At 72.7% G+C, this 55,740-nt stretch carries 50 protein-coding genes and 1 pseudogene (1 of these 51 only partly in view); 25 read left to right on the plus strand and 26 right to left on the minus strand.

Features of this window, described 5'->3' with window-relative positions; genetic code table 11:
- The 3 genes and pseudogenes from ACZ60B_RS32620 to ACZ60B_RS32630 all read right to left on the minus strand — a co-directional run.
- Positions 1 to 95 (minus strand): annotated as a pseudogene (locus ACZ60B_RS32620) (electron transfer flavoprotein subunit beta); the annotation flags it as partial.
- A 219-nt stretch (positions 96 to 314) separates the two neighbouring features.
- Positions 315 to 839 (minus strand): flavin reductase family protein, encoded by a 525-nt coding sequence (locus ACZ60B_RS32625; RefSeq protein WP_469393414.1) that lies wholly within the window; start codon positions 837 to 839, stop codon positions 315 to 317.
- A gap of 234 nt (positions 840 to 1,073) precedes the next feature.
- The gene (locus ACZ60B_RS32630) at positions 1,074 to 1,487 is read right to left on the minus strand and encodes a TlpA family protein disulfide reductase (RefSeq protein ID WP_469393548.1); all 414 of its coding nucleotides are present in this window, start codon (positions 1,485 to 1,487) and stop codon (positions 1,074 to 1,076) included.
- Positions 1,488 to 1,861: 374 nt separating this feature from the next.
- Here ACZ60B_RS32630 and ACZ60B_RS32635 point away from each other — a divergent pair, with 374 nt between their 5' ends.
- Positions 1,862 to 2,590, plus strand: coding sequence for a lysophospholipid acyltransferase family protein (locus ACZ60B_RS32635; protein ID WP_469393416.1), 729 nt, complete (start codon positions 1,862 to 1,864; stop codon positions 2,588 to 2,590).
- Positions 2,591 to 2,687: 97 nt separating this feature from the next.
- On the opposite strand, the gene ACZ60B_RS32640 is transcribed toward ACZ60B_RS32635, so the two are convergent.
- The 5 genes from ACZ60B_RS32640 to ACZ60B_RS32660 form a co-directional block, all read right to left on the minus strand.
- On the minus strand, positions 2,688 to 3,380 hold the full coding sequence (locus tag ACZ60B_RS32640) for a B3/B4 domain-containing protein (protein WP_469393418.1): 693 nt from the start codon (positions 3,378 to 3,380) through the stop codon (positions 2,688 to 2,690).
- Positions 3,381 to 3,388: 8 nt separating this feature from the next.
- A complete protein-coding gene (locus tag ACZ60B_RS32645) occupies positions 3,389 to 3,982 on the minus strand; it encodes a transglutaminase domain-containing protein (RefSeq protein ID WP_469393420.1) in 594 nt (197 codons plus the stop codon).
- A gap of 80 nt (positions 3,983 to 4,062) precedes the next feature.
- Complete coding sequence (locus tag ACZ60B_RS32650; RefSeq protein WP_469393422.1) at positions 4,063 to 5,133, minus strand: threonine aldolase family protein; 1,071 nt, start codon at positions 5,131 to 5,133, stop codon at positions 4,063 to 4,065.
- Entirely contained in the window at positions 5,130 to 5,888 is a 759-nt protein-coding gene (locus ACZ60B_RS32655; protein WP_469393424.1) for an SDR family NAD(P)-dependent oxidoreductase, read from the minus strand. The genes ACZ60B_RS32650 and ACZ60B_RS32655 overlap by 4 nt, the downstream gene beginning before the upstream one ends.
- A 41-nt stretch (positions 5,889 to 5,929) precedes the next feature.
- Complete coding sequence (locus tag ACZ60B_RS32660; RefSeq protein WP_469393426.1) at positions 5,930 to 7,327, minus strand: DUF6421 family protein; 1,398 nt, start codon at positions 7,325 to 7,327, stop codon at positions 5,930 to 5,932.
- 422 nt (positions 7,328 to 7,749) lie between these two features.
- On the opposite strand from ACZ60B_RS32660, the gene ACZ60B_RS32665 reads away from it, so the two are divergent.
- The gene (locus tag ACZ60B_RS32665; RefSeq protein WP_469393428.1) at positions 7,750 to 8,433 is read left to right on the plus strand and encodes a glycerophosphodiester phosphodiesterase; all 684 of its coding nucleotides are present in this window, start codon (positions 7,750 to 7,752) and stop codon (positions 8,431 to 8,433) included.
- Between the two features lie 63 nt (positions 8,434 to 8,496).
- Here the strand turns inward: ACZ60B_RS32665 and ACZ60B_RS32670 are convergent, their stop codons facing one another.
- Positions 8,497 to 9,051 (minus strand): GNAT family N-acetyltransferase, encoded by a 555-nt coding sequence (locus ACZ60B_RS32670; RefSeq protein ID WP_469393430.1) that lies wholly within the window; start codon positions 9,049 to 9,051, stop codon positions 8,497 to 8,499.
- Positions 9,052 to 9,121: 70 nt separating this feature from the next.
- Between ACZ60B_RS32670 and ACZ60B_RS32675 the strand changes: the two genes are divergently transcribed.
- Both ACZ60B_RS32675 and ACZ60B_RS32680 read left to right on the plus strand, forming a co-directional pair.
- A complete protein-coding gene (locus ACZ60B_RS32675) occupies positions 9,122 to 9,514 on the plus strand; it encodes a VOC family protein (protein WP_469393432.1) in 393 nt (130 codons plus the stop codon).
- Between the two features lie 122 nt (positions 9,515 to 9,636).
- Complete coding sequence (locus ACZ60B_RS32680; RefSeq protein WP_469393434.1) at positions 9,637 to 10,401, plus strand: VOC family protein; 765 nt, start codon at positions 9,637 to 9,639, stop codon at positions 10,399 to 10,401.
- A gap of 148 nt (positions 10,402 to 10,549) precedes the next feature.
- Here ACZ60B_RS32680 and ACZ60B_RS32685 read toward each other — a convergent pair whose 3' ends face one another.
- Both ACZ60B_RS32685 and ACZ60B_RS32690 read right to left on the minus strand, forming a co-directional pair.
- On the minus strand, positions 10,550 to 11,116 hold the full coding sequence (locus ACZ60B_RS32685; protein ID WP_469393436.1) for a MarR family winged helix-turn-helix transcriptional regulator: 567 nt from the start codon (positions 11,114 to 11,116) through the stop codon (positions 10,550 to 10,552).
- The gene (locus ACZ60B_RS32690; RefSeq protein ID WP_469393438.1) at positions 11,113 to 12,852 is read right to left on the minus strand and encodes an FUSC family protein; all 1,740 of its coding nucleotides are present in this window, start codon (positions 12,850 to 12,852) and stop codon (positions 11,113 to 11,115) included. The genes ACZ60B_RS32685 and ACZ60B_RS32690 overlap by 4 nt, the downstream gene beginning before the upstream one ends.
- A 179-nt stretch (positions 12,853 to 13,031) precedes the next feature.
- On the opposite strand from ACZ60B_RS32690, the gene ACZ60B_RS32695 reads away from it, so the two are divergent.
- The 4 genes from ACZ60B_RS32695 (at position 13,032) to ACZ60B_RS32710 (ending at position 16,488) form a co-directional block, all read left to right on the plus strand.
- Positions 13,032 to 13,571: a DUF5134 domain-containing protein gene (locus ACZ60B_RS32695; RefSeq protein ID WP_469393440.1), complete on the plus strand. Its 540-nt coding sequence runs from the start codon at positions 13,032 to 13,034 to the stop codon at positions 13,569 to 13,571.
- Positions 13,572 to 13,829: 258 nt separating this feature from the next.
- Positions 13,830 to 14,777 carry a M56 family metallopeptidase gene (locus ACZ60B_RS32700; protein WP_469393442.1) on the plus strand — a complete coding sequence of 316 codons (948 nt, stop codon included), beginning with the start codon at positions 13,830 to 13,832 and terminating at the stop codon, positions 14,775 to 14,777.
- Positions 14,778 to 14,895: 118 nt separating this feature from the next.
- Positions 14,896 to 15,585 carry an HAD family hydrolase gene (locus ACZ60B_RS32705; protein WP_469393444.1) on the plus strand — a complete coding sequence of 230 codons (690 nt, stop codon included), beginning with the start codon at positions 14,896 to 14,898 and terminating at the stop codon, positions 15,583 to 15,585.
- A gap of 228 nt (positions 15,586 to 15,813) precedes the next feature.
- On the plus strand, positions 15,814 to 16,488 hold the full coding sequence (locus ACZ60B_RS32710) for a TetR/AcrR family transcriptional regulator (protein ID WP_469393446.1): 675 nt from the start codon (positions 15,814 to 15,816) through the stop codon (positions 16,486 to 16,488).
- On the opposite strand, the gene ACZ60B_RS32715 is transcribed toward ACZ60B_RS32710, so the two are convergent.
- Positions 16,476 to 17,978, minus strand: a complete 1,503-nt coding sequence (locus tag ACZ60B_RS32715; RefSeq protein ID WP_469393448.1) for an LVIVD repeat-containing protein — start codon at positions 17,976 to 17,978, stop codon at positions 16,476 to 16,478. The genes ACZ60B_RS32710 and ACZ60B_RS32715 overlap by 13 nt on opposite strands.
- A 211-nt stretch (positions 17,979 to 18,189) precedes the next feature.
- Here ACZ60B_RS32715 and ACZ60B_RS32720 point away from each other — a divergent pair, with 211 nt between their 5' ends.
- The gene (locus tag ACZ60B_RS32720) at positions 18,190 to 18,882 is read left to right on the plus strand and encodes a DUF305 domain-containing protein (RefSeq protein ID WP_469393450.1); all 693 of its coding nucleotides are present in this window, start codon (positions 18,190 to 18,192) and stop codon (positions 18,880 to 18,882) included.
- A gap of 57 nt (positions 18,883 to 18,939) precedes the next feature.
- Here ACZ60B_RS32720 and ACZ60B_RS32725 read toward each other — a convergent pair whose 3' ends face one another.
- A complete protein-coding gene (locus ACZ60B_RS32725; RefSeq protein ID WP_469393452.1) occupies positions 18,940 to 19,521 on the minus strand; it encodes a DUF6214 family protein in 582 nt (193 codons plus the stop codon).
- A 209-nt stretch (positions 19,522 to 19,730) separates the two neighbouring features.
- On the opposite strand from ACZ60B_RS32725, the gene ACZ60B_RS32730 reads away from it, so the two are divergent.
- The 3 genes from ACZ60B_RS32730 to ACZ60B_RS32740 all read left to right on the plus strand — a co-directional run bounded on the left by ACZ60B_RS32730 (position 19,731) and on the right by ACZ60B_RS32740 (position 23,200).
- Positions 19,731 to 21,086 carry an FAD-dependent oxidoreductase gene (locus tag ACZ60B_RS32730; RefSeq protein WP_469393455.1) on the plus strand — a complete coding sequence of 452 codons (1,356 nt, stop codon included), beginning with the start codon at positions 19,731 to 19,733 and terminating at the stop codon, positions 21,084 to 21,086.
- Positions 21,087 to 21,385: 299 nt separating this feature from the next.
- Positions 21,386 to 22,363, plus strand: a complete 978-nt coding sequence (locus tag ACZ60B_RS32735; RefSeq protein ID WP_469393457.1) for a pectate lyase family protein — start codon at positions 21,386 to 21,388, stop codon at positions 22,361 to 22,363.
- A 30-nt stretch (positions 22,364 to 22,393) separates the two neighbouring features.
- Positions 22,394 to 23,200, plus strand: coding sequence for a pectate lyase (locus ACZ60B_RS32740; protein ID WP_469393459.1), 807 nt, complete (start codon positions 22,394 to 22,396; stop codon positions 23,198 to 23,200).
- Between the two features lie 31 nt (positions 23,201 to 23,231).
- On the opposite strand, the gene ACZ60B_RS32745 is transcribed toward ACZ60B_RS32740, so the two are convergent.
- Positions 23,232 to 24,158: a PaaX family transcriptional regulator C-terminal domain-containing protein gene (locus ACZ60B_RS32745; protein ID WP_469393550.1), complete on the minus strand. Its 927-nt coding sequence runs from the start codon at positions 24,156 to 24,158 to the stop codon at positions 23,232 to 23,234.
- Positions 24,159 to 24,235: 77 nt separating this feature from the next.
- On the opposite strand from ACZ60B_RS32745, the gene ACZ60B_RS32750 reads away from it, so the two are divergent.
- On the plus strand, positions 24,236 to 25,960 hold the full coding sequence (locus ACZ60B_RS32750) for a DNA alkylation response protein (protein ID WP_469393461.1): 1,725 nt from the start codon (positions 24,236 to 24,238) through the stop codon (positions 25,958 to 25,960).
- A gap of 12 nt (positions 25,961 to 25,972) precedes the next feature.
- Here ACZ60B_RS32750 and ACZ60B_RS32755 read toward each other — a convergent pair whose 3' ends face one another.
- On the minus strand, positions 25,973 to 26,557 hold the full coding sequence (locus tag ACZ60B_RS32755; RefSeq protein ID WP_469393463.1) for an Rv1733c family protein: 585 nt from the start codon (positions 26,555 to 26,557) through the stop codon (positions 25,973 to 25,975).
- A gap of 293 nt (positions 26,558 to 26,850) precedes the next feature.
- On the opposite strand from ACZ60B_RS32755, the gene ACZ60B_RS32760 reads away from it, so the two are divergent.
- The 4 genes from ACZ60B_RS32760 (at position 26,851) to ACZ60B_RS32775 (ending at position 30,889) form a co-directional block, all read left to right on the plus strand.
- Positions 26,851 to 27,936 carry a WD40/YVTN/BNR-like repeat-containing protein gene (locus ACZ60B_RS32760; protein ID WP_469393465.1) on the plus strand — a complete coding sequence of 362 codons (1,086 nt, stop codon included), beginning with the start codon at positions 26,851 to 26,853 and terminating at the stop codon, positions 27,934 to 27,936.
- Between the two features lie 225 nt (positions 27,937 to 28,161).
- The gene (locus ACZ60B_RS32765; RefSeq protein ID WP_450664681.1) at positions 28,162 to 28,839 is read left to right on the plus strand and encodes a uracil-DNA glycosylase; all 678 of its coding nucleotides are present in this window, start codon (positions 28,162 to 28,164) and stop codon (positions 28,837 to 28,839) included.
- The gene (locus ACZ60B_RS32770) at positions 28,836 to 29,870 is read left to right on the plus strand and encodes an N-acetylglucosamine kinase (RefSeq protein WP_469393468.1); all 1,035 of its coding nucleotides are present in this window, start codon (positions 28,836 to 28,838) and stop codon (positions 29,868 to 29,870) included. Before ACZ60B_RS32765 ends, ACZ60B_RS32770 begins: the two co-directional genes overlap by 4 nt.
- Positions 29,871 to 29,965: 95 nt before the next feature.
- On the plus strand, positions 29,966 to 30,889 hold the full coding sequence (locus tag ACZ60B_RS32775; protein ID WP_469393470.1) for a sirohydrochlorin chelatase: 924 nt from the start codon (positions 29,966 to 29,968) through the stop codon (positions 30,887 to 30,889).
- 339 nt (positions 30,890 to 31,228) lie between these two features.
- Here ACZ60B_RS32775 and ACZ60B_RS32780 read toward each other — a convergent pair whose 3' ends face one another.
- Entirely contained in the window at positions 31,229 to 32,263 is a 1,035-nt protein-coding gene (locus ACZ60B_RS32780; protein WP_469393472.1) for a lactonase family protein, read from the minus strand.
- A 610-nt stretch (positions 32,264 to 32,873) separates the two neighbouring features.
- Positions 32,874 to 34,373: an FUSC family protein gene (locus ACZ60B_RS32785; protein ID WP_469393474.1), complete on the minus strand. Its 1,500-nt coding sequence runs from the start codon at positions 34,371 to 34,373 to the stop codon at positions 32,874 to 32,876.
- A 261-nt stretch (positions 34,374 to 34,634) separates the two neighbouring features.
- Between ACZ60B_RS32785 and ACZ60B_RS32790 the strand changes: the two genes are divergently transcribed.
- Complete coding sequence (locus ACZ60B_RS32790) at positions 34,635 to 35,111, plus strand: Lrp/AsnC family transcriptional regulator (RefSeq protein ID WP_469393476.1); 477 nt, start codon at positions 34,635 to 34,637, stop codon at positions 35,109 to 35,111.
- Positions 35,112 to 35,218: 107 nt separating this feature from the next.
- Here the strand turns inward: ACZ60B_RS32790 and ACZ60B_RS32795 are convergent, their stop codons facing one another.
- Complete coding sequence (locus tag ACZ60B_RS32795) at positions 35,219 to 36,067, minus strand: LysR family transcriptional regulator substrate-binding protein (RefSeq protein ID WP_469393478.1); 849 nt, start codon at positions 36,065 to 36,067, stop codon at positions 35,219 to 35,221.
- A gap of 58 nt (positions 36,068 to 36,125) precedes the next feature.
- Here ACZ60B_RS32795 and ACZ60B_RS32800 point away from each other — a divergent pair, with 58 nt between their 5' ends.
- The 3 genes from ACZ60B_RS32800 (at position 36,126) to ACZ60B_RS32810 (ending at position 39,284) form a co-directional block, all read left to right on the plus strand.
- Positions 36,126 to 36,524, plus strand: coding sequence for a DUF5997 family protein (locus tag ACZ60B_RS32800; protein WP_469393480.1), 399 nt, complete (start codon positions 36,126 to 36,128; stop codon positions 36,522 to 36,524).
- A 186-nt stretch (positions 36,525 to 36,710) separates the two neighbouring features.
- Positions 36,711 to 37,391: a class I SAM-dependent DNA methyltransferase gene (locus ACZ60B_RS32805; RefSeq protein WP_469393482.1), complete on the plus strand. Its 681-nt coding sequence runs from the start codon at positions 36,711 to 36,713 to the stop codon at positions 37,389 to 37,391.
- A gap of 141 nt (positions 37,392 to 37,532) precedes the next feature.
- Entirely contained in the window at positions 37,533 to 39,284 is a 1,752-nt protein-coding gene (locus ACZ60B_RS32810; RefSeq protein WP_469393484.1) for a SpoIIE family protein phosphatase, read from the plus strand.
- Between the two features lie 142 nt (positions 39,285 to 39,426).
- Here ACZ60B_RS32810 and ACZ60B_RS32815 read toward each other — a convergent pair whose 3' ends face one another.
- The 5 genes from ACZ60B_RS32815 to ACZ60B_RS32835 form a co-directional block, all read right to left on the minus strand.
- Complete coding sequence (locus ACZ60B_RS32815; RefSeq protein WP_469393486.1) at positions 39,427 to 40,965, minus strand: CYTH and CHAD domain-containing protein; 1,539 nt, start codon at positions 40,963 to 40,965, stop codon at positions 39,427 to 39,429.
- Between the two features lie 63 nt (positions 40,966 to 41,028).
- Positions 41,029 to 41,955 (minus strand): NrfD/PsrC family molybdoenzyme membrane anchor subunit, encoded by a 927-nt coding sequence (nrfD, locus tag ACZ60B_RS32820; RefSeq protein ID WP_469393489.1) that lies wholly within the window; start codon positions 41,953 to 41,955, stop codon positions 41,029 to 41,031.
- Complete coding sequence (locus ACZ60B_RS32825; protein WP_469393491.1) at positions 41,952 to 42,866, minus strand: 4Fe-4S dicluster domain-containing protein; 915 nt, start codon at positions 42,864 to 42,866, stop codon at positions 41,952 to 41,954. Before ACZ60B_RS32825 ends, nrfD begins: the two co-directional genes overlap by 4 nt.
- Positions 42,863 to 46,108: a formate dehydrogenase gene (gene fdh, locus ACZ60B_RS32830; protein WP_469393493.1), complete on the minus strand. Its 3,246-nt coding sequence runs from the start codon at positions 46,106 to 46,108 to the stop codon at positions 42,863 to 42,865. The genes ACZ60B_RS32825 and fdh overlap by 4 nt, the downstream gene beginning before the upstream one ends.
- A 223-nt stretch (positions 46,109 to 46,331) precedes the next feature.
- Entirely contained in the window at positions 46,332 to 46,754 is a 423-nt protein-coding gene (locus tag ACZ60B_RS32835) for a YjbQ family protein (RefSeq protein ID WP_469393495.1), read from the minus strand.
- 54 nt (positions 46,755 to 46,808) lie between these two features.
- Between ACZ60B_RS32835 and ACZ60B_RS32840 the strand changes: the two genes are divergently transcribed.
- Positions 46,809 to 47,885 (plus strand): NAD(P)-binding domain-containing protein, encoded by a 1,077-nt coding sequence (locus ACZ60B_RS32840; protein ID WP_469393497.1) that lies wholly within the window; start codon positions 46,809 to 46,811, stop codon positions 47,883 to 47,885.
- A gap of 12 nt (positions 47,886 to 47,897) precedes the next feature.
- On the opposite strand, the gene mltG is transcribed toward ACZ60B_RS32840, so the two are convergent.
- Positions 47,898 to 48,761, minus strand: coding sequence for an endolytic transglycosylase MltG (mltG, locus tag ACZ60B_RS32845; protein ID WP_469393499.1), 864 nt, complete (start codon positions 48,759 to 48,761; stop codon positions 47,898 to 47,900).
- Positions 48,762 to 48,804: 43 nt separating this feature from the next.
- Entirely contained in the window at positions 48,805 to 50,607 is a 1,803-nt protein-coding gene (locus ACZ60B_RS32850) for an ABC transporter ATP-binding protein (RefSeq protein WP_469393501.1), read from the minus strand.
- Between the two features lie 93 nt (positions 50,608 to 50,700).
- On the opposite strand from ACZ60B_RS32850, the gene ACZ60B_RS32855 reads away from it, so the two are divergent.
- The gene (locus tag ACZ60B_RS32855) at positions 50,701 to 51,156 is read left to right on the plus strand and encodes a MarR family winged helix-turn-helix transcriptional regulator (protein WP_469393503.1); all 456 of its coding nucleotides are present in this window, start codon (positions 50,701 to 50,703) and stop codon (positions 51,154 to 51,156) included.
- A 21-nt stretch (positions 51,157 to 51,177) separates the two neighbouring features.
- On the opposite strand, the gene ACZ60B_RS32860 is transcribed toward ACZ60B_RS32855, so the two are convergent.
- Complete coding sequence (locus ACZ60B_RS32860; RefSeq protein ID WP_469393506.1) at positions 51,178 to 52,008, minus strand: hypothetical protein; 831 nt, start codon at positions 52,006 to 52,008, stop codon at positions 51,178 to 51,180.
- A gap of 311 nt (positions 52,009 to 52,319) precedes the next feature.
- Here ACZ60B_RS32860 and ACZ60B_RS32865 point away from each other — a divergent pair, with 311 nt between their 5' ends.
- Both ACZ60B_RS32865 and ACZ60B_RS32870 read left to right on the plus strand, forming a co-directional pair.
- Positions 52,320 to 54,218 carry an ABC transporter ATP-binding protein gene (locus ACZ60B_RS32865; RefSeq protein WP_469393508.1) on the plus strand — a complete coding sequence of 633 codons (1,899 nt, stop codon included), beginning with the start codon at positions 52,320 to 52,322 and terminating at the stop codon, positions 54,216 to 54,218.
- On the plus strand, positions 54,215 to 55,740 hold the 5' portion of the coding sequence (locus ACZ60B_RS32870; protein ID WP_469393510.1) for an ABC transporter ATP-binding protein. The gene runs 256 nt beyond the window's last position; only the first 1,526 of its 1,782 coding nucleotides appear in the window; its start codon is at positions 54,215 to 54,217; its stop codon lies beyond the right edge, outside the window. The genes ACZ60B_RS32865 and ACZ60B_RS32870 overlap by 4 nt, the downstream gene beginning before the upstream one ends.

A 55,740-nucleotide genomic window follows, 5' to 3' on the forward strand; every position in this document is an offset into this window, starting at 1 on the left:
ACGTCGTCCCGGTCCACGGTCAGGTCATCGGCGAAGTGCCGGTCGCCAGTGGCGTCGGGCACGTACTTCACAGTGACAACGATCCTCAAGCTCACGCCGGCTCTCCTACTGCATCGTCTCAATTTCGGCTGCCTACTTGCAGGCAGCATAGGCGCCCCAAGCGGCCGATCCCGGTCGGGGCGGCCCGCGCTCCGACCGAGATATTACTCGTCAGTACACCCAGTTCGTTCCCGCTAAGCAAGCGCTTTGAACTGTGACCTTCGCAACGCAGCGTAATCGGAAGTCGACGACTTCGCAGAGGCAGGGTGCTGTGATCAGTCACGCAGTGCGTTGAACCGGCCCTGGTGGTAGACGAGCGGACGCCCGGGGCCCGTGGGATCGCCGACGGCGACCTCGGCCAGTACGACGCGGTGGTCGCCCGCGGGCACCCGGGTGACGACGCGGCACACCAGCCAGGCGGAGACGTCGTCCAGCAGGGGCACGCCCTCGGGGCCCTCGCGCCAGGCGGTCGGCGCGCCGAACCGGTCGGCGCCGCTGCGCGCGAAGGTGCCGGCCAGCTCCTGCTGGTGCTCGCCGAGTATGTGGACGCCCACGTGGGAGGCCGTGGAGACGGTCGGCCAACTGGAGGATCCGGTGCTGATCCCGAAGGAGAGCAGCGGAGGCTCGGCGGACACCGAGGTGAGGGAGGTGGCGGTGAAGCCGACCGGCCCCGCCGCACCACGGGCGGTGATCACGGCGACTCCCGCCGCGTGCCGCCGGAAGACGGAACGCAGCAGGTCGGCCGAGGCGAGGCGGGAGGCGTCGAGGTGGGAAGCGGCGAGGTCGGGCGTGGCCGTCATGGAGTTGTCCTTCTGCGGCAGGGGCGTGGGGGTGGGGCCGTGACTGCTCAACAGTCCGGACAGCACGCGCTCGCGGTGCGGGCGAGGTCGATGTGCACCCGCCCGAAGAGAAGGAGTTCCCTAGGCATACGGTCAGGCTGACGATAGGTGGCACGCACAGTCAAGTGCGTACCGGCATGTGGGAGATGTCTCACCGTGCCCCACCGTGCGCCCCCCGCACCGGGTGCACGGCCGTCAGACGGCCTCCCCCAGCGCCGCGATGACGTCCGCCTTGCGCGGCTGGCCGGCGGCGCGCCGCACGATCCGCCCCTCCGCGTCCAGGACGAGCACGGTCGGGGTCTTGAGGACGCCGAGTTCGCGTACGAGGTCGAGCCGGGCCTCCGCGTCGATCTCCACGTGGGCCACGCCCGGGACCAGCGCGGCCACCTCGCCGAGGACGCGCCGGGTGGCCCGGCAGGGGGCGCAGAAGGCGCTGGAGAACTGTACGAGCGTGGCCCGTTCGCCGAGTTCCCCGCCCAACCGGTCGGCCCCGAGCCGCTGTCCGTCGCCCTGCCCGCGCACCCGTGCTCCCCTGCTCCGCCGCCGACGCGGCACTCCATGGACACCCGCCCTCGCGAGCACCGCCCCGCGCACCACACCTCCGCGCACCACCCGCACCAGCGTTCGCGGGAGCGCGAAGATTCCCGGGTCCACGACACGCGGAGTTCGGGCGGGCATCGGACTCGCGACGACCGGGGCCGCGTTCGCGCCACCTTCCCGAATGGCGCGTTCGGGTGCAGCCTGCGCCACGAGTTGTACCTGCTCACCCGGCGCGTCACGGTCCGCACGGAGTAAAGGCGGGTTAAAAGCGCAGGTGGATCATGGGGCCGACGTGACGAGGATCTCGCCGCACCCGGGCACCAGGGCTGGCTCCCCGACCGTTATTCGGGCACGATCTGCGGGATGCCGTAAACCTACGGCTGCGTAAGTTTCCGGCTGGGAGATCCCTTCCCAGACAGAGTGAGGAAGGGCCCACCCCGTCCATGGCTGAACTGGTCTACCGCCCCGTCGTCGGTCTCGCGCGCACGCTGTTCAAGGTGTGGGACCTCAAGATCGACTGCAAGGGGTCGGAGAACATCCCACGCTCGGGCGGCGCCGTACTGGTGAGCAATCACATCAGCTATCTGGACTTCATCTTCGACGGTCTGGCCGCACTGCCGCAGAAACGTCTTGTTCGTTTCATGGCGAAGGAGTCCGTCTTCCGGCACAAGGTGTCCGGTCCGCTGATGCGCGGCATGAAGCACATCCCGGTGGACCGCGAGCAGGGCGACGCGGCGTACGCGCACGCCCTGGAGTCGCTGAAGTCCGGTGAGATCGTGGGGGTCTTCCCCGAGGCCACCATCTCACAGTCGTTCACGCTGAAGAGCTTCAAGTCGGGTGCCGCCCGGCTGGCCCAGGAGGCGGGCGTCCCGCTGATCCCGATGGCCGTGTGGGGTACGCAGCGACTGTGGACCAAGGGGCACCAGCGCAACTTCAAGCGCAGCCACACCCCGATCACCATTCGCGTCGGCGAGCCGGTGGAGGCCCCCCGCGACCAGTACGCGGGCGCCATCACGCGCCGACTGCGCGAGCGCGTCCAGGAGTTGCTGGAGGCCGCGCAGCGCGCCTATCCCGTACGTCCCAAGGGCGCGGACGACACCTGGTGGATGCCGGCCCACCTCGGCGGCACGGCGCCGACCCCCGAAGAGGTACGGGCCGCCGAGGCGCGCTGACGCCGCCGCGCGTCCGGGCGGGCGGGGCGCAACACGCCGGTGCGCTCGGCCCGCCCGGCAAGGCCACCGACACCGAGCGGCCGCCCCCGCCCGCCCGTCAGCCCTCGTGCCGGATCGTGATCCGTGCGCCGGGGCTGAACTTCTCCAGCAGCTCGGCGAGTTCGGTCGCGGCCGCCTCCACCTCGGACAGCGGCATCGGGGCCATGCCCTCCAGCAGGAAGATGCCCGAGGTGGTGGTCTCGGTGAGCCGGGTGCGCGGGCCCTGGCGCCAGTTCCAGCGACGGCACGTCACCCCCGCCTCGTCACGCCAGACCACCTCGCCCGCGTCGGGGTGTTCCACGCTCTCCTCGCCGCCCGAGACGGTGACGAAGTCCTCGTCACCGGTGGCGCGCACCAGGCTCATGCCGCCCTGGACGCGGTCGATGTCCTCTCCCCCGACGGGGATGAGGTGGGCGACGCTGACGGCGTTGTAGAGGTCGACGAACAGGTTGACGCGCGGCAGACCCGCGTCCGTCAGCGCCCGCCTGGCCAGCGCCTCGGCCGAGTTGCGGGTGCGCGAGGGCTTCGAGCCGAACGCGCTGTACACCTCCCGCCAGGCCGCCATGTACGGGTCCTCGTGCGGGGCACGGCCGTCCAGCCGGGCCGCGAGCCGGCGGGCCGCGTCGTCGAGGACCGCCGTACTCGCTTCCGTGCCGGGCCCGTTGACCAGGCCGTGCGCCTCGACGGCGACCCAGGTGAAGCCGGGCGCGAGGGCGCGCACGTCGTCGGACACGATCAGGGAGAGGGTCATCGTCTGCCTCAGAGTGCGGTGGGGAGCGTCTTCCAGAGGTGCGGCCGGTCGGTGGCTGCCTTGAGCGCGCTCAGCACGGCCGGGTGAGGTTCAGCGTACAGGACCGGATAGTCCAACTCACTGGACTCCGGATCGGCGACGAAGGCCAGCCGCTCGCCGTCGAGGGAGAACCGGGCGTCCACACCCGGCTTGTTGCCGCGCGGGTCCTGCCGGTGCCAGGAACCGTGGAACCGCACGGCGACCAGTCCGTGCACGACATGGCCTTGGCCGTCGTCGTCCGCCAGCCGCTGGTAGGCGAACCCGGTGGGGATGTCCTCGGCGCGCAGCAGCGCGGCCAGCGCATGGGCCTTGGCGTAGCAGATCCCGGTGCGCCGCTCCAGGACGTCGGAGGCGCGCCAGGTGACGCGCGGATCGCCGACGTCCTGGGAGTGCGGCACGGTGTCGCGGACGAACTCGTACGCCGCCTGCGCATAGGCATACGAGTCGGCCACCCCCTCGGCGAGTCGGGCGGCCGTCTCCCGCACGCGCGGATGATGGTGGTCGATGACCTCGTCAGCCGCCAGGTAGGCGGACAGATCTGGGGTGTTCTGGATCAGCTCCATGAGTGCAGAGCATAGAAATGCGATCACCCGAGAGTCAATGACTTTTCAGGTGACCGCATATCTATGCATCAGCACCGGCGCTAGTGCGCCATCTCCTCCTTGAGCGCCGCGACGAACGCGTCCACGTCGTCCTCGGTCGTGTCGAACGCGCACATCCAGCGCACGTCGCCGGCCGTCTCGTCCCAGAAGTAGAAGCGGAAGCGCTTCTGGAGGCGCTCGCTCACGTCGTGCGGCAGCCGGGCGAAGACGCCGTTGGCCTGCACCGGGTAGAGGATCTCCACCCCGTGCACGGCGCGGACGCCCTCGGCCAGCCGCCTGGCCATCTCGTTGGCGTGGCGGGCGTTGCGCAGCCACAGGTCCTTGGCGAGCAGGGCCTCCAGCTGCACCGACACGAAGCGCATCTTGGAGGCGAGCTGCATGGACAGCTTGCGCAGGTGCTTCATGCTGCGGACGGCGTCCTGGTTGATGACGACGACCGCCTCGCCGAACAGGGCGCCGTTCTTCGTGCCGCCCAGGGAGAGGATGTCGACGCCGACCGCGTTGGTGAACGCCCGCATCGGCATGTCGAGCGACGCGGCCGCGTTGGCTATCCGGGAACCGTCCAGGTGCACCTTCATGCCGTGCGCGTGGGCGTGGTCGCAGATCGCGCGGATCTCGTCCGGCGTGTAGAGGGTGCCCAGCTCGGTGCTCTGGGTGATCGAGACGACCTGCGGCATCGCCCGGTGCTCGTCGTCCCAGCCGTACGCCTGCCGGTCGATCAGCTCGGGCGTGAGCTTGCCGTCCGGCGTCGGCACGGTGAGCAGCTTGAGGCCGCCCATCCGCTCCGGGGCGCCGCCCTCGTCGACGTTGATGTGGGCGCTCTCGGCGCAGATCACCGCGCCCCACCGGTCGGTGACCGCCTGGAGCGCGACGACGTTCGCGCCGGTGCCGTTGAAGACGGGGAACGCCTCCGCCGTGGGCCCGAAGTGGCTGCGGACGATCTTCTGGAGGTTCTCCGTGTAGTCGTCCTCGCCGTACGCGACCTGGTGACCGCCGTTGGCCAGGGCCAGGGCGGCCATCACCTCCGGGTGGGCCCCGGCGTAGTTGTCGCTGGCGAATCCTCGGATCTGCGGGTCGTGGTGGCGGCGCGCGTCGGTCTTCGGAGGGTTCACGGCTTCTCGGTGAGCCACAGACGGTTTCCGTTCACTTCTGCGGCGGGCCGGTTCCAGACGTCGACGATGGCCTCGGCCAGGTCCTTGACGTCCGTGAAGCCCGCGAACTTCGCGTTGGGTCGCTCGGCGCGCATCGCGTCGTGCACCAGCGCCTTCACGACCAGGATGGCAGCCGCCGACGTGGCACCCTCGGCGCCCTCGGAGAGCCCCGCCTTGCGGAAGTAGTCGGCCATGGCCAGCGTCCACGCCTCGGCGGCGGCCTTGCCGGCGGAGTACGCGGCATTGCCCGCGGTCGGCTTGCTCGCGCCGGCCGCGCTGATCAGGACGTACCGACCGCGGTCGCTGCGCTGGAGCGCCTCGTGGAAGGCGAGGGAGGTGTGCTGCACGGTCTTGACGAGCAGCAGCTCCAGGAAGTCCCAGTCGTCGAGGCTGGTCTTGGTGAAGGTCTCGCTGCCGCGCCAGCCGCCGACGAGGTGGACGAGGCCGTCGACGCGGCCGAAGTCCTTCTCGACGTGCCGGGCCCAGTCGCGGGTCGAGTCGACGTCCAGCAGGTCGACCGTCTCCCCGACGACGGTGGCCCCGCCGTGCCCGTAACGGGCCTCGTCCACCGCCGCCGCCAGGCGCTCGGGGTCGTTGTCCGCGCCGACGACGGTCGCGCCCGCCTCGGCGAGTCGGATCATCGCCGCACGTCCGGCGGGTCCGCCCGCGCCGGCCACCGCGATCACAGCACCGCTGAGAGCACCGTTCCCCACCATGATCTTCGCCTCCTGAGCAGTGTTCTCGGTGCCGCGCCCGCTCACGCGGCGACCCGCTCGGCCCCGTCCGAAGTGATGCCCCGGGTCGACGCGATCACGTTCTTGAGCTTCTTGGACAGTGCCTCATAGAACATGCTCAGCGGAAACTCGTCCGGAAGCACGTCGTCCACGAGCCGGCGCGGCGGCTGCGTCAGGTCCAGGGCGTCCGGACCCTTGGCCCACGTGGAGCCCGGGTGCGGGGCGAGGTACCCGGAGACCAGCTCGTACCCGGCGAACCAGTGCACCAGCTTGGGGCGGTCGATCCCGTCGCGGTACAGCTGCTCGATGTCGGCGCACAGCTGGTTGGTGACCTGCGGGGCGCGCTGCCAGTCGATGTGCAGCTTGTTGTCGGTCCAGCGCACGACGTCGTGCTTGTGGAGGTAGGCGAACAGCAGCTGGCCGCCCAGACCGTCGTAGTTGCGCACCCGGTCGCCGGTGACCGGGAAGCGGAACATCCGGTCGAACAGCACCGCGTACTGCACGTCCCGGGCCTGCGGGACGCCGTCGGCCTCCAGCTTCACGGCCTCCTTGAAGGCGGTGAGGTCGCAGCGCAGCTCCTCCAGGCCGTACATCCAGAACGGCTGGCGCTGCTTGATCATGAACGGGTCGAAGGGCAGGTCGCCGTGGCTGTGGGTGCGGTCGTGGACCATGTCCCACAGGACGAAGGCCTCCTCGCAGCGCTTCTGGTCGTGGACCATGGCGGCGATGTCCTCGGGCAGCTCCAGGCCCAGGACGTCGACGGCGGCGTCGGTGACGCGACGGAAGCGGGCCGCCTCGCGGTCGCAGAAGATGCCGCCCCAGGTGAATCGTTCCGGCGCCTCGCGCACGGCGATGGTCTCCGGGAAGAGCACGGCGGAGTTGGTGTCGTAGCCGGCCGTGAAGTCCTCGAAGGTGATCCCGCAGAACAGCGGGTTGTCGTAACGGGTGCGCTCCAGTTCGGCCAGCCAGTCCGGCCAGACCATGCGCAGGACGACGGCCTCGAGGTTGCGGTCCGGGTTGCCGTTCTGGGTGTACATCGGGAAGACGACCAGGTGCTGGAGGCCGTCCTCGCGCCGCGCGGCGGGCTGGAAGGCCAGCAGCGAGTCGAGGAAGTCCGGCACCCCGAAGCCGCCGTCGGCCCAGCGGCGCAGGTCCTTGACGAGGGCCTGGTGGTACGCGACGTCGTGCGGGAGCAGCGGCGAGAGTTCCTCGACGGCGTCGGCGACACGCCCGACCGCGAGTTCGGCGTCGGTCTTGCCGGGTGCGCCTTCGGCGTCGAAGTCGATCGAACCGTCCTTCGACTGCCATGGCCGGATCCGCTCCACGGCATCCTTGAGCACGGGCCACGCCGGGTGCTCAACCACCCTGCTCACGGGAGGAACCCGCTCCTCCGAACCCACCTGCACAAGAATTTCCGGCATTTCCCATCCTCCACGGGAGAACATCACGTAAGGAGACCGTATACATACGGGGTTCCCCCCAGCAAGTGGATCCTCGGGAAAATATTCTGCGTACTCGGCATGTCGCCGCACTTTTTCCTGTGTGACACCGGAACGGCCCACGCTTCCGCTACCCGCTCGGACCCGGCGCACACCCGATACCGGGAACCGGATCCGGCCACCCCACGAAGTCCGTCCACCGGCGACCCGCCCCCCGCGGGGGCCGTCCCGGCGCCACGGACCGGCTCGGACCCGCACGCCACACCAATGCCCTGCGTACGAGCGGGTCCATCGCGCGGCCTGGCCGTTAGGCTGCGGCTCTGCCGCGTGGACAGTGCCGTCCGCTCCGTCCGCCTCTGCTCCGCGCGTGCGCCGAGCCGCCGTCGACGGAAGCGAGTTGAACCTTGAACTTCCTTACCATCGGTCATCGCGGGGTCATGGGTGTCGAGCCCGAGAACACCCTTCGTTCCTTCGTCGCGGCCCAGCACGCGGGCCTCGACGTCATCGAACTCGATCTGCATCTGAGCAAGGACGGTGCCCTCGTCGTCATGCACGACGCCGAGGTGGACCGCACGACCGACGGCTCCGGCCCGATCGCCGAGATGACCCTCGCGGAACTGCGCGGCCTGGACGCGGGCCGCGGTGAACGGATCCCGGTCTTCGAGGAGGTGCTGGACGCGGTACGCACACCGCTCCAGGCCGAGATCAAGGACGTGGCGGCGGCCCGGGCGCTGGCCGAGGTCATGACCCGGCTCGATCTGCTGGGGCGCGTGGAGGTGTCCTCGTTCCACGACGAGGCGATCACGGAGATCGCCCGACTGGTGCCCGGCGTACGGACCGCGCTCGTCGGCAGCCGGTACGACGCCGACATCGTGCAGCGGGCCGTGGACGCCGGAGCCTCGACGCTCTGCCTCGACATCCGCCGCCTCACCCTGGAGGTCGTGGAGCGGGCCCGGGGGGCGGACCTCAGGATCATCGGCTGGGTGGTGAACACCCAGGACCATCTGCGGCTCGTACGCGCCCTCCAGCTGGACGGCGCGACCACCGACTACCCGGACATCAAGCGCACGGGCCGCTTCACCGCCTGACGGCGGGAGCGGCCGGGGCGGGTGCGCTCGGGCGCGCCGGACGACACGCACCGGCCCACCGCATCAGGCGGGCTGGGCCGTCAGCTCCTTGACCAGCAGCTCGAACTCCAGGTCGTCGCGCTGCGGGATGCCGAAGCGCTCGTCGCCGTACGGGAACGGGGTCATCCGGCCCGTACGGCGGTAGCCGCGGCGCTCGTACCAGGCGATGAGGTCCTCGCGCACCGAGATGACGGTCATGTGCATCTCCGCGACGCCCCAGGTCTCGCGGGCCAGCCGCTCGGCCTCCGCGATGACCGTCTTGCCGAGGCCGCCGCCCTGCCGGGTGGGGCTGACCGCGAACATGCCGAAGTAGGCGTGGGCACCGCGGTGCTCGATCTGGCAGCAGGCCAGCAGCTCGCCGTCGCGCTCCGCCGTCAGCAGCCGGCTGTCGGGCGACGTGACGACCTCCAGCACGCCCTCCGCGTCGGTCCGCTGCCCTTCGAGGATGTCCGCCTCCGTGGTCCAGCCGGCCCGGCTGGAGTCCCCCCGGTACGCGGACTGCACCAGCGCGACCAGCGCGTCGACGTCGGCTTCGGTGGCGTCGCGGAAGGTCAGGGCGGTGGTGGTGACGGTGTCCATGGGCGGGTGTCTCCGATCTGTGGCGCGGCTCGGCAGGGACGAGGGTAGCCCGCCGGTAGGCTCCGGCTGCATGGTGCATGTACTGAGCAGCCGGACACTCCTGCGCCCCACCGACCCCGAGCGCTCGCGCGACTTCTACGGCGAGCGGCTGGGCCTCGCCGTCTACCGCGAGTTCGGCACCGGCCCGGAGCGCGGCACCGTCTACTTCCTCGGCGGCGGCTTCCTGGAGCTCTCCGGGCGCGCGGAGGCTCCGGCGTCCCCTCCCCTGCGGCTGTGGTTCCAGGTCGCGGACGTGGCCGCGGCACATACCGAGCTGCTGGCCCGCGGCGTCGAGATCGTACGTCCGCCGCGGACGGAGCCGTGGGGACTGGTCGAGATGTGGATCGCCGATCCGGACGGCACCCAGATCGTGCTGGTGGAGGTACCGGCCGAGCATCCGCTGCGCCACCGGCCGGGGATCTAGGGCACGCCTTTCGGCTCCCGGCCGCCGGGCTCCGCTGCCGGGGTGTGGCACCGAGTGCCGGATGGCCGGTGGCGGGAGGCGGGGCTAGCGTGCTGAAGGGGCCCCCATCCGGAAGGAACGCCATGAAGCTCGACAAGCCGGTGCCCGGCGGGCCCTGCTGGACCGAACTGGGGACCAGCGATCTGGAGGGCGCGAAGCGGTTCTACGCGGAGGTGTTCGGCTGGCGTCCGGAGACGGATCCGCGGCCGGAGGCAGGCGGGTACACGATCGCGCATCTGGGAGACGCGCCGGTCGCCGCGCTCTCGCCCCTGTACCAGGAGTCGCAGCCCGTCGCGTGGAACGTGTCGTTCGCCGTGACGGACGCCGACGTCGCCGCGCGGCTCCTGGCGGAGGCGGGCGGAAAGGTCCTGGTCGGGCCGATGGAGGTGTTCGACGCGGGCCGTTTCACGGTGGCCCTGGATCCGGGCGGCGCGCCCTTCCAGCTGTGGCAGGCGGGGACGTTCCCGGGCGCCGGGGTGTTCAACGCGCCCGGCTCGCTCGGCTGGGTGGAGCTGCTGACCCGTTCGCCCGAGCAGGCCGAGACCTTCTACACGACGCTGTTCGGCTGGACCGTGAACGCCTCCGAGCACTACACGCAGTGGGGCGTCCACGGGGCCGACTTCGGCGGCATGATCACGATGGACGACAAGTTCCCGCCGGAGGTGCCGCCCCATTGGCTGCCGTACTTCGCGGTGGAGGACGTGGACGCGGCGGCGGCGACCACGACGGGCGGCGACGGCAGTGTGCTCATGGAGCCCACCACCATGGCGGGAGGGCGACGGATCGCGGTGTTGCGCGATCCGCAGGGCGCGGTCTTCGGCGTCTACACGGCACCGGCCGAAGGCTGAGCCGCACGGCACCGGCGGGGGCTGAGCACGCCCGGCGACGCGAACCACCGCGCCGACACGGACGGCCCGCCTGCGCGGGGCGGCCGAAGCCGACAGCGTCCCGCGGCGACGGCGGGGCGCCTGCCGGTGGCCGGAGCGCGGGCGGCCGTCAGGCCCGCAGCGCGCCCATGTGGCCCTCCAGCCGGCTCAGCAACTCGGCGAGGAGCGCGGACAGTTCACCCTGGCTCGGCGGGTCCAGCACCTCCAGCACGGCAGACTCGTAGGCCAGTTGCTCGGGCAGGATCGCGTCGACCAGGTCGCGGCCCGCGTCCGTGAGGCGGACGTGGGCGACGCGGCGGTCCCGGGTGTCGCCGCGGCGCTCCACCAGGCCGCGCTCGGTGAGCTGCTTGAGGCGTTTGGTCACCGCGGCGCCCGAGGAGAAGGTCTCGCGGGTCAGCTCGCTGGGGGTCAGTTCGTGTCCCGTGCGGCGCAGCGCGCCGAGCAGGTCGAACTCGGGGCGGCTGAGTCCGGCCCGGCGCAGCGGGGCGTCCTCGGCCTGTTGCAGGAGTGCGGCGCAGCGGTTGACCCGGCCGATGATCTCCATGGGCCCGGTGTCGAGTTCGGGGTGCACGGCCTGCCACTGTCCCACCACGGCGGCGACCGTGTCCCCGCGCGATGTCCCGCCGGCTCCGGCCGCGCCGGCCCCTTCCGTCGGTCTTCCCTGCGTCGGCGTCATGACCGTACGTCCTCCGCTCTGCCGCTCGTGCGCCGGTCCAGGAGCAGTCCCTGGCGCCGTACCGTAGCCGCGAGCGTACGGTGTCCGCTCTGCTCGGCGAGCACGACCCGCTCCATGGGGAGCGCGCGCTGCCACCACTCACCGGCGGCCGCGTCCGCGGTGGCCCGCAGGTCGACCAGGGCACCGGCCAGCACCCGGCGGGCGGACTCCAGCGCGCCGGCGGCGACCTGCGGCTCGGCCGACAGCCGGGCGGCGCGCTCCCGGGCGCCCTCCGCGACGGTCAGCGCCTGTTCGAGGCGGTCGCCCGCGCGCCGGTTGGTGACGACGATCGCGGCGACGAGACCGACCAGCGCACCGATCAAGGTGTCCAGGATCCGTTCGGTGATCAGCTCGCCCGCGTTCTGCGTCCGGGCGAACTCGGTGATGAGCAGCGCCATCGGGGTGACGCAGATGCTGCCGAGCCAGTAGTTCCGGCTGATCAGCGCCTCCGCGCCGAAGTTCAGGGCGAGGCAGCACAGGACGAGCGCCGCCGGGTGGAGGTGGGCCAGCGGGACGAGCGCGGCGAAGACGAGCACCCCGACGAGGTTGCCGACGACGCGCTGGACGCCCCGGCTCCAGGTGAGGGTGAGGTTGGCCTGGTAGAGGGAGGCCGCGGTGACCAGGGCCCAGTAGGGGCGGCCGACCCCGAGGGCCAGGGAAGCGTATCCGGCGAGGGCGCAGCCGACGGCGGTACGGACGGCGAGGGGGGTGAGCGGGCCCAGCCTGGTCCACAACGGCCGCTTTCCGGCGCCGAGTTCGGCTTCGACGCCGAGGAGTTCGTCGGCGGTCGCGGCCAGGTCGTCGAGCTGCGGCACGGGGCCGCGGCCACGCAGGGCGCGCGCCCAGGCACGCAGTCGCTCGGGTTCCGTGTCGCCGGGGGCGGCGAGCGCGACCTCGGCCCGGATCACGAGCCGTTCGAGCGCGCGCCGGGACCCGGAGCGGGCACCGGCGGCGAGCAGGGTCTGCCAGGCGGCGTGCACGGCGGCGGCCGCCGCGGCCCGGGCCCGCGCCGGACCGGCACCCGCAGCCACCCCCGCGCCTGCGTGCGCCCCGCCGGTCGCATCCGTCCGCGCCGTGCCGCCGGCCGCGGCGGCGTACGCGGCCGCGGCCGCGGCTTCGAGGGCCTGGGCGGTGGCCCGGCGTTCCGGGCCGTGCGGGCGTACGAGCCCGGGAGCCATGCCGACGATCCAGGCCCAGGCGCCCGCCGCCAGGGCCAGGGCGAGGTGGCCGGGGACCTGGCCGAGGGACTGCGGGGCGAAGAGGGAGGCGGAGCTGATGAAGGTGAGGACCACGTTGCCGGGCGGTCCGACCCGGCTCGCGTCGCACAGCACCTTCTGCACGGCGGCCAGCAGCGCGCCGACGGTGACGAGGACGACGGCGTTCGCGGTCAGCGAAGCGGCGAGCAGCGAGACGGCGAGGCCGCCGGTCATGCCGAGCACCACCAGGGCCAGGACACGGCCGCGGGCCGCGTACGGACGGTTGTGGGCGTACAGCGCGCACAGGGAGCCGGCCATCGTGTACATGGCCAGGTCGAGGTGGCCGAGCGCCAGCAGGGCGAGGTTGGGCGGGGCGATCGCGGCGACCGCGCTGAGGGCGGGCTTGAACCAGATGTCGGAGGGCCGGCCGAGGCGCAGCACACCGGCCAGCGGGAGGCGCCGGGCGCGTGGGGTGGCGGGGGTGGGGGTCGCACTGCTCATACCTACAAGATTAGCAGGTGTTTTACTTGTAAATAATTTACCCGGGTCGCTCCGCATCTCGGGTGACCTGGCGTGCTCCGCCGAGTGCTCCCCGTGTACACCCTTGCGCTCGCTTGCGCTCCGCCCGGCCGGGGCATCCCTTGACCGACCGTCCAGGACCGCCGAGCGGGGAGGCGCGTGTGCATGGACCGGCGTCACCCGGCTGGCTGCTGGTCGCGCTCTGCGCGGCGACCGGGGCCTACTGCCTGCTGCGGATGCGCAGCAGGGTCGAGGAGCAGCGCAGGGCCGCGGGCGGCGAGGCGCTCATGGGCTTCGGCATGGCCGTGATGGCCGTTCCGGCGGCCGTGTTCACCCCGCCGTCCTGGGCCTGGCCGGCGTACGCGGTCGTGTTCGGCTCGGCGGGGGTGCGCGCCCTGTGGGCGGCGCGGGCCGACGCACACCATCTGCATCACCTGGTGGGCACGGCGGCCATGGTGTACATGGCGGTCGTGATGGCGGCCGCCCCGGACCGCCACCACGGTCACGGCGGATCCGGACTGCCTTTGGTGACAGGGGTGCTGCTGCTCTACTTCGCGGGATACGTGCTGCTGTCCGGAGTCCGGCTGCTGCCCGCCGCGGGCGGCACCGTGAGCGGAGGCTGGGGCGACCGGCCGGAGCTGGCGCGGGCGTGCCGGCTGTCGATGGGGATCGGCATGGTGGCGATGCTGCTGACGCTCTGAGCCCGCGGACCTTCCGGCAGCCGCCCGGGAACGGACCCGGGGAGCCCGGCCGACGACCTCGGGAGCGCGGCCGGCTACCTGGTGAGCCCGGCCGGGGCCCGTGGACACCCGCCGAGGTCCCCGGGACACCCGCACCGTACGAAACCGGCGCGGACGGCGCGAAGCCGCCGACGTCCGCGCCGGGCGCAATCGTTGCTTGCGTCACTTTGCCCGGGCGGCCCGTACCCCTGGGCCGCACGGCGCTCATAGGGTGCTCCCATGATGGTCCCCGCGGCACTGTTGCTGCTCGGCGCCCTGACCGCCGTCCTCGCCCCCCGGCTGCTCGCCCGCGCGGACTGGACGGACCGGGAACCGGTGGTCGCGCTGTGGGTGTGGCAGTGCGTGGTGGTGGCCGTACTGGTGTGCTGCGCGCTGTCGATGACCCTCAGCGCCGCCGCGGCCTGGCAGGCGGTGCGCGGCCGGGTCTTCGGGTCTGCGCCGCGCGCGGTGGTGGAGGCCTACGCGCTCGGCGCCGCGGGTCCCTGGACGGCGAAGTCCGCCGCGACGATCGCGGTGGCGCTCGCGTGCGGCGGGCTGTGGAGCGCCGCGATGCTGGCCCGGGAGGTCACCCGGGCACGGCTCGGGCGACGCCGTCGCCGGAGCGAACTGCTCGTACGCGCACCGCTGTTGCCCGGCGAGACCGCCCCCGGCGACCGGCTCGTGGTGCTGGAGGGCGAGCGGCCCGACACCTGGTGGCTGCCGGGGCCGGCTCCCCGGCTCGTGGTCACCACCGGTGCGCTGCGCCGTCTCAAAGGACGCCGGCTGGATGCCGTCCTCGCCCATGAGCAGGGCCACGCGCAGGCCCGGCACGACTGGCTGCTGCACTGCTCGGCCGCACTGGCCAACGGGTTTCCGCAGGTACCGGTGTTCGCGGCGTTCCGGGCCGAGATGCACCGGCTGGTCGAACTGGCCGCCGACGACATGGCCTCCCGCCGCTTCGGGCGGCTGACGACCGCCCTCGCGCTGGTCGAACTCAACGAGGACCGGGGCGTGTTCGGCCCCGTACCGGCCCCGCACGCCCACGTTCCGCAGCGCGTCGACCGCCTCCTCGCTCCCCCGCACCGGCTCACCGCCGCGCACCGTCTGCGACTGACGGCGGCGGGCGCGTCGGTGCCGCTGGTCCCGGTCCTGGTGGCGTTCGTACCGGCACTGCGGGCACTGGGCTAGGGCGTGCTCGAGCCCGGGGAGGTCAGTCGGCGAGGGCGGCGGGAACCGTCGCGCGCGGCACCCGGTGGGCCGGGTCCCCGCGGACACGCCCGGACGGCAACCCGGTAGGGTCCCGCGCATGACCGCCGTTCTGTTCGACTTCTCCGGCACTCTCTGCCGTATCGAGTCCGTCGGCTCCTGGCTGCGCGCGGTGCTCGCCGAGGCCGATCTCACGCTCCCTGAGGCCGAGTTGACCGAAACGGCCCAGGCGCTGGAACGGTCCGGAGCACTACCCGGGGGGAGCGTACCCGCACATGTCCCGCAGGAGCTCGCCGAGTTGTGGGCGACCCGGGATTCCAGTGCCGAGCGGCACCGGGCCGCGTTCACCGGCCTGGCCCGTCAGGTCCCGCTGCCGGACGCGCGGTTGTACGACGCGCTCTACGACCGGCACAGGACACCGGCCGCGTGGGCGCCGTACCCGGACGCCGTCGAGGTGCTGCGGGCGTTGCGCGAGCGCGGGATCGACGTGGGCGTGGTGAGCAACATCGGCTGGGACCTGCGTCCGGTGTTCCGGGAGCACGGCCTCGACCCGTTCGTGGACAGCTACACCCTGTCGTACGAACACGGCGTCCAGAAGCCGGATCCCCGGTTGTTCGCGGCCGCGTGCGCGGCGCTCGGCGCCGATCCGCGGGACACGCTCATGGTGGGTGACGAGCACCGCGCGGACGGCGGCGCGGCCGCTCTCGGCTGCCGGGTCCATTTCGTCGACCCGCTGCCGGTCGCCGAACGCCCGGACTCCTTGCGTCCGGTACTCGGCATGGTGGGCTGACGGCCGCGACGCTCCCGGGCAACCCGCGACCAGACACCGAAGACGCCCAGAACGCCCAAGACACAGCACACATCGCCTAAGGCAACTATCACTGCGGGAAGGACGCCCGCCTCGGACGATCCCCCGCGTCGCCCGAGGCGGACGACAGCCCGGCCGGCCCCACACAGGGGTCGGCCAGGACGCGTTGAGTATAGTTGGCTGTCGGCCAGTCAACGCAGGAGTTCCAGCATGTCCCCGCGCAGCGCCTCGGTCAATGAAGAATTGCGGCGGCGTTCCCGGGAGCGGCTGCTCCAGGCGGCGGTCGAACTGGTCCGGGAACGCGGGTACGAGGCCACGACGCTCGGCGACATAGCCGACCGCGCGGGATCCGCGCGGGGCCTGGTCTCCTACTACTTCCCCGGCAAACGCCACCTCGTGCAGTCGGCCGTGCACCGGCTGATGCACCGCACCCTGGACGAGGCGCTGGAGCGCGAGCCGCGCACCGAGGACGGGCGGGAGCGGCTGGCACGGGCCGTCGACGCGGTCCTCGGACTGGCCCGGGACCAGCCCGTGCTGATGCGCACGCACATGGCGGGCCTGCTCCAGGCCGAGGGTTTCGTGCAGTGTCCCGAGCAGCAGCGGCTGGCCGAGCTGCTGCGGGACACCGTGGTCCGGCGCGGCGCGCAGAACGTCGACGCCGACTACCCGATGCTGCGCTCCCTGCTGATGGGCGCCGTCTACGCGATGGTCCTGCCGAACGTGCCCCTGCTGATCACCCCGCTGCGCGCCGAGCTGTTCGAACGGTACGGGCTTGACTGGGAGATGGGGGTCCCGCCGGACACCGAGGCGGCCGACGGGACGGGACAGACGGACATGTCGCGGTTCTTCGCGACGGACGGCCGGCCGGTCGATCAGTCGAAGTAGTCCGGCTGGGTCTGCACGTTCAGCTCGCGCAACCGCACCCGCTTCGCCGGATCCGTGCGCCGGTCGTCGAGCTTCAGGACGTCGAAGCCCTTGGCGATGTCGTTGGAGTAGATGTAGCCGTTGTAGTAGTACGCCGACCACGAACCGCCGATGGAGAGCGTGGTGGTGGACAGCGGACCGCGCTCGAAGTAGGCGATCTCCTTGGGGGCGGTGGAGTCGGTGAAGTCCCAGACCGAGACGCCGCCCTGGTACCAGGCCTGGACCATGATGTCCTTGCCCTTGACCGGGATCAGCGATCCGTTGTGGGCCACGCAGTTCTCGGTGTCGGCCTGGTGGCGGGGGATCTTGTAGTAGGCGCGGAAGACGAGCTTGCGCCGGTCGCCCTTGCCGACGATGTCGTAGATGCCGTCGGCGCCCCGGTCGGGACCCACGGTCGCGTTGCAGGTGGCGGCGCCTCCGCCGCCGAGTTCGTCGGTGAACACGACCTTGTTCGCCTTGTGGTTGAAGGTCGCCGAGTGCCAGAACGCGAAGTTGACGTTGTCCTCGACCTGGTCGATGACCTTCGGGTGCTCGGGGTCCTTGATGGAGAACAGGATGCCGTCGCCCATGCACGCGCCCGCGGCCAGGTCCTTCTCCGGCAGCACGGTGATGTCGTGGCAGCCGGTGGTCTTGGAGACTCCGGGGTTGGTGGGCGCGCCCGGGTTGCCGCCGCCGTCCGGGCCCTCACCGGGGAACAGGACGGGGAAGCCCACCATCGCGGCCTTCTCGGGGGCGTTGCGCGGCACCTTGATCACCGAGATGCCGTCGTGCGGCGGCTGGCAGTCGGGGTAGGTGGCGCTCGGCGAGTACGAGGAGACGTAGATGTAGACGTTCCTGCGCTCGGGCACCAGGGAGTGGGTGTGTGAACCGCAGGCGGTCTCGACCGCGGCGACGTACTTCGGGTTCGCCTTGTCGCTGATGTCGAAGATCTTCATGCCCTCCCACGACGACTTCTCGGTCGCGGGCTGGGTGGTGCTGTTGCAACTGCTGTCGCTGCGCGAGGAGTCGGTGGACAGGAACAGCAGGTCGCCGGAGACGGAGACGTCGTTCTGCGAGCCGGGGCACAGCACCTGGGCGACCGTCCTGGGCGCCTTCGGGTTGCCGATGTCGAAGATCCGGAAGCCGTCGTAGTTGCCGGCGAAGGCGTATCTGCCCTGGAAGGCCAGATCCGAGTTGAGGCCGGTGAAGGCGTCCTTGGGGACGTTGGCCAGGTGCTCGATGTTGGCGGAGTGGACGATCTCGTCCTGGCCGGGTATCTCGCCGTCGGCGATCGCCCGCGCTGCCTGGGCCTCGGCCCCGGCGGAGACCTCCCGCCGCGTCGCCGGGCCGTCCCCCGGGTCGGGGGTGGCGGCCGCCGGTACCGCGGTGAGCAGTGCGGCCAGGAGTCCGGCCGCGATCGCGCCGACTCCGGTTCTTCTGTGCCGTGTTCGGGGATGGTTCGACAGGGTCACTGCATCCTCCCTCGTCGCATGCACACGGGAACGGTTCACGCTCCCCCGAAGTATCGTCTTAGTCATGCACATACCAAAAGAGGGCAACGGGACAGTCGGCGAACCGCCCGAACCATGACGCACGGGGCACCTCTCCCGCCCCGTCTCCCCTGTCCGTACCACCCTGCCCCGCTCGTGCCGTTGCTCAACCCGCCTGCCACAGGAGGTCGTTGTGCTCTCCCGCCGCTCGTCCCGTACGTCCCTCGCCCTGGCCTCCGCGGCCGCCGTGGCCGTACTCGCGCTCGGGGGCTGTGACCCGGCCCCCGGATCCGGGCCGGAGCCGGCCGGGACCGGCGGCCCCTCGGTGATCGTGCCGGGCGGGCCCGGCGAGGCGAACCGGACCCTGTCCGCCGAGGAGGCGACCCGGCAGCGCGCCGACGACGACACCCCCAACACGGCGGATCTCCGGTACGCGCGCCACATGATCGAACACCACGCCCAGGCCCTGGAGATGACCCGGCTGGCCCCCGACCGCGCGGAGTCGGCGGGCGTCAGACGGATCGCCGAGCGGATAACGGCGGCCCAGGGGCCGGAGATCACCGCGATGGAGAGCTGGCTGAAGCCCTACGCCGCGGACGGCCGCGCCGGCGGGCACGAGCACACCGCGATGCCCGGCATGGCGACCGCGGCTCAGCTCACGGAGCTGCGCGCGGCCAGGGGCAAGGCCTTCGACGAGTTGTTCCTGACCTTGATGATCGCCCACCACGAAGGGGCGATCAGCATGGCCACGGAGGTGAAGGCGCAGGGCAACAACGTCCGGATCGAGGAGATGGCCGACGACGTGATCGCCCAGCAGACGAGCGAGATCACCCGCATGCGGGGGATGCGGGAGGCGGACCGGGCGCAGGAGCCGGAGAAGCCGTAGGGCCGCGAGCCGCGCGGCGGACGAGGAGGCCGAGGCCGCCGGAGGACCCGGCCCCCGTCAGCGCCGCGCGTGGCGTGGCGCCAGGTACCCGGCGTCCCGGGCCTGCGAGATCATCCTGAGCGACCTGCGACGGCTGTGCCCGGTCGCGCACATCACCGCGAGCACGGGGTCGGCACCCTCCCGCTGGGCCGCCCGGTACTCCTGCGCGACCAGCCACCGCCCCTCGATACCGCGCGGCCAGGCGGGACGGGCACGGCGGGCGCCGGACGGCGCGGCACCCGCACCCGCACCCGCACCCGCACCCGCATCGGGATCGGGATCGGGATCGGGGACGGTCTCACCGATGCCGTACCCCGGCATCCCGGCCGAGGCCCCGGCCGGCCCCTCGCCCGCCCCCCGCTCCCCTTCGGCGACCGCCCCGCACACGCCGGACAGCGGGCCCCCGATCCAGTCCGCGAGCACCGTGAGGTCACCGAAGGACAGGGGCGGCTGCGCCCGGACGTCCTCGACGCGGACGCGGTCGCCGGACACCACGGCGAGCACGTCGACCCGGGCTCCGTCGGCGAAGGCCAGCTCGACGTCGAACCACGCGGTCACGTCCGCCCCCTCCCGCAGCTCCCACGCAGGCCAGACGGACACGACACCGTCCGAAGCGGAGCGATCAGAAAGATTGAGAAAGGATGCATCCAGCACACACGCGACGTAACCGCATGATCACATTCCATAAGAACGGACACGCGCACGCCCGAACGCCACAGCACCCTGTCAGCGCAGCCGCCGCGGTGCCATGCTGAAGTCGTCAGCGACCTCCTCCGATCCCCCGTACCCCTCGGACAAGGAGTTCCGCCGTGCTGCGTGTCGCCGTCGTCGGCTCCGGGCCGAGCGGGTGCTACACCGCCCAGAACCTCGTCGAGCTGGACTCCGGGGCGTACGTCGACGTCCTGGACCGGCTGCCGTGCCCCTACGGCCTGGTCCGCTACGGCGTGGCACCGGACCACGAGAAGATCAAGTCGCTCCAGAACAACCTGCGCACGGTCCTGGAGCACGAACGGGTGCGCTTCCTGGGCGGGGTACGGGTCGGCGCCGACGGGGTCCCGGCCGCCCGGCTCCGGGAGCTGTACCACGCGGTGGTGTACTGCGTGGGCGCGGCCACCGACCGGCACCTCGGGATCCCCGGCGAGGACCTGCCGGGGAGCTGGTCGGCGACGGAGTTCGTGTCCTGGTACAGCGCCCACCCGGACGCCGGGGACGACCGCTACGTGACCGGGGCCCGTTCGGCCGTGGTCATCGGCGTGGGGAACGTCGCCGTCGACGTGGCGCGGATGCTGGCCCGCGGCCCGGCCGAACTCAGCCCCACCGACATGCCCCAGGCCGCCCTGGCCGCGCTGGCCGCGAGCCGGGTGCGGGACATCCGGATGGTGGGCCGCCGCGGCCCGTCCCAGGCCCGCTTCACCACCAAGGAGCTGCGCGAGCTGGGCTCCCTGCCGGACACCGAGGTCACGGTGGATCCCGCCGAGCTGGCCGCGGATCCGGCGTACGGCGATCCCGGCGGCCTGCCCGCCGCGCAGCGCCGCAACATCGAGGTGCTGCGCGGCTGGGCGGCGCGACCGCCGGCGGGGTCCGCTCGCCGGATCGGGCTGCGTTTCTTCCTGCGGCCGGTGGAAGTGCTCGCCGACGACGGGCGCGTGGGCGCGGTGCGCTTCGAGCGCACGGAGCCCGACGGGCACGGCGGGGTGCGGGGCACCGGCCGGTACGAGGACGTCGAGGCGCAGTTGGTGCTGCGGTCGGTGGGCTACCGCGGGCTGCCGCTGGAGGGCCTGCCGTTCGACGCGGACCACGGCACGGTTCCGCAGCTCGCCGGACGCGTCCTGCGCGCGGGCATCGTGTCGCCGGGCGAGTACGTGGCGGGCTGGATCAAGCGGGGGCCGACCGGGGTCATCGGCACCAACCGGTCGTGCGCGAAGGAGACGGTGGCCTCGTTGCTCGCGGACGCCCCCGCGCTCGGCGCGAGGGAGCTGCCCGAGGACCCCCTCACGGCTCTGCGGGCCGAGGGGGCCGAGCCGGTCACCTGGGCGGGCTGGCTGGCGATCGAACGCGCCGAGGCCGAGCTGGGGGCCTCCCTGGGGCGGGGTGTCGTCAAGCTGCCGGACTGGGAATCGCTGCTGACCGCGGCCCGGACCCCGGTCGGACCGGGACGTCCGTAACGGCTCGCGGCCCTGCTTTTCGGCTCACCACTGCGTTCACTCCCCCGAGTGCGATCTCGCCGTGGGAGCGCTCCCGCGCCTGACCTGGAAAGCCCTCGCCGTCGCCGGGGAGCGCCGGAACATGTTCTGCGCCAGGCGTTGACTAGAAAGCGCTTGCCATCTACGTTCCGTTCAGCAGCGTGACCGACACCTCGGGCGCGAGCCGCGAAAAGGCCACGCTGACCGCACGCAGCGTTCTACATGGCGTACGTCATGCACATACATGACCACCCTGACCCCCACTGAAGGGACGCACCCGCATGCGCACTCGCCTCCCGCGTACCCACGCACGAAGTTACGCGCTGGCCGCCGGCGCCGCCGCTCTCGCCACGGCCGTCGTCCTCGTCCTCCCCCAGCCGGCCGGGGCGGCCGACACCTCCCCGGTCGGGTTCGGCGCCGGGACCACCGGCGGCGGCAGTGGCACGGCGGTCACCGTCACGACCCTGGCCGCCTTCAAGTCGGCGGTGACGGGCGACTCCGCCAAGGTCGTCAAGGTCAACGGTCTGATCTCGCTGAGCGGTCAGGTCGACATCGGGTCCAACACGACGGTCCTGGGCGTCGGTTCGGCGTCCGGCTTCACCGGCGGCGGGCTGCGGCTGAAGAAGGTGACCAACGTCGTCATCCGCAACCTCAACATCAGCAAGCCGGTGGCGCCCGCCGACGGCATCACCGTCCAGGCCTCCACGAAGGTGTGGGTCGACCACAACTCCTTCTCGTCGGACCGCGACCACGACAAGGACTACTACGACGGCCTGCTCGACATCACGCACGGCTCGGACTACGTCACGGTGTCCTGGAACACCTTCAAGGACCACTACAAGGGCTCGCTCGTCGGCCACAGCGACAACAACGCGAGCGAGGACACCGGACATCTGCGGGTGACGTACCACCACAACTGGTTCAACAACGTCAACTCGCGCATTCCCAGCCTGCGTTTCGGCACCGGGCACTTCTACGACAACTACGTGGTCGGAGCCGACACCGCGGTGCACTCGCGGATGGGCGCCCAGATGTTCGTCCAGAACAACGTGTTCCGCTCGACCACGGTCGCCGTGACGACGAGCCGCGACAGCGACGTGGACGGCTACGCCAACCTGAGCGGCAACGACCTCGGCGGCGCCGCCACCGAGATCTCCCAGGTGGGCACCTTCACCAGCCCGCCGTACAGCTACACCGCCGAACCCGCCTCGACCGTCGTCGCCTCGGTGACCGCGGGCGCGGGCGCCGGAAAGATCTGACAACCCCCATCCGGAAGCAGGTATCGGGACATGACCTCACCCGCACGGCCACCCGCCCGACGGCACGCCGTCGCCGGCTCCCTGGCCGCCCTCGGCCTCTCGATTGGCATGATCACGGCAAGCGGCGCGCTCACCCCCGCGAGCGCGGCCACCTGGCCCACCGCGAGCGGCAGCCAGGCCGTCTCCTCCACCATCTCGGTCTCCGGCACCAAGGACTACGGGATGCTGCGCCTCTACGGCACCGGCGACCTGGGCAGCGGCAGCCAGGACGAGGACCAGGGGCCGATCCTGGAACTGGCCGCCGGCACCGTCCTGAAGAACGTCATCATCGGCGCCCCGGCCGCCGACGGCATCCACTGCCTGGGCAGTTGCACGCTCCAGAACGTCTGGTGGGAGGACGTCGGCGAGGACGCGGCGACCTTCCTGGGCTCCTCCTCGTCCAACGTGTACACCGTCTCCGGCGGCGGCGCGAAGGAAGCCAGCGACAAGGTGTTCCAGTTCAACGGCGCCGGAACCCTGAACGTCTCCAACTTCGCGGTGCAGACCTTCGGCACCTTCGTCCGCTCGTGCGGCAACTGCAAGACGCAGTACAAGCGGACGATCAACCTCAACACCATCGAGGCGACGTACAAGGGCAGCAAGCTCGTCGGCATCAACACCAACTACGGCGACAGCGCGACCCTGAAGAAGATCACCATCGTCGGGGACTCCAGCAAGAAGATCGTCCCCTGTCAGAAGTACATCGGCAACAACACGGGCGCGGAGCCGAGCACGAACGGCTCGGGCCCCGACAGCACCTACTGCAAGTACGCCACCTCGGACATCACCTACAAGTGACCGTCCGCGCGGCGGCCGCACGGCACCGGGTTCACCGGGCGCCCGCGGCCGCCGCGCCTCCGTCCCCGCCACGGCCGTGCCCCGACTCCGCCTCCCCGTCCCGGCGGTCGGGTCGCGGCACCGTCCGCGCCAACTCCCCCTGGTAGTCCGTGTAAGCGGAGCGCAGCGCCGCCCCCGGCCAGTCGTCCGGCAGGAGTTCGGGGGGCAGCACGGGGTCGGCGAGCAGATGGCGTACGACTGCCGCGAAGCCGGTGAGGCGGTCGGCCGGGCGGTCGGCGCGGGCCACGTGGGCGAGCAGGGACCGGGCGGTGGCGGCCCAGCCGTCCAGCGGCCACAGGCTCGCGGCCAGCCCGGCCGAGGAGCGGACGGCCGCCGGGCCGTCGACTGCCGGGCCGTCGGCTGCCGGGCCGTCGGCTGCCGGGCCGTCGGCCGCGGTTGCGCCGGCCCCGGTCCGGTCGGCCGCGGTTCCCCCGGGGCGCGCGATGTAGTGCTGGGCCACCGCCTCCAGGTCCTCCGGCAGGGTGCGCAGCAGATTGGCGGGCCGCAGCCAGACGCCCTCGCGGAGTTCGGCCAGCCGGAGCGCGGCCAGTCGGGCCCTGAGGTCGGCGCGTTCGGCGGGGCCGCGTCCGGTCGCCGTGATCACCACCATCTCCCAGTCGCCGTGCCACGCGCGCGTGCGGGGCCGCACGGCCTCGTCCTGGCGGCGCTGGCGGGACAGCAGCCGGTCGCTGAGGCCGTAGACGGCGTCCGTACGCCGCAGGTCGCCCGCCGCCACCATCCGGCTCAGCGCCGCACGGAGCGTCGACCCGCCGACGCCGAAGGGCTCGACGGCACGGACGAGGTCGCGCACCGGGAGCTCGGGCGGGTGGGCGCCGAGCAGCAGGCTCAGCACGACCGAGCGCGCGGACAGGGGCCGCAGGTCGACCTCGCCGGGCTCGGCCGGCACGTTCATCCGCAGGGGCACGGCACGTACTTTACGTGCGCCCTGTTATTGCATCATTGCTACAGTCGCAGCGAAGGTGCAACATGGACGGCATGGTCTCGACACTCGCGCACGAGCAGCCGCCGCACGACGCCCCGCACGACGCCCCGCACGCAGCCCCGCCCGGCGTCGGCCCCGGCACCACCCGTGACGTCACCCACGACGTCACCAACCAGGCCCCTCCCCTGGCCCCGTACGACGCCTCCGCCGACCCGGCGCTGCTGGAAGGGCTGCGCCGGGAGGGTGCCGACTGGGCCGAGGACGACGTCCGGCGCCTCGGTGTGCTGGCCGGCGGCGCCGAGGCGCAGGAGTGGGCCGAGCTGGCCAACCGCCACGAGCCGGAGCTGCGCACCCACGACCGCTACGGCAACCGCGTCGACGAGGTCGACTTCCATCCGAGCTGGCACCACCTGATGCGGACCGCGGTCGCCGAGGGCCTGGCCGGCTCCCCCTGGGTGGACGAACGGCCCGGTGCCCACGTGGCCCGCACGGCCGGCGGCCTGGTGTGGGGACACACCGACGCCGGGCACGGCTGCCCCACCTCGATGACGTACGCGGCCGTCCCCGCCCTGCGCCGCCAGCCGGAGCTCGCCAAGCTCTACGAACCCCTGCTGACCAGCAGGGAGTACGAGCCGGGACTGCGGGTGCCGACCGAGAAGCGCGGGCTGCTCGCGGGCATGGGGATGACCGAGAAGCAGGGCGGCTCGGACGTCCGTACGAACACGACCGTGGCCGCGCCCACCGCCGAGCCGGGCGTGTACACCCTGCGCGGTCACAAGTGGTTCACCTCGGCGCCGATGTGCGACGTCTTCCTGGTGCTGGCCCAGGCCCCGGACGGTCTGTCCTGCTTCCTGGTCCCGCGGGTCCTGCCCGACGGCAGCCGCAACACCTTCCGCATCCAGCGGTTGAAGGAGAAGCTCGGCAACCGGTCCAACGCCTCCTCCGAGCCGGAGTTCGACGGGACGGTGGCGTGGCTGGTGGGGCCCGAGGGGCAGGGCGTCAAGACCATCATCGAGATGGTCAACTGCACGCGACTGGACTGCGTGATGATGTCGGCGGCGCTGATGCGCAAGACGCTCGTGGAGGCGGGGCACCATGTGCGCCACCGCAGCGCGTTCGGCGCGCGGCTGCTGGACCAGCCGTTGATGCGCAACGTCCTGGCCGACCTCGCGCTGGAGTCGGAGGCCGCGACGACGCTCACCCTGCGGCTGGCGGGCGCGGCGGACCGGGCGGTGCGCGGGGACGCCGGTGAGCGGACGTTCCGCCGGATCGCCACCGCCGTCGGCAAGTACTGGGTCACCAAGCGCGGCCCCGCCTTCACGGCGGAGGCGCTGGAGTGCCTGGGCGGCAACGGCTACGTGGAGGAGTCGGGCATGCCCCGGCACTACCGCGAGGCGCCCCTGCTGTCGATCTGGGAGGGCTCGGGGAACGTCAACGCCCTCGACGTGCTCAGGGCGCTGGGGCGCGAGCCCGGTGCCGCGGACGCCCTGTTCGCCGAACTCGACCTGGCCCGGGGTGCGGACGCCCGCCTGGACGCGACGGTGTCCCGGCTCAGGAGCGGCCTGGCCGGCGCGTCACCGTCCGGCGCCCGTCGGCTGGTGGAGCTGATGGCCCTCGCCCTCCAGGCCTCCCTGCTGGTGCGGTACGCCCCGCCCGCGGTCGCCGACGCCTTCTGCGCGACCCGGCTCGGCGGCGACTGGGGGTACGCCTTCGGCACGCTGCCCGACTCCGCGGACCTCGACGCGATCCTCGGCCGGGCACTGCCGGGCGGGGAGTGAGCCTCGGAGCCCTCAGCCCGTCCGGTGCCCCCAGAGCGGGTCGAACCGCGCCCAGTCGATGTCCCACTGGTCCATGCGGCGGCGTTCCATACGGGCGCGGACGGCGCGGCCGACGATGAAGGGGACGGCGGCGGTGCTCACGCCGGCCAGGCCGCCGATCAGGGAGGCCCGCAGTCGGGCCTCGTAGGGGGTGGCGGGCCTGCTCACCAGGGCGCCCCGGCGGTCCGTCCAGACCACGACCGGGGTGCCCGCGGCGCTGCCGGGCCGGACCCGGACGAGTCCGGAGTGCACGGTTCCGTCGACCGCGGTCCAGGCCGCCCTGCCCCACACCCGGTCTCCGCTGGCGGTGCCGGTGTGTGCGGTGGCGGTGCCGGGCGCGCGCTCGGAGAGGTGGGCGACGGCGGGGCGCCAGTCCTCGCGCTCGCGGGCCAGTTCGTCCTCGACGGACCGGGTCGCCGTCAGCCCGGCGAGCACCCCGGCGAGCACGGTGAGCACCCCGGCTCCGAGCAGGACCCAGCCCTCCATCGCGTCGGCACGGCGTCTGAGCGGATTGCGCCGCCAGCGCCACAGCCACACCTTCGGACCACGGAACGCCATCGAAGGCTTCCTCCTCGTGAGCGCACGAACATCCCCGACCGCCCTCCCATACGGGAGAGGCGGCCGCGATGCTCAGGGCGAGTCCTCCGGCTCGACGTTCCCACGGGTCCTTCGACCCGCGCAGGCGTCTGTCCGAAAGTGCCCGGAACCTGTTCGTCCAACAACGCGAACTGACGTCGCGCGACCGACACCGCGCCCTGTGACCTGCGTGGACGCCGGTTGCGGGGTGACTGTCAGAGGCGGGGTGCAGACTGGCCGTTGTCCGGGAGGAATCCGTCGCGGAGGTGATCGGGATGACCGAGGTACTGCTCGCCGTGGGCACGCGCAAAGGCCTGTTCATCGGGCGTCGACGCGGTGGCTCGTGGGAGTTCGACGAGAGTCCCTGTTTCAACGCCCAGGCCGTGTACTCGGTGGCCGTCGACACCAGGGGCGACACCCCTCGGCTGCTGGCCGGCGGCGACAGCGCCCACTGGGGCCCGTCCGTGTTCCACTCCGACGACCTGGGGCGGACCTGGACCGAACCGGCCCGCCCCGCCGTCAAGTTCCCGAAGGACACCGGGACTTCGCTGGAGCGGGTGTGGCAGCTGCACCCGGCGGCGGCCGAGCCGGAGGTGGTGTACGCGGGCACGGAGCCCGCCGCGCTGTACCGCTCCGAGGACCGCGGCGAGAGCTTCGAACTCGTCCGGCCGCTCTGGGAACACCCCACGCGCTCGCGCTGGGTGCCGGGCGGCGGTGGTGAGGGCCTGCACACCGTGATCACCGACCGGCGGGACCCCGAGGCCGTGACGGTGGCCGTCTCCACAGCGGGGGTGTTCCGCACGACCGACGGCGGCGCGAGCTGGTCGCCGTCCAACTCCGGTGTCTCGGCGGTGTTCCTGCCGGATCCGAACCCCGAGTTCGGCCAGTGCGTGCACAAGATCGCCCAGGACGCGGCGACCCCGGACCGTCTGTACCTCCAGAACCACTGGGGGGTGTACCGCAGCGACGACGCGGGCGCCCACTGGACCGACATCGGCGAGGGGCTGCCGTCCACGTTCGGGTTCGCCGCCGCCGCACATCCCCACCGGGGCGACACGGCGTACGTGTACCCGATCAACGCCGACGCGGACCGGGTGCCCGCCGACCGGCGGTGCCGGCTCTTCCGTACGGCGGACGCGGGCCGCAGCTGGGAGCCGTTGTCGGCGGGCCTGCCCCAGGAGGACCACTACGGCACGGTGCTGCGCGACGCGCTCTGCACCGACGACGCCGACCCCGCGGGTGTGTACTTCGGCAACCGCAACGGCGAGGTGTACGCGTCGGCCGACGACGGCGACAGCTGGCGGCAACTGGTGTCCCATCTGCCGGACGTGCTGTGCGTCCGGGCGGCGGTCGTCGCCTGACGGAGGAGAGGCCCGGCAGCGGAAGACCCCGCGGAGGAAAGCCCCGGCAGAGGATCGCCCCGACAGAAGAACCCCTCGACAGAAGAACGCCTCGGCAGAGGAAAGAAGGAGACAGAAGCACCTGATGGAACCGACGCACCTGATGATGAGGCCTGTTGGGCCGCCCTTGCCCGGCCTCGGCCACCGGTTGATCGCCGTCGCCCGCACGGCAGTAGGGTGACGCCCGTGGCACCACGACCCTTGCACGAGATCGTCGAACCCGGCTGGGCACAGGCCCTCGCACCCGTCGCCGGGAAGATCGCCGAAATGGGCGACTTCCTGCGCGCGGAGATCGCCGCCGGACGCACCTATCTCCCGGCGGGACCGAACGTCCTGCGAGCCTTCCAGCAGCCCTTCGACGAGGTGCGCGTCCTCATCGTCGGTCAGGACCCCTATCCCACCCCGGGACACGCCGTGGGCTTGTCGTTCTCGGTAGCGCCCGAGGTACGACCGCTGCCGGGCAGCCTGATCAACATCTACCGCGAGCTGACCGCCGATCTGGGGGTGCCCCCGCCCACCAACGGCGATCTGACGCCGTGGACCCAGCAGGGCGTGCTGCTGCTCAACAGGGCGCTCACCACCGCTCCGCGCTCGCCGGCCGCGCACCGGGGCAAGGGCTGGGAGGAGGTCACCGAGCAGGCGATACGGGCCCTCGCCGCCCGCGGCAAGCCCCTGGTGTCCATCCTCTGGGGCCGTGACGCCCGCAACCTGCGCCCGCTCCTCGGGCAGCTGCCGGCGGTGGAGTCGGCCCATCCCTCCCCGATGTCGGCCGACCGTGGATTCTTCGGCTCGCGGCCCTTCAGCCGGGCCAACGACCTGCTGATCGGCCAGGGCGGTCAGCCCGTGGACTGGCGCCTGCCGTGACGGACCGGGGCGCCCCGGCCGGTCTGCTCGCCGTGGACTCCGGAGGCTCCGGACTGCGTGCGGCCCTCGCCGTCGTGGACCGGGGCGTCCTGGGCCGGCGGGCGTCCACCGTGCCGGTGCGCACCGGCGCGCGGGGCATCGACCCGGGGCACCTCATGGAACAACTGGTGCCCATGGTCCGGGCGTTGACCGCCGAGACCGGAGTGCGCGAGCTGACCGCGGCCGTCGTCGGCGCGGCCGGGCTGAGCACCCTGGGCGACGCGCTGCGCGCCGAACTACCGGACGCGCTGGCCCGGGAGTTCGGGGTGACGAAGGTCGCCCTGGCGGCGGACGCCGTCACCGCGTACGTCGGCGCCCTCGGGCCGAGCCCGGGGGCCGTGATCGCCGCCGGGACCGGGCTGATCGCGATCGGCACGGACCTCACGCACTGGCGTCGCGCGGACGGATGGGGACATCTGCTGGGCGACTGCGGCGGCGGTGCGTGGATCGGACGGGCCGGCCTGGAGGCCGCGCTGCGCGCGCACGACGGACGGCCCGGCGGATCGGCCCGGCTGCGGACCCGTGCCGAGGCCGAGTTCGGGCCGCTTCCCACGTTGCCCGGCCGGCTCTACCCACGGGCCGACCGGGCCGCCGTCCTGGCCTCCTTCGCACCCGGCGTGGCCGACTGCGCGCACCGGGGCGACCCCGTCGCCCTGGACATCCTGGGCGCGGCCGCACGGCAGATGGCCGAGTCCGCGGCCGCCGTCTGCCCGGTCTCGGGCGAACCCCGGATCGCCCTCACCGGTGGCCTGTTCAGGATGGGCGAACCCCTGCTGCTCCCACTGGAGATCGAACTGGCGCAAAAGCTACCCCACGCGCAACAGGTGCCGGCCGACGGCGATCCCCTGCACGGATCGGTCCGCATGGCCGCTGACCTGGCAACTGACGCTCTCATCCTGCCGAGTGACGGAACAATGCTGCACGTGGCCCCCAAAAAGGGAATTGCCCCCATGGGGGACAATTCGCCCGGAAGTCACGCCGATCACTTCTGATCCGCACGTAACTCATCAGACAAAACCGGACGGATACCGCTCACCTGCACCCTCCCCGAACAGGGGAACCCGGTAAGCCAGTAACATGCGGCGCCATGAGCTCCCCCACTGGGCCCGCGTCCGGCCTGCCTGTACGAATGCCGCGCCCCCGCCAGCCTGGGCGGCACCGGCGACCCGAGCCCCTGGCGGCTCCCGAAGGCGCGCCCGCGCTTGTCCTGGCCGTGCCGGGCACCCCCGGTACCGCCACCCGTGGACTCGCCGAGGAGGTCGTGAGCATCGCCCGCTCCGAGCTCCCCGGCCTCGACGCGCGCATCGGTTACCTCGACGGGGACGACGCGGAGTTCCCGACCCTTCAGTCCGTGCTCACGCACGCCGCCGAAGAGCGCACCGCCCGCTACGAGCAGGCCCTCGCCGCCGGCCTCGAGGTCAAGGAGCCGGACGGCCCCGTCGCCGTCGTCGTGCCCCTGCTGGCCGGTCCGGACGGCGCCCTGCTGCGCCAGGTCCGCCAGGCCGTGATGGAGAGCCGGATCGCCGCCGACCTGACCGACGTCCTCGGCCCGCACCCGCTGCTGGCGGAGGCGCTGCACGTGCGTCTGTCCGAGGCGGGTCTGGCCCGCGCGGACCGCGCCCGCCTGTTCACCGTGGCCACCGCCGCGGACGGCATCATCCTGGCCTCGGTCGGTGGCGAGGAGGCCGTGCAGGCCGCCGGGATCACCGGCATGCTGCTCGCCGCGCGCCTGGCCGTGCCGGTGATCGCCGCGGCCCTCGACCAGGAGGGCTCGATCGCCTCCGTCGCCGAGCAGCTGCGCGCCTCGGGCTCGCAGCAGCTGGCGCTGGCGCCCTACCTGATCGGCCCGGAGATCGACGCGGCCCTGGTGGCGGACGCGGCCGAGGAGGCGGGTTGCTCCGCCGCCGAGGCGCTCGGCCCCTACCCGGCCATCGGCAAGCTGGCCCTGGCCCAGTACACCTCGGCGCTGGGCATCGCCCCGCAGCAGCCGCAGGGCACGCCGGCCCGCTGACCCGGGCACCCGATCGCGACCCACCGGAAGGGCCCGCTCCGTACGCCGGAGCGGGCCCTTCCGCTTTGCCGGTCCCGGCTGCCCGGTCCGCCGGGAAGGGGGCTCCAGGCGGACCGGACACAGGGCCCCGCCCTGAGCCCGGGATGGCGCCACCGTGCCGTCCCGACGCTCAGATGTCCTGCCACCCGACAGAGCCCCTCCGGGTCCCTGATCCGCCCCCGATGCGCCCCAGGCACGTCCCTGGTGCGCTCGGGCCGGTCCCAGGCACCGTCCCGCCGGTCCTCGCCGTCCCGCCGGTCCTCGGCCACCCCGGCGGCACGCAGGGGTCGCCGCCGGCCCTCAGCCGAAGATCACGCAGGAGGCCGCCGGTACCTCGACGCCGCCGCCGTGCCGCGGCAGGCCGGTCTCCGGGTCGACGAAGAACCAGGTGACGTCACCGGACCGCTCGTTCGCGACGTACAGGAATCCGTCCGACTCGGCGAGCGCGCGGGGCCAGTGCCCGCCGCAGGGGACCGTGCCGACCAGCCGCAGCCCCTCGCCCTCGACGGCGAGCGCGGACAGCACGTCCTCGCCGCGGGTGGCGGTCCACACGAAGCGCCCGTCGGGCGAGACGGCGATGCCGGAGGGGTAGGCGTCGCCCGCGGGGGCACCGGACAGCACCGGGGTCTCGGCCAGCGGTCTCAGCGAGCCGTGCGCGGCGTCCCAGCGGCAGACGGTGACGGTCGGCGTGAGTTCGTTCAGCACGTAGGCGTACGAGCCGTCGGGATGGAAGGCGAGGTGGCGCGGGCCGGAGCCGGGCCGCAGGGCGCTCTCCCGGTGCAGTACGGGCATGCCGTCGGCCAGTGTGCACACCCGTACGGAATCCGTTCCGAGGTCGACGCTCACGGCCCACCGGCCGCTCGGGTCGGGCTGCACCTGATGGGCGTGCGGCCCCTGCTGGCGGCGTGTGTGCGGACCGGAACCGGTGTGCTCCAGGATCCCGGACGCGGCGGCGGCAAGGGTCCCGTCGGGGCGGACGGGCACGGCGCTGACGCTGCCCGAGCCGTAGTTGGCGGTCAGGACGTGTCCGTCGAAGACGCTGAGGTGGGTGGGCCCGCTGCCGCCGACCAGGACCGGCGGCCCCGCCTGCACGACCTTGTCGCCGTCCACGCGATACGCGGCCACCGCGCCCTCGGTCGTCTCGCTCACCGCGTACAGGGTGCCCCCGTCGGGCGACAGGGCCAGGTAGGAGGGGTCGGGGAGGCCGTCCACGCTGTTCAGGACCGTCAGCGCGCCGTCGGCCGCGTCCACGGCCGCCGTCACCAGCCCGGGCCCCCCGGCCGCCGTGAACGACCCGATGAACGCCCGCTGCCGCCGCCTGCCGCCGTCTGTCACCGCTGGTCCCCTCTCGTCCGCATCTGTCGGACGCGACGGTAGCAGTCGATCGTCAGCGGTCTAGACCAAATCTCCGGTCCGCCGTCGTGCCCGGCGCGGGCCGGCGGGCCGGGCGCGCCCCACCGCACGACCACCCGCGGACGACTCCGGGCAGGCCGCCAGGACCGGGGCCCGCGGAGTGTCGGGCGAGCTCGCCGGGCGAACCGTCCGGACAGTCCTGACCAGGCGCGTCGGGCCGGATCGAGCGGTCGCCCCGGGCGCCGTCCGCGCGGTGGGTGCGAGGCCGCCCCGCGAGTCGCGCGCAGGAGCCGGTACGGATCATTGCGCCTGGCGGCCGAGCGGTCGGGCCCTCTCCTGGCGACTCACGAGGTGGCTCCGAGGACGGCTTCGACCCGCCACGACCCGCACCGCGTACGACCGTTTGGAGCATCGAAGCGGGTCGCGCCCGAGCCGGTCCCCGCAAGCCGCCGCGACCCGGGGGCGCCCCGACCCGAGGGCCGCCCCGATCCGCAGACCGCTCTACCCAGGGGGCCCCACCCCGGGTCGCCCCACCCCGGGGGCCGCTCCGACCCGCAGGCCGTCGCGCCCCCTCGCGGGGCGTTCCGTCCTCTCAGGCGCCGACCAGCGGTGACCCGGACGGCGTGCGCAGGGGCGCGGCGAGTTCCGCGAGGGCCCGTTCCAGGCCGTGGAGGTGGGCCAGCGCGGGCTCGGCCGGCGGCTGGGCGATGGCGGACGGCGGCCGCGCGCCGTCGTCGCCGCGCTCGGTGAGCGCCTCCACCGCGGCCTCCACGCGCCAGCACGCGGCGGCCAGCCGGGCGTCGTGCGAGGCCTCCGGGTCGGCGGCCACGGCGACCAGTCCGCGGATCTCGCGGGCGCAGTCGTCGAGCAGCGCGAGCACCTGGCGGGCGCGCCGCTTGCGGCCGAGCATCGGGTTCAGCGGATGCACCAGCGGGGCGACGGAGAGCCGTACCCGGCCGAGGAGCTGCTCCAGTTCACCGACGCGGCGGGCCGGGTCGACGTGGTCCGCTCCGGAGAGGCGGGCGGCGGCCTCCGCGGTGCACAGGTGGACGCAGCGCAGCGCGCGCTGGATCCACGCGTCGGTGACGGCGTGCGTGGTGACGGGCAGCACGAAGAGCACGGCGAGTCCGGCACCGAGCGCCCCGACACCGGTCTCCGTCAGCCGCAGCGCGAGGAGGCCGGGGCTGAGCACGCCGAGCAGCCCGTACAGCAGCCCTGCCATGAGCGTCACCCAGAGCATCATCCAGGTGTAGGAGACGGCGGCGGTGTAGAAGATGCCGAAGACGCAGACGGCGAGGAGCACGGCCGTGGGCACCGCCGCCCCGTGCACCGGGAGGGCGACGAGCAGGCCGAGGCCGATGCCGATCACCGTGCCGAGGACGCGCCGGAAGCCGCGTACCAGCGTCTCCCCGCGCGAGGCGGTGTTGACGAAGATCCACCAGGTGGCGCCCACGGCCCAGTACCAGCGCTGCCCGGACACCAGCTGTCCCACGACCAGCGCGAAGCCCGCGCCCGCGGTCGCCTGGACCGCCTGGCGGGTGGTCACGCGGGCCAGCCCGGTGGCACCGGGCGGGGCGGGCACCGCGGCCGGGGACAGGCGTCGCTCGTAGCACCACAGTCCGAAGCGCACCGCGGCCGCGGTGAGGACGGACAGGAGCACGGCGGCGTAGAGCCGGGGCAGCTGTGCGGCGGTCGCGTGCAGGAACTGCGCGACGAAGAAGGTCATGAAGGCGAACACGCCCAGGCTGTGGCCGCGCGGCCCCCAGCGGCGCGCGTACACGCCCGCGCCGACCACGGCGAGGAAGGCGAGGTCGCGGGCGACCGGATGCTCGTGCAGGGCCGCCGCGACGGTGAGGACGGGCAGGCCGACGGCGGGCAGCAGCGCGGTGGTGACCGCCTGGCCGCGGACCGTGGCGTCGGTGACGGTGAACAGGGCGAGGAGTGCGGCGAGGCCGCCGGTGACGGTGCCCGCGAGGGGGTTCCCGGCCAGTTGGCAGCCGAGGACCGCGAGTCCGATGCCGAGGACCGCCCGCGCGGCGAAACGCAGCCGCACGCGCCCCGGGTCCGGAGCCATGAACACCCTCTTCAGCACTTGCTTGTCGCCCCCTCGGAAACGGCATGAAAAAGGCGCCGCGGGATCCGCAGCGCCATCGACGTGTCCATGAGAGCATCCCCGCCGCCACTGGCTCAAGTGACGTCCGTCCCACTGTGCCATTGGCGCAGTACGGGCGGGCGCGACCGATCCACGGCGAGACCAACGGACCATGTCGTCCGGTCCACCCCGTATGCGGCTTCGTGTGCCATTGGTACAGTCGTAGATGATCATCGAATGCCGACGAGGAGGCCGGGCACCATGGCAGTGGACGAGCTCGACACCCGCATCCTGCGGCTGCTGCTCGAACAGCCGCGCACCAGCGTGCGCGAGTACGCCCGGGTCCTGGGAGTCGCGCGCGGCACGCTCCAGGCCCGTCTGGACCGGCTGGAACGCGACGGCGTGATCACCGGCACGGGGCCGGCGCTGTCCCCCGCCGCGCTCGGTCATCCGGTCCTGGCGTTCGTGCACATCGAGGTCACCCAGGGCCACCTCGACGACATCGGCGAGGAGCTGGCCGGCGTACCGGAGATCGTCGAGGCGTTCTCGATCACTGGTGGCGGGGATCTGATGACCCGGGTGGTGGCGCGCGACAACGCCCACCTGGAGGACGTGATCCAGAAGCTGATCAGCCTGCCGGGCGTGGTCCGTACCCGCACGGAGGTCGCGCTGCGCGAGCGGGTGCCGCACCGGCTGCTGCCGCTGGTGGAGTCGATCGGCCGCGCGGCGGGGAAGTAGCCCCGGCCGGGCGGGTGCCAGGATCGGCCGCCGGGCCGGCGCCCGGAGCCCCGGCCGGGCAGGCGCTAGGAGCGGCGGGGCAGGCGCTAGGAGCGGCGGGGCAGGCGCTAGGAGCGGCGGCGGGGCCGGCCTCGCTTGGCGCCACCGCTGCCGCCGCTCTTCGGGCTGCCGGAGCGGCCGCCGCGCGCGGTGCCGCCGGCCTTCTTCGCGGCGCCGCCCGTGGACCTGCCGCCGGACCTGCCCGTCGCCCCGGCCGCCGTCCGGCCGGCCGACTTGCCCTCGTTCGGCTTGCGGCGCGCGTCGGCCGTCGCACCGCGCTCGCTCTTCGGATCCCGCGAGGAGGAGGCGCGGCCACGGGTGCTGTTGACCGTCCGGCCGCGCACGATGCCGATGAAGTCCTCGACGAGGTCGGTGGTGGCCTCCTCCGGCCAGGACAGGACGACGCTCGACTGCGGGGCGTCGGCGACCTGCCGGTAGGTGAGGTCCCTGCGGTGGTGCAGGCGGGCCAGCGACTGCGGGACGACCAGGACGCCCACTCCCGCGGCCACCAGCTCGACGGCGTCCTCCGTGGTCGCCGGACGCTCGAAGGCCGGCTGCCCCGGCGGCCGCTCCCAGCCGAGGACGTCGTCGAGGGGATGGAAGACGACCTCGTCGGCGAGGTCCTCCAGGGTCACCTCGTCCGCCGCGGTCAGGAGGTGGTCCTTGGGGACCACGACCACCGTGGTCTCCGTGTAGAGGGGGATCGCGCTGAACACCGTACGGTCGACCGGCAGGCGCAGGACGCCCGCGTCGGCGTCGCCGCCGCGCAACACATCGGATGCCTGGGCGGCCGGTACCTGGAGGAGGGTCAGCGGGACGTCGGGCAGGCGCTCGTTCCAGATCCGCACCCACTTGGCGGGTGTCACCCCGGGGACGTACGCGAGCCGGAACGAGGGGGATTCTTCCGAGCCTGTCACCCCGCCAGGCTACCGGCTGTGGTCGGACGTCTCGCCCCGGGCCGATAGTCTGGACTGCATGAAGTCGCACCAGACCACCCAGACGATGAAGCCCGCCACGGCGGCGAAGAAGCTGGGTGTGTACCTCCCCGCCACGCCCGCCGCGTTTCAGGAGGGTGTCGTCACGCGCGCCGAACTGAACGAGCTCCAGGTGAACCCGCCCGAGTGGCTTCAGGAGCTGCGCCGCAACGGCCCGCACCCCCGTCCGGTGGTCGCGGCGAAGCTGGGCGTCTCCATCGCGGGTCTGGCGCGCGGCGGGGTCACGGAGGCCCTCACCACCGAGCAGATCTCGGCGCTCAAGGACAGCCGGCCCGAGTGGCTGGAGAAGGAGCGCTCCACGCAGGCCGAGGTGCGCAAGGAGACGGCCCGTATCAAGAAGCGGGACGCCGAGCGCACCGAGCGGGAGACGCGTTCCTGACGTCCGCGGACCGGTGACGACCGGGCGCCACCGTGAGTCCCGCGCGGGGATCCGGAGGACTTCCGTGCCCCGGCTCCCGCGCGCCCGCGCCCTGGCTCCCGTGCCCGGTTCGCCCGGTCCGGCTCCCGTGACCCCGATTCACTCGACTGTGAAATAATCCCTTATGCCCGATGAAGGGTGACTTTCATGGTCAAGGGAACGTACGCGACCGACTACGGGCTGATCCGGATCGACCGCACCGGTCAGGCCGAGGCCTTCGACGCGATCGGCAGCCGCTACGACGAGGCGTTCCGGCAGAAGGACGGCCAGCTGTCCGCCGGTGCCTGGCTGATCGCCTCCCTGCCCGCGGGTTCGCGTGTGCTCGATCTGGGCTGCGGCACCGGCCTGCCGACCACGCGCCAGCTGGCGGACGCCGGTCTGGAGGCCGTCGGCGTCGACCTCTCCCCCGGGATGCTGCGGCTCGCCCGGGCGAACGTCCCCGGTGCCGCCTTCCATCGGCTGGACCTCGCCGACCTCAGGCCGGGCGGTCCCCGCGACCTGGGCCGCTTCGCCGCCGTCGCGGCCTTCTTCTCCCTGTTGATGCTGTCGCGCGCCGAGATCCCCCTGGCGCTGCGCACGGTCCGGCACCTGCTGGTGCCGGGCGGTCTGTTCGTCCTGTCGATGGTGGAGGCCGACGTGGACGACTTCGCCATCCCGTTCCTCGGAAACACGATCAGGGTCTCCGGCTACCTGCGGGAGGAACTGTACGAGGTCATCGAGGCCGGGGGCTTCGAGATCCTGAGGGAATCGTCCTACACCTACGCCCCGGCGGTCGCCGACGTACCGCCCGAGGAGCAGGTGTTCCTCTGCTGCCGACGCCGTGACTGACCAGACACGAGGCGGCACCGCGGACCGCGGCACCCCCTGAACGGGACGAAACGTGTGACGAAGCAACGCACTTCTCATCAAGGCCCCGCCCAGGCCGGCCGGGCCTCCGGCGACCTGCTGGACGGGACGAGGGAGCGCGCCGTGGCGGAACACACCCTGGACCCGCTGCCGGTCGGGGCCGGACCGCAGACCGACCGGCTGCGGTACCTCGACGTGGCGACCCGGCGCATCGCCGGCGGGATGGACCTGGACGAGACGCTCCGGGAACTGCGCCGGGCGGCCGTGCCCGCGTTCGCGGACGTCATCCTGATCCATCTGCACGATCCCCTGCCGGTCGGGGACGAGAAGATGCCCGCGCCCGGCGTGCTGAAACTGCACAGCATCGACCGGACGCCGGACCCGCCGAGGGCCGGCCGGTCCGCGCCCTCCCCGACCGACGAGCTCCCCCGGCGCTCGGACCTCACCGAGCGGGTGCACCTCACCGTCTCCGGCCGGCTCGCGCGGCTGCTGCTGTCCGGGCGGCCGGCGTTCGGCGACACGCCGGGGATCGCCCCGGCGGTGACCGAGCTGCTCGGGCCCGTGGCCGGCGCGCCGGGGGCCCTGCCGTCCGGCCGACGGCTGATCATCGCCCCGCTGCACGGCCGCCACCACATCATGGGCAGCGTCGTACTGCTGCGCGGCTCCGGCCGGCCCGAGTTCACCGGCGACGACCAGCTCGTCGCCTCGCAGCTCGCGACCCACACCGCCCTCGGCGTCCAGAAGGCGGTGATGTACGGGCACGAGGCCTCCGTGGCGGACACGCTCCAGCACACGATGCTCCCCCCGTCGCTGCCCGAGCCCACCGGTGTCCGGCTGGCCAGCAGGTACCTGCCCGCCTCGAAGACCGCGCAGGTCGGCGGCGACTGGTACGACGCGATCCCGCTGCCCGGCAACCGGATCGCCCTGGTCGTCGGCGATGTCATGGGCCACTCCATGACGTCGGCCGCGATCATGGGCCAGCTGCGCACCATCGTGCAGACCCTCGCCGGGCTCGACCTGCCCCCGGACGAGGTCCTGCACCACCTCGACGAACAGGCCCAGCGCCTGGGCAGCGACCACATCGCCACCTGCCTCTACGTGATCTACGACCCGATCTCCCAGCGGATGCTGATGGCGAACGCCGGCCACCCGCCCGCGCTGCTGCTCCAGCCGGACGGCCGGGTGGAGGTGCTGCGGGTCCCGCCGGGCGCCCCGCTCGGCGTCGGCGGTGTCTGCTTCGAGTGCGTGGAGCTGCCCGCGCCCAGGGGAGCGACGCTGCTCCAGTACACCGACGGTCTCGTCGAGTCCCGCGACCAGGACGTGGGCTCGGGCGTCGAGGCGCTGCGCGCCCATCTCCAGGCGCCGCCCCGGGCCAGGGGGCAAGGGATCGCCGTGCCCTCGTTGGAAACGCTGTGCGACCAGGTGCTGGGCACCCTGGGCCCGCGCACCCGGGACGACGACATCGCGCTGCTCGCCACCCGCTTCGAGGGATTCCCCGAGGACAGCGTCAGGTACTGGTTCCTGGAACCGCACCCGCGCACCGCCGGGCAGGCGCGTCGGCTGACCCATCGCACCCTGCGGCGCTGGGGGCTCGAATCCCTGCTGGAACCGACGGAACTCATGGTCAGCGAGGTCGTCACGAACGCCGTGCGCTGCGCCTCCCGTCCCATCTCGCTACGGCTGCTGCGCACCGACGTGCTGCGCTGCGAAGTCACCGACGACTCCCCCCAGGCGCCCAGGATGCGGTGCGCCGACCTCGACGACGAGGGCGGGCGCGGTCTGTTCCTGGTCAACCAGATCGCCCGGCGCTGGGGCTCGACCAGGCTCAGCGTGGGCAAGGTGGTCTGGTTCGAGCAGCCGATCCCCGACAGCTGATCCGGGCAGCCGAACCCCGACCCGTGATTCGAGCGGCCGGCTCCGACCCATGATCCGGGCAGCCGAGCCCCGCCCCGTGGAAGGCCCGGCGTTCCTCGACGGCCCGGCCCGACCGCGCGACGGCACCGCCGGGAGTCGTCCCTCAGTGGGTGAGCGCATCGCGCAGGCCGGGCTTCGAGGCGTCGGCCCAGGCGGCCGGCAGCTCCTCTTCGCACCGTTGCGCCGCGGCCTGCTCCTGGCCGTACAACAGGCCCCAGGCGAAGGCGGACTCTCCCGCCGCGTGCGCCGCCAGGGCCAGGTTCCGCAGTGCCTCGCGCGCGACGACGCTGTCCTGGTGCTCGCCGAGCAGCCGCTGCACGGCCTTGACGCGCTTGCCGAACCGTCGGGCGGGCTTGCCGAGCGAGCCGCGCGCCGGTTCGGTGGCGTACCGGGTCTTCTTGGCCGCCTTGCGGGCCTGGTGCAGGGCCGCGTCGCGGTCCGGGCCCGGGGAGAGTTCCAGCGCGTGTGCCACCCGGCGGGCCAGTCGCGCGTACTCCTTGAGCACTGCCTTGGCCATCACCTTCTCCGGCCTGCGAGCGGCCTTGCTCCGCAGGGGCGGCTGCCGCGTGAGGTCGGCCAGCGCATCGAGCAGGGCCAGGTAACGGGGTGAGAGCAGGGTGTCGAGGGTGCGCTGCCGGGCCGCCGAGGCGCGGGCGACGTGCCACGCCCGCAACCGGGCGTCGACCGGCCCGAGGACCAGCTCGGTCGGCGAGGCCTCGACGCGCGCGCCGAGCCGTTCCATGAGGACCTCCTGGTCGCGTTCCGCGCCCAGTTCCCCGCCGAGCCATTTGAGCTCGTCGCGGATCGGATCGGTGCGCTCACGGGCCAGCACCGACCGGTAGGACCGCAGAGTGCTGCGCAGTCGCCGGCAGGTGACGCGCATCTGGTGCACGGAGTCGGGCAGGCCTCGGCGTACCGCGGGATCGGCGTCGACCAGGGCGGTCACCTGCTCGTCCAGGTACGTGAGGAGTGCGTCCGCGGCCGAGCCCGCCTCGACGCCCTCGGCCCGCCCGTGCGGCCGGGGCGGCGCTCCCGTTCCGGTGCCCTCCAGTGCCCGGGCCAGTTTGGACGCGTGGCCGGCGCGGTCGATGCCGTTCTTGCGGAGCGTCTCCTCGACGAGGTCGAGCAGCCCGGGATCGGTGTCCTCGGCGAGCTCGACCTCCAGCTCGGTCCACGCGACCGGTGCGGTCGTGGCGGTCCGGGACTCGGCGTGCACCCGGTCGAGGGTCAGTTCGGCGAGGACCGTGCCCTCGGCGTCGACCAGGTGGCGTGTGCTCCGGGTGGTCCGGATCCGGACCACCGGCCCGGGTTCCGCCCCTCGGGTGCGGGAGAGGGCCAGGTCGTGCAGGGTCTCCGGGACCGTGTCGGACAGCGGGGCCTGCACCTCCTCCCGGCTGTCCCCGGACAGGGGCAGTTTGAGGTGCCAGCCCGCGTCGGCTCCGCCGGTCCTTCGCCGGAGTGTCGCCGAGGCCCCGGCCAGGCGCAGGTCGGCCGTGTCCCAGTACACGGCGTCCAGTTCGTCGACGCCCTTGTCCACGACCGACGCGACGCCGTCGACGCCGGTGAGGTCCGGCAGCCAGGAGGGGTCCTCGGTCGGCGGGGCTTCGTATTTTCGCTCTGTCTCTCGCTTCGAACGGGTCATACCGGGCGCGTGCACACGACAGCGCGGTTCAAACGTCCGTGAGGGACGCCCGGGCCGTCGGGGTCACCCTCCCCCTCCTTCCCGCTGAGGTGTGACGGTGTACTTCGGGTCCTCGGCGGAGGCGATGCCCGCCGCGAAGATCCCGAAGCGGGTGCAGACCGACCCCGCGAGCAGGGCCAGCCCCGCGGCCGCGGCGACCGGCCGACTGCGGCCGCCGGCCAGTACCGCGGCCGCGCCGCCCGCCAGGGTCAGGGCCCGCGCGGCGCGCATGAGCGTCCCCGCACGGCCTTCGCGCCAGGTCTCGGCGACCATGCCCAGGCGTCGCTCCGCGGCCCGGGACGCCACGGTCTCGGCCACGCAGGCCAGCGCCGCCGCGCAGCGGGCGGGACCGCTCTCGCGCGGTGGCGCGACGATCAGCGCCATTCCCGAGGCGGCGGCCGTCGCGGACGCCGTGAACACGTAGGGAAGTTCCCGGTGGGCGCCGTGCCAGGCGGGGACGGCGGTGTCGGCGGCCAGCACGGCGGTGTACGAGGCCAGCATGGGTCCGAGCAGCGCGGCGGCGCCGGTCGCGGCGCCGCCGGCCCTGGGCAGCCGCCCGGTGACCGCGCTGAGCGCGGCCGCGCCGGCGGCGGGGCCGTACGCGCTGAGCAGCCAGGAGCCCATGCTCATCGGTGAGGTGGGCTTGAACACCCGCAGCATGTTGGCGAACCGGGAGGGTCGGCCCAGGTCGTGGACGAGGGCGGCGGCGGACAGCGAGACGGCGGCGAGCGAGGAGACCTTCATCGCGGTGGCGGTACGGGGGCGTCCGGTCAGCTGGGCCCCGGCGGCGAGCACCGATCCCGCCCCGGCGAGCCCGCCGAGGAAGAAGTATCCGGCGATGTCGCGGGCCTCCCAGGACGGGGCGTGGACGATCGGACGGCCGTAGTAGGAGTCGAAGTCCGCGGGCGGAACCATGAGCTGTTCGCCCCGGCGCTGCCGGGTCCTGGTCATCGTGCCCCCTCGGTCCGTCCGGCCAGCGCGAAGGCGAGTGCGATGCCGCCGGCCAGGGACAGCGCGGCGGCGCCCGCGTGCTTCCACATGGCGGGCAGGTCGCGGGTGGTCACCACGGGGTCGGGCGGCAGTCCGTACACCTCCGGCTTGTCGAGGAGCAGGAAGAACGCTCCGTCGCCCCCGACTCCGTCGTGCGGATCGTGTCCGTAGAGGTGCGCCTCCTCGACGCCCTGCTCGTGCAGTTGGTCCACCCGCAGGGCGGCCCGTTCGCGCAGCTCGTCCAGGGGGCCGAACTGGATGGACTGGGTGGGGCAGGCCTTCGCGCAGGCGGGTTCCTGTCCCGCGCCGAGCCGGTCGTAGCACATGGTGCACTTGAAGGCCCGGCCGTCGTCCTGGCGTTGCTCGATCACCCCGTACGGGCAGGCGGGCACGCAGTAGCCGCAGCCGTTGCAGATGTCCTCCTGGACGACGACGGTGCCGAACTCCGTGCGGAACAGGGAGCCGGTGGGGCAGACGTCCAGACAGGCCGCGTGGGTGCAGTGCTTGCAGACGTCCGAGGACATCAGCCAGCGCATGTCGTCCGGTGTCCCCGGGGGTGCGGAGGTCGTCGGCGCCCCGTCGAGCAGGGTGAGTTCGGTGCGTCCCTCCGGCGCGGGCACCTTCTGCTCGATGAAGGCGACATGGCGCCAGGTGGAGGCGCCGAGCCCCCGTGTGTTGTCGTAGCTCATGCCGCTCAGCGGCAGTCCGTCGTCCGGGATCGCGTTCCACTCCTTGCAGGCCACCTCGCACGCCTTGCAGCCGATGCAGACGGAGGTGTCGGTGAAGAAGCCGACCCGTTCGGGGGGTCGGGGGTGCCCGGCGTCACGGGCGAGGTCCGGCTCGGGGCCGCTCAGCAGGTGCCACTCGCTCATTTCCGGACCTCCGTGCCGGTCGTCCCGGTGATTCCCGCGCGCCGCCGGTACTCGGCGACCAGTTTCGGCAGCTCGGGTCCGCGAGGACGGCGGCCCGGGCGGATGTCGGCCGTGAGCGCCTTGTCCTCCTGGATGTGGGCGTTGGGGTCGAGCGTGATGGCCATGAGTTCGTTGGCCGCGTCTCCGGTGGCGATCCCGTTGGGTCCCCAGTGGAAGGGCAGTCCGATCTGATGGCAGGTCCTGCCGTGCACCGTCAGGGGCTTGAGCCGCTCGGTGACCAGGACGCGTGCCTCGACGGCGTTGCGGGCGGTGATGATCGTCGCCCAGCCGCCGTGCTCCAGGCCGCGCTCGGCGGCCAGTGCCGGGGAGAGCTCGCAGAAGAACTCGGGCTGGAGCTCCGCGAGGTAGGGGGACCAGCGGCTCATGCCGCCGGCGGTGAAGTGCTCGGTGAGCCGGTGGGTGGTGACGATGTACGGGTACACCTCGGTGCCCGGCTCGTCGCCGCTGGGGTGGTAGCGGTTGCCCTCACGCGGCATCAGCTCCCGCACGGGTGAGCGCGGGGTCGACGGATAGAGGGCGTTGTGGAAGGGCGAGTCCTGCGGCTCGTAGTGGGTGGGCAGCGGGCCGTCCTCCAGCCCGGCCGGCGCGTACAGCCAGCCCTTGCCGTCGGCCTGCATGATGAACGGGTCGTCGCCACGCAGTGCGTCGGGCCCGGTGGCGTCCTCCGGCGGTACGTGGCCGGGTGCGCGGTCGGGCACGAAGTCGGGGACGTCGCGGCCGGTCCACCTGCCTTCCGTGCCGTTCCACCACACGTACGCCTTGCGCTCGCTCCAGGGTGTGCCGTCGGGGGCGGCCGAGGCCCGGTTGTAGAGGATGCGGCGGTTGGCGGGCCACGCCCAGGCCCAGTCGGCGGCCACGTAGTCCTGTTCCGTGTGCGGGGTACGGCGGGCGGCGTGGTTGACGCCGTCGGCGTACACCCCGCAGTAGATCCAGCAGCCGCAGCGGGTGGAGCCGTCGTCCTTCAGCTCGGTGTACGCGGAGAGCGGGGCGCCGTCCGGACCGTGGCCGTTGATCTCGGCGAGGACCGCGTCGGCGGCCGGCTCGCGCAGCGGTCCTTCGAGGGGATAGTCCCAGGTGAGGTCCTGGACGGGCCGGTTCATGGGGTCGGTCGAGCCGGCCAGCCGCTCCTTGATGCGACGGCCCAGGTGGTAGGTGAACCACAGGTCGCTGCGGGCGTCCCCGTCCGGTTCCACGGCCGCGTGGTGCCATTGCAGCCATCGGTTGGTGTTGGTGAACGAGCCGGACTTCTCGGTGTGCGCGGCCGCCGGGAAGAAGAAGACCTCGGTGGGGATCGACGCGGTGGTCAGTTCGCCCGTCTCGATCTCCGGTCCGTCCTGCCACCAGGTCGCGGACTCGATCAGGGAGAAGTCCCGGACGACCAGCCACTCAAGGTTGGCCATGCCCAGCCGTTGCAGCCGGGTGTTGGCGGAGCCGACTGCCGGGTTCTCGCCCATCAGGAAGTAGCCCTTGCAGTCGCCGTCGAGCTGCGCCATGACCGTGTCGTAGGTGGCGTGCGAGCCGGTGAGCCGCGGCAGGTGGTCGAAGCAGAAGTCGTTGTCCTCGGTTGCGGCGTCGCCGTAGTACGCCTTGAGGAGGCTGACGCAGTACGCCCGCATGTTGCCCCAGAAGCCCTTGACGGTGCGGCTGGCCTCGACGAACGCGTCCAGGTCCTCGTGCGCGTGGGCGTGCGGCATCGGCAGGTAGCCGGGCAGCAGGTTGTAGAGGGTCGGGATGTCGCTGGAACCCTGGATGGAGGCATGGCCGCGCAGGGCCTGGATGCCGCCGCCGGGCCTGCCGATGTTGCCGAGGAGGAGCTGGAGGACGCTGGCGGCCCGGATGTACTGGGTCCCGTTGGAGTGCTGGGTCCAGCCCACCGCGTACACGAAGGCGCTGGTGCGGTCGCGGCCGCTGTTGGCGGTCAGGGCGTCGCAGACCTTCAGGAAGGTCGCGCGCGGAATTCCGCAGGTCTCCTCGACGAGTTCGGGGGTGTAACGCGCGTAGTGGCGTTTGAGGATCTGGTAGACGCAGCGCGGGTGCCGAAGGGTCTCGTCGCGGGGCGGGCGGCCGCCTGTCCTGGCCCCGCCCGAGCCGTGGCTCTCGGCGCGGCCCGAGCCCTTCGTCTTCTCCTCGTACAGTTCGTCGACGTCGCCGGAGGGCGCCTGGACCTCCACGCCCTCGTACTGCCAGCTCCGCAGGTCGTACCGCCGGCTCTCCGCGTCGAGTCCCGAGAAGACCCCGTCCAGGTCCTCGGTGTCCTGGAAGTCCTCGCCGACGATCGAGGCGGCGTTGGTGTAGGCGAGGACGTACTCCCGGAAGTCCTTCTCCTCGGTGAGCACGTGGTTGATCACCGCGCCGAGGAAGGCGATGTCGCTGCCGGCCCGGATCGGGACGTGCAGGTCGGCCAGGGCGCTGGTGCGCGTGAAGCGCGGGTCGACGTGGATGACGCGGGCGCCGCGCTCCTTGGCCTCCATGACCCACTGGAAGCCGACCGGGTGCGCCTCGGCGAAGTTGGAGCCCTGGATGACGATGCAGTCGGCGTGCTGGAGATCCTGCATGAAGGTGGTGGCGCCGCCCCGGCCGAACGAGGTGCCGAGGCCCGCGACGGTGGAGCTGTGGCAGACCCGTGCCTGGTTCTCCACCTGTACGACGCCGAGCCCGGTGAAGAGCTTCTTGATCAGGTAGTTCTCCTCGTTGTCGAGCGTCGCGCCGCCGAGGCTGGCGATGCCGAGCGTGCGGGCGGTGCGCAGTCCGTCCTTCTCCCACTCCCAGGTGCGGCGGCGCGTCTCGACCACCCGGTCGGCGACCATGTCCATGGCCGTCTCCAGATCGAGCGGCTCCCAGTCGGTCGCGTACGGCCGCCGGTGGAGGACCTGGTGCCGGCGGGCCGATCCTGTCGTCAGCTGGAGGGTGGCCGATCCCTTGGGGCACAGACGGCCCCGGCTGATGGGCGAGGCGGGATCGCCCTCGATCTGGACCACCTTGTCGTCCTTGACGTAGATCTGCTGGCCGCAGCCCACCGCGCAGTAGGGGCAGATGGAGGGAACCACCCGGTCGGCGGTGTCGGTGCGCGGCTCGAGCCGCCGCGTGGGTGCGGACATGGCCGCCCGGCCGCGCCCCAGCCGGTCCGATCCGGTCAGCTGTCGGTATACGGGCCAGTCGCTGACCCAGGTGCGTACGCCCATGACGTGTCCTCTCGGGCAGCCGGACTCCTGCTCTTCACCTCGGACGTGCCACCCGGCGCCGCCGTACGGAACTCCCTCCGCGACCGGGGCGCGGCACCGGCGGTCCGTCGGAGGGCGCTCGCTCACGGGTGATCCCACCTCTGGGCTCAGGGTTGGCGTGAGACCCAGGTACCCCGGCGGGCGTCGGTGAAGCCGACGACCGGAATCCGCCTCGCGCGGCAGGTCAGCCCAGGAAACTCAGCCGTACCCGGCGGTCGGGGTTGTCCCGGTTCGTGTCCACCAGGCACACCGACTGCCAGGTGCCCAGTTCCAGCCGTCCGCCCAGCACCGGCAGGGTCGCGTGGGGCGGGACGATGGCGGGCAGGACGTGGTCGCGGCCGTGGCCGGGGCTGCCGTGGCGGTGCTGCCAGCGGTCGTCGGCGGGCAGCAGGGTGTGCAGGGCGGCGAGGAGGTCGTCGTCGCTGCCCGCGCCGGTCTCGATGACCGCGATTCCGGCGGTGGCGTGCGGGACGAAGATGTTCAGGAGACCGTCGCGGCCGGCGGCCGCCTCCCGCAGGAACGCCTCGCAGTCACGGGTGAGGTCGACGACCCGCTCCGTGGAGCCGGAGGCGACGCGCAGGACTCGGGTGGTGAAGCCGTCTGACATGTCTCCATCCTCGCCCAGGGGAAGATCCGCGACCACACACCCGTTGGTGGAAGCGTGAACAACACACGCGAGGTCGAGGTCGCCGTCGTCGGCGCGGGCCAGGCGGGGCTGTCCAGTGCCTATCACCTGCGGCGCGCCGGTTTCCGTCCCGATCACGACTTCGTGGTCCTCGACCACTCCCCCGGCCCGGGCGGGGCCTGGCAGTTCCGGTGGCCCTCGCTGACGTACGGCAAGGTGCACGGCATGCACGCGCTGCCGGGGATGGAACTGACGGACGCCGACTCCGCGCGCCCCTCCTCCGAGGTGATCAGCGCGTACTTCGACCGCTACGAGCAGGCCTTCGACCTGCGGGTCCGACGTCCGGTGGAGGTGCGGGCGGTGCGCGAGGGCCACGGCGGCCGGCTGCTCGTGGAGACGTCCGACGGGGTGTGGTCGACGCGCGCGCTGATCAACGCGACCGGCACCTGGGACCGGCCGTTCCGGCCGCGCCTTCCCGGTCAGGAGACCTTTCTCGGACGGCAGCTGCACACCGCGCGCTACCCCGGGCCCGAGGCTTTCGCGGGGCTGCGGGTGGTCGTGGTGGGCGGCGGGGCGTCCGGCACCCAGCATCTGCTGGAGCTCGCCCCGTACGCGGCGGCCACCACCTGGGTCACCAGGCGGCCGCCCGTCTTCCGCGAGGGCCCCTTCGACGAGGAGGCGGGCCGCGCGGCGGTCGCGCTCGTGGAGGAGCGGGTGCGGCGCGGGCTGCCGCCGAGGAGCGTCGTCTCCGTCACCGGGCTGCCCCTGAACGACGCGATCCGGCGGGGTCTGGCGGACGGCGTCCTGGACCGGCTGCCGATGTTCGACCGGATCACCCCGGACGGCGTGGAGTGGAAGGACGGACGGCACGTGGCCGCCGACGTCATCCTGTGGGCGACCGGCTTCCGGCCCGCCGTCGGCCATCTGGCACCGTTGCGGCTGCGCGAGCCGGGCGGCGGAATCCGGTTGGACGGGACCCGCGCGGTCGCCGACCCGCGCGTCCATCTGGTCGGCTACGGCCCGTCGGCGAGCACCATCGGCGCCAACCGGGCCGGACGGGCGGCGGTACGGGACATCAGGCGTCTGCTCGCCGGCGAGGCCCTCGCCGCCTGACGTCCCGACCGCTCATTTCGTGGTCGTGGGCGCCGGACTCGCGCTCTTCTGCTGCGCGGTGTTGAACTCGGCGACGTTGCGCAGGTGCTGCTGGTAGTCGGCCGTGAACCGGGTGTCACCCGGCTTGACGGTCACGAAGTACAGCCAGTCGCCCGGCGGCGGGTTGATCGCGGCCTTCATCGCCTCCTCGCCGGGGTTGTCGATCGGCGTCGGCGGCAGACCCATCCGCTGGTACGAGTTGTAGGGGCTGTCGATCCGGGTGTCGTCGGCCGTCGTACGCAGGGTGGAGCGGTTGAGCGCGTAGTTGATCGTGGAGTCCATCTGGAGCGGCATCCCGCGCTCCAGCCGGTTGAAGACGACCCGGGCCACCTTTCCCATGTCGGACCTCGTCGCGGACTCGGCCTGGACGATGCTGGCGATGGTGACCGCCTGGTAGAGGTTCATCGCGTTGTGCTGCGCACCGGCGGCGATGGGCGCCTTGTTGAACGTGCGGTTCGCGTTGTCGACCATGGCCGCCAGCACCATCTGCGGCGTGGCCTTCCCGGTCAGCGCGTACGTCGCCGGGAACAGGTATCCCTCGGGGTTGCCCTCGGCGTCGCCGGGCAGCTTGAGGTGGGCCTTCGTCAGGGACTGCCGGGTGGTGCCGGCGGACAGGGCGAGGGCCTTGTCCACCGCGTCGTAGACCTGGCCGGCCCGCCAGCCCTCCGGGATCACCAGCGAGGCGGGCCGGGCGGGCCCGGCGGGCGTGTCGTGACCCAGCTTCAGCAGCGGCACCGCCACGGCGATGCCGGCCACGACGGCCCCGGTCGCGACGAGGGTGATCCGGCCCCGGCGCGTCAGTCGAATCGATCTCCGTGGCGGAGTGTTCATCTGCATGGGGGCACGGTAACCCGCAAAACCCAGCGAACCTGGCATATCGTCAGCTTGTCGGCTCCAGTTGGGCGTCCCGGCGCACGAGCGCGGCATACCGCCCGTCCCGCGCCAACAACTCCTCGTGCGTGCCTCGTTCGACGACGCGCCCGCGGTCCAGGACCGCGATCTGGTCGGCGCTCCGGACGGTGGACAGCCGGTGCGCGATCGTGAGGGTCGTGCGGTCGGCGGACAGCGCGTCGATGGCTTCCTGGACGGCGTGTTCGGTGCGGGTGTCCAGGGCGCTGGTCGCCTCGTCGAGGATGAGCACCGGCGGATCCCGCAGGATGGTCCGGGCGATGGCCAGGCGCTGCTTCTCGCCGCCCGAGAAGCGGTGGCCGCGTTCGCCGACGACGGTGTCGTAGCCGTCCGGCAGGGACACGATGTGGTCGTGGATCTGGGCCGCCCGGGCCGCCGCGTACAACTCCTCGTCGGTGGCCTCCGGCTTGGCGAAGCGCAGGTTCTCGGCCACCGAGGCGTGGAAGAGGTACGTCTCCTGCGAGACGACGCCGACCGCGCGGGCCAGGGTGTCGAAGTCGAGGTCACGGACGTCGACGCCGTCGAGGGTGACCCGGCCGCCCGTGACGTCGTACAGGCGCGGCACCAGGTAGCCGAGCGTGGACTTGCCGGCTCCGGTGGCGCCGACGAGCGCGAGGCCGCTGCCCGCGGGGACGGTGATGTCGATGCCGTCGAGGACCGGGCCGCCCTTGCCGTCGTAGCCGAAGGTGACGTCCTCGAAGCGGACCTCGCCCTTGACGCGGTCGAGGTGTACGGGCTCCGCGCGCTCGGTGATGTCGACGGGCAGGTCGAGGTACTCGAAGATGCGCTGGAACAGGGCGAGCGAGGTCTGGATCTGGACGCCGGTCGCCAGCAGGCTCACGGCCGGGCGGAACAGGCCCTGCTGGAGCGAGACGAAGGCGACGAGGGTACCGATCGAGACGCCGGGTCCGCCCGTCTGGAGGGCGAGGCCCGCGGTCCAGTAGATGACGGCCGGCATGGCGGCCATCACGATCGTGATCACGGCCATCCGCCAGCGGCCCGCCATGCTCGCGCGCACCTCGAGGTCGACCAGCTGCTCGGACTCCTCGGCGAACGACCGGGTGAGCGAGTCGGAGCGGCCCATGGTGCGGCCGAGCAGGATGCCGCTGACGGAGAGCGACTCGGTGACGGTCGCCGCCATCGCCGCCATCTGCTTCTGGCGCTGGGTGGTGATCTTCTTGCGCTCGTTGCCCACGCGGCGACTGATCCAGACGAAGACCGGCAGCAGGAGCAGCGAGACGACGGTCAGGCGCCAGTCGAGGGCGATCATCGCGACGATCGTGGCGACCACGCTGGTGAGGTTGGAGACCAGGGAGGTCGCGGTGGAGGTGACGGTGGCCTGCATGCCGCCGATGTCGTTGGCGATGCGGGACTGCACCTCGCCGGTGCGGGTCCGGGTGAAGAAGGCCAGCGACATGCGCTGGAGCCGGCCGTAGACGGCGGTGCGCAGATCGTGCATGACGCGCTGGCCGACGGTCGTGGAGATCAGCGTCTGGAGTACGCCGAAGACGCTGTTCAGGACGGCGCTGAGGATCATGCCGAGGGCCAGGAGGCTCAGCAGACCGGTGCGCCCCTGGGGGATCGCGACGTCCAGCGTCTCCTTCAGCAGGAACGGGGTGGCCACGGACACCAGGGACGAGGCGCCGACCAGCAGGCCGACGACCGCGAGCCGGGCGCGGTAGGGCTTGAACAGGGAGAGGATGCGGCGCACCTGGCGGGGCTGGTCCGTCGAGGTGCCGGGAGAGGGGGTCCATTCGATGTGATCGCGGGGCATGGCTCCTACGGAGGGTGAGATGGTGAGGATTCAGGGAGCATAGCTCATTGTTACCTATACTCACAATGAACCTGGTCCTGATATTGTTCCCCCATGACCAGCCCCGATCCCGACGGCCTGCTCGCCGAGCAACTCCTGCGGCTCACGCGCCGGGTGCACCGCATCCAGAAGCACCACCTCCAGCAGCGCGGCCTGGGCGTGACACCGGCCCAGGCCCGGCTGCTGCGCACCCTGGCGCACTGCGACACCTCGCCCCGGATGGCCGACCTGGCCGAACGGCTGGAGGTGGTGCCCCGGGCCGTGACGACCCTGGTCGACGGACTGGAGGCGAGCGGCAAGGTGCGCCGGGTCCCCGACCCGACCAACCGCCGCGTGATCCGCGTCGAACTCACCGACGACGGCCAGGAGGCGCTGCGCGAACTGCGCGGGGCGCGCGTGTCCGCCGCGCAGGAGATCCTCGCGCCGCTGACGGGCGCCCAGCGCGAGGCGCTCGGGAGCCTGCTGGACACACTGGTGGACGGGCCGCCGGCGCGGGAGCGCGACTGCTGAACGGCGGGTCCCGGTGCCGCGTCAGCCGAGGTGCGCCCTGTCGCCCATCACCACCACGGGGTGCCCCTCCGGGGCGAGCGTGCGCAGCAGGTACTCCATCGCCGCTCCGGACAGGCCGACACAGGCCGACGTACCGCTGCCGTGGTCCAGGTGCAGCCAGATACCGCCTCCCCTGGAACCGCCCTCGGGGCGGGTCGGGTCGTTCGGCGGGGTGCCCTTGACGCGGTTGTAGTCGATGGCGATGACGTAGTCGAAGTCGTGCCAGTGCGACCTGGCCCACCAGCGCGGAGCCGCGAAGCCCGCGGATCTCGTGTACGGGAGCCGGGTACCGGGGTCGGCGAGGACACCGCCGGCGTCGGTGAGCGTGAACACGCCCACGGGGCTGCGCCCGTCCCCCTCGTGGTGGTCGGTGGTCCAGCCCTTCTTCCCGTTGTGCGCGGGCCAGTCGCGGATGCGCTCCCAGACGGAGCCGCGCCGGGTGTACAGCACGACCGTGGCACCGGCCGAGTCCCTGCCGTCCCCGTAGACGACCACCACCTGGCGGGAGTCGGCGGGGATCCGCCGCCGAAGACGCTCACCGACGCCCGGGATACGGGTCGGATCCACGGGCCTCGCACGGGGGCGCTCCGGGCGGGTGCGGCCCGGACGGGCGGGGTCCGGGTCCGGGTGGGTGCGGCCCGGGTCTGCGGGGGTGCGGTCCGCGCCCGCGGCGGATCCCGCGCCCCCGCCGCTCCCCCGATCCGGGCCGTCGCATCCGGACAGGGTCAGCAGGCCCGTGAGGGTCGCGAGCACCGGCAGGACCGACAGGGTCGACAGGGCCGTGCGGGTCACCCGGGCCGTGCCGGTCCTCACGGCCGTCGAGGGGAGCGCGGGTCGCCGTCGCGGTTCCCGCGCGTCGTGCGCCGCCACTCCCGCATCACCCCACCCTCGTAGAACTTTCCGGACATTCAACCAGAGTTGGTGACATCCAGATGATGTCGGACCACTCCGGATCGCGCGGACCGGGCAGCCTGAACCGTTCGGCGCCCCGGAAAAACAGGTTGATTTTGACCACGCTCCGACGCGAACCTTTCACGGTTTGTTGCCGCGTCTCGCGGCTCCGCCCTTCCCTGCCCTCCGTCCCCTCTCCCCGCCCGCCCCCTGACACGAGCCACTTGGACGTCATGCAGATTCAAGACCTTCCGTATCCCGACCCGGGCGTGCCCGACGTACGTTCGGGCCCCCGGTTCCTGTGGTGGCTCGGCCGGAACCAGCTGGGCGGTCAGATCCGGTCGCTGGCCTGGGGCCTGCTGCACTTCACGGCCGTCTCCGCCCAGCCCTTCTGCGTCGGCTACGCCGTCCAGGCCGTCGTCGACCGCTCCGGCACCCGACTGGCCCTCTCCGGCGGCCTGATGGCCCTGTGCTGCGTGGGCATCGCCGTCGGCGACACCTTCCTGCACCGGGCCGCGGTCACCAACTGGATCACGGCGGCGGCCCGCGTGCAGCAGCTGCTGGCCCGCAGGGCCGCGCAGTTGGGTTCCGCGCTGACCCGCCGGGTCGCCGCCGGCGAGGTGGTGGCGGTCTCCACGGGCGACGTCGAGAAGATCGGCTGGTTCGTGGAGGCCGTCTCCCGCTTCACCGCCGCCGCGCTGACCGTCGTCCTGGTCTGCGTGGGGCTGGTCGTCTACCAGCCCGCGCTCGGCCTGGTCGTCGCCGTGGGACTGCCCGTACTGGCCCTCGCCGCGCTGCCGTTGCTGCCGCGCGCGACCAGACGGGCCGACCTCCAGCGCCAGAAGGCCGGACGCGCCACCGAGCTGGCCTCGGACACCGTCGCCGGTCTGCGCGTGCTGCGCGGCATCGGCGGCGAGGACCTGTTCCTCGACCGCTACCGCCGCGCCTCCCAGGAGGTCCGGCACGCCGCCGTGCGCAGCGCCCGGATGTGGTCCCTGATCTCGGCGATCCAGGTCCTGCTGCCCGGCCTGCTGCTGATCGCGGTCGTCTGGTACGGCGTCCACCTGGCCCGCGAGGGCCGGATCTCCGTCGGCGAACTCGTCACGGTCTACAGCTCGGTCATGGTGCTCACCTACCCTCTGCGTCACTTCGAGGAGATCGCCATGGCGTACTCCTTCTCGCGGCCCTCGGCCCGGCGGGCCGCGGGCGTGCTGTCGCTGGAGCGCTCCACCGACACCGGGGGCTCGCGCCCGGCCGACGTCCCGTCAGGAGACCTGTACGACCCGGACACCGGACTGTTCGCCCCCGTCGGCAGGCTCACCGCGGTGGTCTGCGGCGACCCGGACGCGGCGGGACGGCTCGCCGATCGGCTAGGCGGTCATCCGGCGGAAGCCGGCAACACCTCCGTGCTGCTCGGCGGCGTACCGCTGGACGAACTGCCCCTCGACACGGCGCGGACGGCCGTCCTCGTCCAGGACAAGGACCCCGTGCTGCTCTCCGGCACGCTGCGCGAACTGCTCGACGTCCCCGCCTCCGGTGACGTCGATCCGCGGGCGGCCCTGGCGGCCGCACAGTGCGGGGACGTCCTGGAGGCGCTCGTGCAGGGCTCGCTCGACGCCGAGGACCCGCTGGACGCCCGCGTCACCGAGCGCGGACGTTCCCTCTCGGGCGGCCAGCGCCAGCGGCTCGCGCTGGCCCGGTCGCTGATCACGGACCCGGAGGTGCTCGTCCTGGACGAGCCGACCTCCGCCGTCGACTCGCACACCGAGGCGCGGATCGCGGAGGGCGTCAGCCGGCTGCGAGCGGGCCGCACGACGGTGGTCCTGACCTCCTCACCGCTGCTCCTGGACCGCGCCGACCGGGTCGTCCTGGTGCACGAGGGCGAAGTCGCCGCGGTCGGCGAGCACCGGGAGCTGGTGCTCACGGAGCCCCGGTACCGGGCTGTGGTCACACGGGAGACACACGACGAGCCCGTCTTCGCCACCGGTCCGGAGACGCCCTCGGAGACCCCACCGTCCGGACCGGCCGCACCGACCGTGCCGGCCGCGCCGACCACACCGGCCGGGACCGCCGGGACCGATGACGACGGCGCCTTCCGGGGCGCCCTGGAAGAGATCGAGGAGACCGCATGATCGGCGTGGCGCCACCGGCCTACGACCCGGCGGCCCCGACGACGGCGAGCACCCTGCCCGTCGGCGCCCCGGCGACCGTACGCGCCTACGTGGCCGAACTGTTCCGCCGCCACCGCCCTGCCTTCCTGATGCTCATCGCGGTCAACACGGTCGCGGTGATCACCTCGATGGTCGGTCCCTGGCTGCTGGGCGGCCTGGTCGAGCGCGTGTCGGACCACGCGCGGGAACTCCATCTGGAGCGCACCGCCGCCCTGTTCGTGATCGCCCTGGTCGTCCAGGCCGTGTTCGTGCGGCAGGTTCGGCTGCGGGGCGCGGTGCTCGGCGAACGGATGCTGGCAGACCTGCGCGAGGACTTCCTCGTGCGGTCGGTGGGCCTGCCGCCGGGCGTCCTGGAGCGGGCGGGCACGGGCGATCTGCTCTCCCGGATCACCACGGACATCGACCGGCTGGGCAACGCCATGCGCGAGGCGGTGCCGCAGCTCGCGATCGGCGTGATGTGGACGGTGCTGCTGCTCGGCGGACTCGTCGTCACCGCGCCGCCGCTGGCCCCGGCCGTGCTGCTCGCCGCGCCGGTGCTGATCGTCGGCTGCCGCTGGTACTTCCGACGAGCACCCTCCGGATACCGTTCCGAGGCCGCCGGATACGCCGCCGTCGCCGCCGCTCTCGCCGAGACCGTGGACGCCGGGCGCACCGTCGAGGCGCACCGGCTCGGCGCCCGCCGCGTCGAGCAGTCGGACCAACGCATCAGTTCGTGGACACAATGGGAGCGCTACACGCTCTGGCTGCGGTCCGTGCTCTTCCCGGTCGTCAACGTCACGCACGCGACCGTGATCGCCTCCGTCGTGCTGATCGGCGGGGTGTTCGTCCTCCAGGGCTGGATCGGGATCGGCCAGATGACCACGAGCGCCTTGATCGCGCAGATGCTGGTCGACCCGGTCAACCTGATCCTGCGCTGGTACGACGAGTTGCAGGTGGCCCAGGTGTCGCTCGCGCGGCTGGTCGGAGTACGGGACATCGAGCCCGACGCCGCGGACGAGTCGGTGTCCCCCGACGGGCGCGACGTCCACGCGGACCGGGTGCACTTCGGCTACCGCGCGGGGGTGGACGTCCTGCGCGAGGTCTCGCTCGCGGTCGCGCCCGGCACCCGGCTGGCGCTGGTCGGCCCCTCCGGCGCGGGCAAGTCCACCCTGGGCAGGCTGCTCGCCGGCATCTACGCGCCCCGGGCGGGCCGCATCGCCCTCGGGGGCGCCGAGCTGTCCCGGATGCCTGCCGAGCGGGTCCGCTCGCACGTGGCCCTGGTCAACCAGGAACACCATGTGTTCGTGGGCTCCCTGCGTGACAACCTGCTGCTCGCCCGGACCCACGCGGTGGACGCCGAGCTGTGGGCCGCGCTCGGCGCCGTCGACGCGGACGGCTGGGCGCGCGCCCTCGCCGACGGTCTGGACACCGAGGTCGGCTCGGGCGGCCTCGCGCTCACCCCGGCCCAGGCCCAGCAGATCGCGCTGGCCCGGCTGGTGCTGGC

The sequence above is a fragment of the Streptomyces sp. NPDC104096 genome (assembly GCF_055584385.1).

Excerpts from the sequence above, each read along its gene's own strand:
- ACZ60B_RS32625 (WP_469393414.1), bottom strand. The coding sequence starts at position 839 with ATGACGGCCACGCCCGACCTCGCCGCTTCCCACCTCGACGCCTCCCGC.
- ACZ60B_RS32635 (WP_469393416.1), top strand. The coding sequence starts at position 1,862 with ATGGCTGAACTGGTCTACCGCCCCGTCGTCGGTCTCGCGCGCACGCTG.
- ACZ60B_RS32640 (WP_469393418.1), bottom strand. The coding sequence starts at position 3,380 with ATGACCCTCTCCCTGATCGTGTCCGACGACGTGCGCGCCCTCGCGCCC.
- ACZ60B_RS32645 (WP_469393420.1), bottom strand. The coding sequence starts at position 3,982 with ATGGAGCTGATCCAGAACACCCCAGATCTGTCCGCCTACCTGGCGGCT.
- ACZ60B_RS32655 (WP_469393424.1), bottom strand. The coding sequence starts at position 5,888 with ATGGTGGGGAACGGTGCTCTCAGCGGTGCTGTGATCGCGGTGGCCGGC.
- ACZ60B_RS32660 (WP_469393426.1), bottom strand. The coding sequence starts at position 7,327 with ATGCCGGAAATTCTTGTGCAGGTGGGTTCGGAGGAGCGGGTTCCTCCC.
- ACZ60B_RS32670 (WP_469393430.1), bottom strand. The coding sequence starts at position 9,051 with ATGGACACCGTCACCACCACCGCCCTGACCTTCCGCGACGCCACCGAA.
- ACZ60B_RS32675 (WP_469393432.1), top strand. The coding sequence starts at position 9,122 with ATGGTGCATGTACTGAGCAGCCGGACACTCCTGCGCCCCACCGACCCC.
- ACZ60B_RS32680 (WP_469393434.1), top strand. The coding sequence starts at position 9,637 with ATGAAGCTCGACAAGCCGGTGCCCGGCGGGCCCTGCTGGACCGAACTG.
- ACZ60B_RS32685 (WP_469393436.1), bottom strand. The coding sequence starts at position 11,116 with ATGACGCCGACGCAGGGAAGACCGACGGAAGGGGCCGGCGCGGCCGGA.
- ACZ60B_RS32690 (WP_469393438.1), bottom strand. The coding sequence starts at position 12,852 with ATGAGCAGTGCGACCCCCACCCCCGCCACCCCACGCGCCCGGCGCCTC.
- ACZ60B_RS32700 (WP_469393442.1), top strand. The coding sequence starts at position 13,830 with ATGATGGTCCCCGCGGCACTGTTGCTGCTCGGCGCCCTGACCGCCGTC.
- ACZ60B_RS32705 (WP_469393444.1), top strand. The coding sequence starts at position 14,896 with ATGACCGCCGTTCTGTTCGACTTCTCCGGCACTCTCTGCCGTATCGAG.
- ACZ60B_RS32710 (WP_469393446.1), top strand. The coding sequence starts at position 15,814 with ATGTCCCCGCGCAGCGCCTCGGTCAATGAAGAATTGCGGCGGCGTTCC.
- ACZ60B_RS32735 (WP_469393457.1), top strand. The coding sequence starts at position 21,386 with ATGCGCACTCGCCTCCCGCGTACCCACGCACGAAGTTACGCGCTGGCC.
- ACZ60B_RS32740 (WP_469393459.1), top strand. The coding sequence starts at position 22,394 with ATGACCTCACCCGCACGGCCACCCGCCCGACGGCACGCCGTCGCCGGC.
- ACZ60B_RS32750 (WP_469393461.1), top strand. The coding sequence starts at position 24,236 with ATGGTCTCGACACTCGCGCACGAGCAGCCGCCGCACGACGCCCCGCAC.
- ACZ60B_RS32755 (WP_469393463.1), bottom strand. The coding sequence starts at position 26,557 with ATGGCGTTCCGTGGTCCGAAGGTGTGGCTGTGGCGCTGGCGGCGCAAT.
- ACZ60B_RS32760 (WP_469393465.1), top strand. The coding sequence starts at position 26,851 with ATGACCGAGGTACTGCTCGCCGTGGGCACGCGCAAAGGCCTGTTCATC.
- ACZ60B_RS32775 (WP_469393470.1), top strand. The coding sequence starts at position 29,966 with ATGAGCTCCCCCACTGGGCCCGCGTCCGGCCTGCCTGTACGAATGCCG.
- ACZ60B_RS32790 (WP_469393476.1), top strand. The coding sequence starts at position 34,635 with ATGGCAGTGGACGAGCTCGACACCCGCATCCTGCGGCTGCTGCTCGAA.
- ACZ60B_RS32800 (WP_469393480.1), top strand. The coding sequence starts at position 36,126 with ATGAAGTCGCACCAGACCACCCAGACGATGAAGCCCGCCACGGCGGCG.
- ACZ60B_RS32805 (WP_469393482.1), top strand. The coding sequence starts at position 36,711 with ATGGTCAAGGGAACGTACGCGACCGACTACGGGCTGATCCGGATCGAC.
- ACZ60B_RS32815 (WP_469393486.1), bottom strand. The coding sequence starts at position 40,965 with ATGACCCGTTCGAAGCGAGAGACAGAGCGAAAATACGAAGCCCCGCCG.
- nrfD (WP_469393489.1), bottom strand. The coding sequence starts at position 41,955 with ATGACCAGGACCCGGCAGCGCCGGGGCGAACAGCTCATGGTTCCGCCC.
- ACZ60B_RS32825 (WP_469393491.1), bottom strand. The coding sequence starts at position 42,866 with ATGAGCGAGTGGCACCTGCTGAGCGGCCCCGAGCCGGACCTCGCCCGT.
- fdh (WP_469393493.1), bottom strand. The coding sequence starts at position 46,108 with ATGGGCGTACGCACCTGGGTCAGCGACTGGCCCGTATACCGACAGCTG.
- ACZ60B_RS32835 (WP_469393495.1), bottom strand. The coding sequence starts at position 46,754 with ATGTCAGACGGCTTCACCACCCGAGTCCTGCGCGTCGCCTCCGGCTCC.
- mltG (WP_469393499.1), bottom strand. The coding sequence starts at position 48,761 with ATGCAGATGAACACTCCGCCACGGAGATCGATTCGACTGACGCGCCGG.
- ACZ60B_RS32850 (WP_469393501.1), bottom strand. The coding sequence starts at position 50,607 with ATGCCCCGCGATCACATCGAATGGACCCCCTCTCCCGGCACCTCGACG.
- ACZ60B_RS32855 (WP_469393503.1), top strand. The coding sequence starts at position 50,701 with ATGACCAGCCCCGATCCCGACGGCCTGCTCGCCGAGCAACTCCTGCGG.
- ACZ60B_RS32865 (WP_469393508.1), top strand. The coding sequence starts at position 52,320 with ATGCAGATTCAAGACCTTCCGTATCCCGACCCGGGCGTGCCCGACGTA.